This window comes from Blattabacterium cuenoti (assembly GCF_014252375.1).
Taxonomy (GTDB): Bacteria; Bacteroidota; Bacteroidia; order Flavobacteriales; family Blattabacteriaceae; genus Blattabacterium; species Blattabacterium cuenoti_AH.
Map to the genome: position 1 here is coordinate 173,015 of NZ_CP059221.1, position 57,671 is coordinate 230,685.

56 protein-coding genes, 2 tRNA genes and 3 pseudogenes (2 of these 61 running past the window's edge) are annotated in these 57,671 nt (G+C 21.1%); 25 read left to right on the top strand and 36 right to left on the bottom strand.

Annotation, left to right across the window (positions count from 1 at the left end):
* The 5 genes from H0H34_RS00850 to H0H34_RS00870 all read right to left on the bottom strand — a co-directional run.
* Positions 1 to 477, bottom strand: the beginning of a protein-coding gene (locus H0H34_RS00850) for a glycerol-3-phosphate dehydrogenase/oxidase (RefSeq protein WP_185873440.1). 1,128 nt of this gene lie to the left of the window's left edge; the window shows 477 of its 1,605 coding nt (coding positions 1–477); it begins with the start codon at positions 475 to 477; its stop codon lies beyond the left edge, outside the window.
* Between the two features lie 123 nt (positions 478 to 600).
* A complete protein-coding gene (ffh, locus tag H0H34_RS00855; RefSeq protein ID WP_185873441.1) occupies positions 601 to 1,941 on the bottom strand; it encodes a signal recognition particle protein in 1,341 nt (446 codons plus the stop codon).
* A 22-nt stretch (positions 1,942 to 1,963) separates the two neighbouring features.
* Positions 1,964 to 3,730, bottom strand: a complete 1,767-nt coding sequence (gene argS, locus H0H34_RS00860) for an arginine--tRNA ligase (protein ID WP_185873442.1) — start codon at positions 3,728 to 3,730, stop codon at positions 1,964 to 1,966.
* Positions 3,730 to 4,791, bottom strand: a complete 1,062-nt coding sequence (locus tag H0H34_RS00865; protein ID WP_185873443.1) for a branched-chain amino acid aminotransferase — start codon at positions 4,789 to 4,791, stop codon at positions 3,730 to 3,732. The genes argS and H0H34_RS00865 overlap by 1 nt, the downstream gene beginning before the upstream one ends.
* A 43-nt stretch (positions 4,792 to 4,834) precedes the next feature.
* On the bottom strand, positions 4,835 to 7,258 hold the full coding sequence (locus tag H0H34_RS00870; protein WP_185873444.1) for an alpha-ketoacid dehydrogenase subunit alpha/beta: 2,424 nt from the start codon (positions 7,256 to 7,258) through the stop codon (positions 4,835 to 4,837).
* 82 nt (positions 7,259 to 7,340) lie between these two features.
* Between H0H34_RS00870 and H0H34_RS00875 the strand changes: the two genes are divergently transcribed.
* From H0H34_RS00875 to H0H34_RS00885, 3 genes are read left to right on the top strand one after another with little or no spacing between them, the layout of a single operon-like run.
* Complete coding sequence (locus H0H34_RS00875; RefSeq protein ID WP_185873445.1) at positions 7,341 to 7,775, top strand: nucleoside-diphosphate kinase; 435 nt, start codon at positions 7,341 to 7,343, stop codon at positions 7,773 to 7,775.
* A 7-nt stretch (positions 7,776 to 7,782) separates the two neighbouring features.
* Positions 7,783 to 8,382 carry a LemA family protein gene (locus H0H34_RS00880; protein ID WP_185873446.1) on the top strand — a complete coding sequence of 200 codons (600 nt, stop codon included), beginning with the start codon at positions 7,783 to 7,785 and terminating at the stop codon, positions 8,380 to 8,382.
* Between the two features lie 42 nt (positions 8,383 to 8,424).
* Positions 8,425 to 9,189, top strand: coding sequence for a TPM domain-containing protein (locus H0H34_RS00885; RefSeq protein WP_185873447.1), 765 nt, complete (start codon positions 8,425 to 8,427; stop codon positions 9,187 to 9,189).
* On the opposite strand, the gene H0H34_RS00890 is transcribed toward H0H34_RS00885, so the two are convergent.
* Complete coding sequence (locus tag H0H34_RS00890; RefSeq protein WP_185873448.1) at positions 9,153 to 11,855, bottom strand: valine--tRNA ligase; 2,703 nt, start codon at positions 11,853 to 11,855, stop codon at positions 9,153 to 9,155. The two genes, H0H34_RS00885 and H0H34_RS00890, sit on opposite strands and share 37 nt — an antisense overlap.
* Before the next feature lie 40 nt (positions 11,856 to 11,895).
* Between H0H34_RS00890 and H0H34_RS00895 the strand changes: the two genes are divergently transcribed.
* The 3 genes from H0H34_RS00895 (at position 11,896) to H0H34_RS00905 (ending at position 14,084) form a co-directional block, all read left to right on the top strand.
* The gene (locus tag H0H34_RS00895; RefSeq protein WP_185873449.1) at positions 11,896 to 12,387 is read left to right on the top strand and encodes a dihydrofolate reductase; all 492 of its coding nucleotides are present in this window, start codon (positions 11,896 to 11,898) and stop codon (positions 12,385 to 12,387) included.
* A gap of 68 nt (positions 12,388 to 12,455) precedes the next feature.
* Complete coding sequence (locus H0H34_RS00900) at positions 12,456 to 13,076, top strand: hypothetical protein (protein ID WP_185873450.1); 621 nt, start codon at positions 12,456 to 12,458, stop codon at positions 13,074 to 13,076.
* Positions 13,077 to 13,100: 24 nt separating this feature from the next.
* Positions 13,101 to 14,084 carry a pyruvate dehydrogenase complex E1 component subunit beta gene (locus H0H34_RS00905; RefSeq protein WP_185873451.1) on the top strand — a complete coding sequence of 328 codons (984 nt, stop codon included), beginning with the start codon at positions 13,101 to 13,103 and terminating at the stop codon, positions 14,082 to 14,084.
* Here H0H34_RS00905 and metF read toward each other — a convergent pair.
* Together metF and serS are read right to left on the bottom strand one after the other, a co-directional pair.
* Positions 14,081 to 15,016 carry a methylenetetrahydrofolate reductase [NAD(P)H] gene (gene metF, locus H0H34_RS00910; RefSeq protein WP_185873452.1) on the bottom strand — a complete coding sequence of 312 codons (936 nt, stop codon included), beginning with the start codon at positions 15,014 to 15,016 and terminating at the stop codon, positions 14,081 to 14,083. The two genes, H0H34_RS00905 and metF, sit on opposite strands and share 4 nt — an antisense overlap.
* The gene (gene serS, locus H0H34_RS00915; protein WP_185873453.1) at positions 15,013 to 16,293 is read right to left on the bottom strand and encodes a serine--tRNA ligase; all 1,281 of its coding nucleotides are present in this window, start codon (positions 16,291 to 16,293) and stop codon (positions 15,013 to 15,015) included. Before serS ends, metF begins: the two co-directional genes overlap by 4 nt.
* A gap of 64 nt (positions 16,294 to 16,357) precedes the next feature.
* On the opposite strand from serS, the gene rsmA reads away from it, so the two are divergent.
* From rsmA to H0H34_RS00930, 3 genes are read left to right on the top strand one after another with little or no spacing between them, the layout of a single operon-like run.
* Positions 16,358 to 17,140: a 16S rRNA (adenine(1518)-N(6)/adenine(1519)-N(6))-dimethyltransferase RsmA gene (gene rsmA, locus H0H34_RS00920; protein ID WP_394798900.1), complete on the top strand. Its 783-nt coding sequence runs from the start codon at positions 16,358 to 16,360 to the stop codon at positions 17,138 to 17,140.
* A 1-nt stretch (position 17,141) separates the two neighbouring features.
* The gene (locus H0H34_RS00925; RefSeq protein WP_185873454.1) at positions 17,142 to 18,005 is read left to right on the top strand and encodes a bifunctional 5,10-methylenetetrahydrofolate dehydrogenase/5,10-methenyltetrahydrofolate cyclohydrolase; all 864 of its coding nucleotides are present in this window, start codon (positions 17,142 to 17,144) and stop codon (positions 18,003 to 18,005) included.
* A gap of 3 nt (positions 18,006 to 18,008) precedes the next feature.
* The gene (locus H0H34_RS00930) at positions 18,009 to 18,614 is read left to right on the top strand and encodes a 7-carboxy-7-deazaguanine synthase QueE (protein WP_185873455.1); all 606 of its coding nucleotides are present in this window, start codon (positions 18,009 to 18,011) and stop codon (positions 18,612 to 18,614) included.
* Here the strand turns inward: H0H34_RS00930 and hisIE are convergent.
* From hisIE to hisG, 8 genes are read right to left on the bottom strand one after another with little or no spacing between them, the layout of a single operon-like run.
* The gene (gene hisIE / locus H0H34_RS00935; protein WP_185873456.1) at positions 18,611 to 19,234 is read right to left on the bottom strand and encodes a bifunctional phosphoribosyl-AMP cyclohydrolase/phosphoribosyl-ATP diphosphatase HisIE; all 624 of its coding nucleotides are present in this window, start codon (positions 19,232 to 19,234) and stop codon (positions 18,611 to 18,613) included. The genes H0H34_RS00930 and hisIE overlap by 4 nt on opposite strands.
* Positions 19,235 to 19,251: 17 nt before the next feature.
* Entirely contained in the window at positions 19,252 to 20,010 is a 759-nt protein-coding gene (gene hisF / locus H0H34_RS00940) for an imidazole glycerol phosphate synthase subunit HisF (RefSeq protein ID WP_185873457.1), read from the bottom strand.
* Positions 20,000 to 20,737 (bottom strand): 1-(5-phosphoribosyl)-5-[(5-phosphoribosylamino)methylideneamino]imidazole-4-carboxamide isomerase, encoded by a 738-nt coding sequence (locus H0H34_RS00945; RefSeq protein WP_185873458.1) that lies wholly within the window; start codon positions 20,735 to 20,737, stop codon positions 20,000 to 20,002. Before H0H34_RS00945 ends, hisF begins: the two co-directional genes overlap by 11 nt.
* 19 nt (positions 20,738 to 20,756) lie before the next feature.
* A complete protein-coding gene (hisH, locus tag H0H34_RS00950) occupies positions 20,757 to 21,341 on the bottom strand; it encodes an imidazole glycerol phosphate synthase subunit HisH (RefSeq protein ID WP_185873459.1) in 585 nt (194 codons plus the stop codon).
* 9 nt (positions 21,342 to 21,350) lie between these two features.
* Positions 21,351 to 22,517 carry a bifunctional histidinol-phosphatase/imidazoleglycerol-phosphate dehydratase HisB gene (hisB, locus tag H0H34_RS00955; RefSeq protein WP_185873460.1) on the bottom strand — a complete coding sequence of 389 codons (1,167 nt, stop codon included), beginning with the start codon at positions 22,515 to 22,517 and terminating at the stop codon, positions 21,351 to 21,353.
* A 4-nt stretch (positions 22,518 to 22,521) separates the two neighbouring features.
* Positions 22,522 to 23,598 (bottom strand): histidinol-phosphate transaminase, encoded by a 1,077-nt coding sequence (gene hisC / locus H0H34_RS00960; protein ID WP_185873461.1) that lies wholly within the window; start codon positions 23,596 to 23,598, stop codon positions 22,522 to 22,524.
* A gap of 13 nt (positions 23,599 to 23,611) precedes the next feature.
* Positions 23,612 to 24,904, bottom strand: coding sequence for a histidinol dehydrogenase (gene hisD, locus H0H34_RS00965; RefSeq protein WP_185873462.1), 1,293 nt, complete (start codon positions 24,902 to 24,904; stop codon positions 23,612 to 23,614).
* A 3-nt stretch (positions 24,905 to 24,907) separates the two neighbouring features.
* Positions 24,908 to 25,765, bottom strand: coding sequence for an ATP phosphoribosyltransferase (hisG, locus tag H0H34_RS00970; RefSeq protein WP_185873463.1), 858 nt, complete (start codon positions 25,763 to 25,765; stop codon positions 24,908 to 24,910).
* A gap of 158 nt (positions 25,766 to 25,923) precedes the next feature.
* On the opposite strand from hisG, the gene H0H34_RS00975 reads away from it, so the two are divergent.
* Positions 25,924 to 26,691, top strand: coding sequence for an exodeoxyribonuclease III (locus H0H34_RS00975; protein WP_185873557.1), 768 nt, complete (start codon positions 25,924 to 25,926; stop codon positions 26,689 to 26,691).
* Between the two features lie 5 nt (positions 26,692 to 26,696).
* Here H0H34_RS00975 and H0H34_RS00980 read toward each other — a convergent pair.
* Positions 26,697 to 26,769: transfer RNA gene (locus H0H34_RS00980), tRNA-Lys, on the bottom strand.
* Positions 26,770 to 26,822: 53 nt separating this feature from the next.
* Between H0H34_RS00980 and H0H34_RS00985 the strand changes: the two genes are divergently transcribed.
* The 3 genes from H0H34_RS00985 to H0H34_RS00995 are packed head-to-tail and all read left to right on the top strand — an operon-like array spanning position 26,823 to position 29,383.
* Entirely contained in the window at positions 26,823 to 27,332 is a 510-nt protein-coding gene (locus H0H34_RS00985; RefSeq protein WP_185873464.1) for a shikimate kinase, read from the top strand.
* Between the two features lie 8 nt (positions 27,333 to 27,340).
* On the top strand, positions 27,341 to 28,690 hold the full coding sequence (gene tilS, locus H0H34_RS00990) for a tRNA lysidine(34) synthetase TilS (RefSeq protein WP_185873465.1): 1,350 nt from the start codon (positions 27,341 to 27,343) through the stop codon (positions 28,688 to 28,690).
* Between the two features lie 30 nt (positions 28,691 to 28,720).
* Entirely contained in the window at positions 28,721 to 29,383 is a 663-nt protein-coding gene (locus H0H34_RS00995) for a YggS family pyridoxal phosphate-dependent enzyme (RefSeq protein ID WP_185873466.1), read from the top strand.
* Here H0H34_RS00995 and trpA read toward each other — a convergent pair.
* From trpA to H0H34_RS01030, 7 genes and pseudogenes are all read right to left on the bottom strand, one after another.
* A complete protein-coding gene (gene trpA / locus H0H34_RS01000; RefSeq protein ID WP_185873467.1) occupies positions 29,378 to 30,145 on the bottom strand; it encodes a tryptophan synthase subunit alpha in 768 nt (255 codons plus the stop codon). The genes H0H34_RS00995 and trpA overlap by 6 nt on opposite strands.
* Positions 30,142 to 31,291, bottom strand: a pseudogene (trpB, locus tag H0H34_RS01005) (tryptophan synthase subunit beta). Before trpB ends, trpA begins: the two are co-directional and overlap by 4 nt.
* On the bottom strand, positions 31,288 to 31,884 hold the full coding sequence (gene trpF, locus H0H34_RS01010) for a phosphoribosylanthranilate isomerase (protein WP_185873468.1): 597 nt from the start codon (positions 31,882 to 31,884) through the stop codon (positions 31,288 to 31,290). Before trpF ends, trpB begins: the two are co-directional and overlap by 4 nt.
* A gap of 5 nt (positions 31,885 to 31,889) precedes the next feature.
* Complete coding sequence (locus H0H34_RS01015) at positions 31,890 to 32,684, bottom strand: indole-3-glycerol phosphate synthase TrpC (RefSeq protein ID WP_185873469.1); 795 nt, start codon at positions 32,682 to 32,684, stop codon at positions 31,890 to 31,892.
* Positions 32,684 to 33,682 (bottom strand): annotated as a pseudogene (gene trpD / locus H0H34_RS01020) (anthranilate phosphoribosyltransferase). Before trpD ends, H0H34_RS01015 begins: the two are co-directional and overlap by 1 nt.
* A 10-nt stretch (positions 33,683 to 33,692) precedes the next feature.
* The gene (locus tag H0H34_RS01025) at positions 33,693 to 34,268 is read right to left on the bottom strand and encodes an anthranilate synthase component II (protein ID WP_185873470.1); all 576 of its coding nucleotides are present in this window, start codon (positions 34,266 to 34,268) and stop codon (positions 33,693 to 33,695) included.
* Positions 34,265 to 35,695: an anthranilate synthase component I family protein gene (locus tag H0H34_RS01030; RefSeq protein WP_185873471.1), complete on the bottom strand. Its 1,431-nt coding sequence runs from the start codon at positions 35,693 to 35,695 to the stop codon at positions 34,265 to 34,267. Before H0H34_RS01030 ends, H0H34_RS01025 begins: the two co-directional genes overlap by 4 nt.
* 176 nt (positions 35,696 to 35,871) lie before the next feature.
* On the opposite strand from H0H34_RS01030, the gene H0H34_RS01035 reads away from it, so the two are divergent.
* Genes H0H34_RS01035 through H0H34_RS01070 form a run of 8 tightly spaced genes read left to right on the top strand, consistent with a single transcriptional unit; the run spans position 35,872 to position 44,766 of the window.
* A complete protein-coding gene (locus H0H34_RS01035; RefSeq protein WP_185873472.1) occupies positions 35,872 to 36,282 on the top strand; it encodes a glycine cleavage system protein H in 411 nt (136 codons plus the stop codon).
* Positions 36,283 to 36,308: 26 nt separating this feature from the next.
* Positions 36,309 to 38,543 carry a heavy metal translocating P-type ATPase gene (locus H0H34_RS01040; RefSeq protein ID WP_185873473.1) on the top strand — a complete coding sequence of 745 codons (2,235 nt, stop codon included), beginning with the start codon at positions 36,309 to 36,311 and terminating at the stop codon, positions 38,541 to 38,543.
* Complete coding sequence (gene ccoS, locus H0H34_RS01045) at positions 38,534 to 38,707, top strand: cbb3-type cytochrome oxidase assembly protein CcoS (protein WP_185873474.1); 174 nt, start codon at positions 38,534 to 38,536, stop codon at positions 38,705 to 38,707. Before H0H34_RS01040 ends, ccoS begins: the two co-directional genes overlap by 10 nt.
* Positions 38,708 to 38,718: 11 nt before the next feature.
* Positions 38,719 to 40,926 carry a cytochrome-c oxidase, cbb3-type subunit I gene (gene ccoN / locus H0H34_RS01050; protein WP_185873475.1) on the top strand — a complete coding sequence of 736 codons (2,208 nt, stop codon included), beginning with the start codon at positions 38,719 to 38,721 and terminating at the stop codon, positions 40,924 to 40,926.
* 10 nt (positions 40,927 to 40,936) lie between these two features.
* Complete coding sequence (locus H0H34_RS01055; protein WP_238785464.1) at positions 40,937 to 41,116, top strand: cytochrome oxidase; 180 nt, start codon at positions 40,937 to 40,939, stop codon at positions 41,114 to 41,116.
* Positions 41,117 to 41,122: 6 nt separating this feature from the next.
* On the top strand, positions 41,123 to 42,001 hold the full coding sequence (locus H0H34_RS01060) for a cbb3-type cytochrome c oxidase N-terminal domain-containing protein (protein WP_185873476.1): 879 nt from the start codon (positions 41,123 to 41,125) through the stop codon (positions 41,999 to 42,001).
* Positions 42,002 to 42,030: 29 nt separating this feature from the next.
* Positions 42,031 to 42,471, top strand: coding sequence for a FixH family protein (locus H0H34_RS01065; RefSeq protein WP_185873477.1), 441 nt, complete (start codon positions 42,031 to 42,033; stop codon positions 42,469 to 42,471).
* A gap of 12 nt (positions 42,472 to 42,483) precedes the next feature.
* Positions 42,484 to 44,766, top strand: a complete 2,283-nt coding sequence (locus H0H34_RS01070; RefSeq protein ID WP_185873478.1) for an NADP-dependent malic enzyme — start codon at positions 42,484 to 42,486, stop codon at positions 44,764 to 44,766.
* Here H0H34_RS01070 and murI read toward each other — a convergent pair.
* The 7 genes from murI to H0H34_RS01105 all read right to left on the bottom strand — a co-directional run bounded on the left by murI (position 44,763) and on the right by H0H34_RS01105 (position 49,405).
* Positions 44,763 to 45,557 (bottom strand): glutamate racemase, encoded by a 795-nt coding sequence (gene murI / locus H0H34_RS01075; protein ID WP_185873479.1) that lies wholly within the window; start codon positions 45,555 to 45,557, stop codon positions 44,763 to 44,765. The genes H0H34_RS01070 and murI overlap by 4 nt on opposite strands.
* Before the next feature lie 37 nt (positions 45,558 to 45,594).
* Positions 45,595 to 45,849 carry a 30S ribosomal protein S20 gene (gene rpsT / locus H0H34_RS01080; protein ID WP_185873559.1) on the bottom strand — a complete coding sequence of 85 codons (255 nt, stop codon included), beginning with the start codon at positions 45,847 to 45,849 and terminating at the stop codon, positions 45,595 to 45,597.
* A 15-nt stretch (positions 45,850 to 45,864) separates the two neighbouring features.
* Positions 45,865 to 45,936, bottom strand: a tRNA-Glu gene (locus H0H34_RS01085).
* 70 nt (positions 45,937 to 46,006) lie between these two features.
* Complete coding sequence (locus tag H0H34_RS01090) at positions 46,007 to 47,269, bottom strand: 3-phosphoshikimate 1-carboxyvinyltransferase (protein WP_185873480.1); 1,263 nt, start codon at positions 47,267 to 47,269, stop codon at positions 46,007 to 46,009.
* Position 47,270: 1 nt separating this feature from the next.
* Positions 47,271 to 47,591: a nucleotide pyrophosphohydrolase gene (locus tag H0H34_RS01095; protein WP_185873481.1), complete on the bottom strand. Its 321-nt coding sequence runs from the start codon at positions 47,589 to 47,591 to the stop codon at positions 47,271 to 47,273.
* Entirely contained in the window at positions 47,588 to 48,538 is a 951-nt protein-coding gene (locus H0H34_RS01100; protein WP_185873482.1) for a transketolase family protein, read from the bottom strand. Before H0H34_RS01100 ends, H0H34_RS01095 begins: the two co-directional genes overlap by 4 nt.
* Positions 48,539 to 48,556: 18 nt before the next feature.
* Positions 48,557 to 49,405 carry a transketolase gene (locus tag H0H34_RS01105; RefSeq protein WP_185873483.1) on the bottom strand — a complete coding sequence of 283 codons (849 nt, stop codon included), beginning with the start codon at positions 49,403 to 49,405 and terminating at the stop codon, positions 48,557 to 48,559.
* Positions 49,406 to 49,494: 89 nt separating this feature from the next.
* Here H0H34_RS01105 and smpB point away from each other — a divergent pair, with 89 nt between their 5' ends.
* Entirely contained in the window at positions 49,495 to 49,917 is a 423-nt protein-coding gene (smpB, locus tag H0H34_RS01110) for an SsrA-binding protein SmpB (protein ID WP_185873484.1), read from the top strand.
* 56 nt (positions 49,918 to 49,973) lie between these two features.
* A complete protein-coding gene (locus H0H34_RS01115; RefSeq protein ID WP_185873485.1) occupies positions 49,974 to 51,284 on the top strand; it encodes an outer membrane beta-barrel protein in 1,311 nt (436 codons plus the stop codon).
* A 69-nt stretch (positions 51,285 to 51,353) separates the two neighbouring features.
* Here H0H34_RS01115 and tatC read toward each other — a convergent pair whose 3' ends face one another.
* Entirely contained in the window at positions 51,354 to 52,142 is a 789-nt protein-coding gene (gene tatC / locus H0H34_RS01120; protein WP_185873486.1) for a twin-arginine translocase subunit TatC, read from the bottom strand.
* A gap of 30 nt (positions 52,143 to 52,172) precedes the next feature.
* Between tatC and H0H34_RS01125 the strand changes: the two genes are divergently transcribed.
* Positions 52,173 to 53,204, top strand: a complete 1,032-nt coding sequence (locus H0H34_RS01125) for a redox-regulated ATPase YchF (RefSeq protein ID WP_185873487.1) — start codon at positions 52,173 to 52,175, stop codon at positions 53,202 to 53,204.
* Here the strand turns inward: H0H34_RS01125 and H0H34_RS01130 are convergent.
* Both H0H34_RS01130 and dapF read right to left on the bottom strand, forming a co-directional pair.
* Entirely contained in the window at positions 53,173 to 54,243 is a 1,071-nt protein-coding gene (locus H0H34_RS01130; RefSeq protein WP_185873488.1) for a zinc-binding metallopeptidase family protein, read from the bottom strand. The genes H0H34_RS01125 and H0H34_RS01130 overlap by 32 nt on opposite strands.
* A 25-nt stretch (positions 54,244 to 54,268) precedes the next feature.
* The gene (dapF, locus tag H0H34_RS01135) at positions 54,269 to 55,060 is read right to left on the bottom strand and encodes a diaminopimelate epimerase (protein ID WP_185873489.1); all 792 of its coding nucleotides are present in this window, start codon (positions 55,058 to 55,060) and stop codon (positions 54,269 to 54,271) included.
* A gap of 106 nt (positions 55,061 to 55,166) precedes the next feature.
* On the opposite strand from dapF, the gene H0H34_RS01140 reads away from it, so the two are divergent.
* Positions 55,167 to 56,507 (top strand): S1C family serine protease, encoded by a 1,341-nt coding sequence (locus H0H34_RS01140; protein ID WP_185873490.1) that lies wholly within the window; start codon positions 55,167 to 55,169, stop codon positions 56,505 to 56,507.
* Here H0H34_RS01140 and H0H34_RS01145 read toward each other — a convergent pair.
* Together H0H34_RS01145 and tgt are read right to left on the bottom strand one after the other, a co-directional pair.
* Positions 56,479 to 57,549: an LptF/LptG family permease gene (locus tag H0H34_RS01145; protein WP_185873491.1), complete on the bottom strand. Its 1,071-nt coding sequence runs from the start codon at positions 57,547 to 57,549 to the stop codon at positions 56,479 to 56,481. The two genes, H0H34_RS01140 and H0H34_RS01145, sit on opposite strands and share 29 nt — an antisense overlap.
* A gap of 6 nt (positions 57,550 to 57,555) precedes the next feature.
* A pseudogene (gene tgt / locus H0H34_RS01150) lies at positions 57,556 to 57,671 on the bottom strand (tRNA guanosine(34) transglycosylase Tgt); it runs 1,014 nt beyond the window's last position.

Here is a 57,671-nt window from a genome sequence, read left to right on the forward strand (position 1 = left end):
TATTCCACCTTTTAATTTATTGTTTCTAATTTCAGGAAAATTATTAATTATATCATTTTTAGACAAAAAAATAGATTTTCCAAAACTTAAAGAACCTGATAACCATTCATATAACTTTAATCCTGCCCAATAAATAAATCCTGTTCCAATATTAAAAATTGGTATAACAAATTTTTTTTTCTTTACCAAATGAGGTGCATTTTTTAATAAAAATCCTCTTTCTTTTAATGCTTCACAAACTAATTTTATATTTCCTTGAGCTAAATATCTTATTCCTCCATGAATTAATTTAGTGCTTCTACTAGAAGTCCCCTTAGAAAAATCTTCTTGTTCTAAAAGAAGAGTTTTATATCCTCTAGATGAAGAATCTAGAGCTATACCAACACCAGTCGCTCCACCTCCTATAATAATTATATCCCAAACATCAACATTTTTTAAAACGTTTAAGAATTTTTTTCTATTTAAAAAATGTTTCATAATATTCAACAGTGGGAATTTCAATATTAATTTTCATAATTATTTGATTTATTGAAAAAGAATTAACTAACAAAATTAAAAATATTTTCATTTAAAATGAAATTTTTAAATTAAATTTCATTTTTATTTTTTGTTAATTTTTGACAAGAAATCTTCTATAATACTTTTGTTTGAATTAACATTAATTTTTTTAATCATTTTGTTCATATTATTAAACTGTTTTAGTAATTTATCTATTTCATTAAAAGAACGCCCAGAGCCTTTAGAAATTCTATTTTTTCTACTAATACCAGTTTCTGAATAAAAAACTTCAGGATTTTTTTTTTCATAAGAAGTCATAGATAAAATTATAGATTCAATTTTTTCAAAAGACATTTTATTATCGTTATCAAAAAAATTTTTATTAATTCCTGGAATCATAGATATGATATTTTTTATATTACCAATCTTTTTTATCCTGTTTATTTGATCTAATAAATCATAAAAATTAAATTTATTTTTTAATATTTTTCTATGAATATTTTTAGCTATTTTTTCATCAAATTGTTCTTGAACTTTTTCTACAAAAGAAATAACATCTCCCATACCTAAAATTCTATTTGCCATTCTGTCTGGATGAAATATTTCTATGTTATCTATTTTTTCCCCATTACTAATAAATTTAATTGGTTTTTTTACTATATTAGAAATTGTTATAGCTACTCCTCCTTTATTATCACCATCTAATTTTGTTAATACAAGACCATCTATATTTAATGTTTTTAAAAATAATTTTGCGCTATTTATAGCATCTTGTCCAATCATTGAATCTACTATAAATAAAGTTTCAGATGGATTAATATTTTTACTAATTTCACTTATTTCTTTCATCATAAAATCATCTATGGCTAATCTACCAGCTGTATCAATAATAATTATATTTCTATTTTTATTTTTGGAATATATAATAGATTGATTTACAATATCTAAAACATTTTTATTATTTTTTAAATAAAAAACAGGTACATTTATTTTATTTGCTAATGAATTTAATTGATCTATAGCTGCTGGACGATAAACATCTGCAGCTACTAAAAGTGGATAATATCCCTTTTTTTTTAAAAAAAAAGATAATTTAGATGAAAAGGATGTTTTTCCACTACCTTGTAATCCACAAATTAATATTATTGAAGGATTTTTAGATAAGTTTAGATCTATTTTTTTACCCCCCATTAGTTTAACTAATTCATCATAAACAAATTTTATTATTAATTGTTTTGGATTTAAAGATTTTAATACTTTTTTACCAATAGATTTTTTTTTTATTTTTTTTATAAATTTTATTACAATTTCATGATTAACATCTGAATCTATAAGGGCTTTACCTATTTCTTTTAAAACAACAGATACGTTAATTTCTGTTATTTTATTTTCTTTTAAAATATTAAAAGATTTATCAATTTTTTCTTTTAAATTTTTGAACATATAATTTTTTATTAAAATAAATCTACATTATATCTATCATATCTATTCCAAGTAAATTCATACCAGATTTTATAATATTTCCTGTTATATGAATTATATTAATATAAATATTGCTATAAATAATATTTTTACAATCTATTAATTTTTTTTTTTGATAAAGACGATTAAATGTTCTAGAAATTTCATAAATATAATTTGCTAATAAAGACGGATCAAAATTATTGGATGATTTTATTAATACAAATGGATATTTATTAATAATTTTAATTATATTTTTTTCATACAAATCAAATATAATATTATTCCAACAGTTATTTATTAAATAACAACTTTTTAAAAAATTTCGTTCTAAAGAACGAATTCTTGAATAAGTGTATTGAATATATACACCAGTATTTCCTTTAAAATTTATAGATTTTAAAGGATCAAAAATAATTTTTTTTTTAGGATCCATTTTAAGAAAAAAATATTTAAGAGCACTTAATCCTATTTTTTCATAAGAAATTATATCATCTTTTTTATAATTTTTTATTAATCTTTTTTTATTAAAATTTTTTTTTGCTATTGATATCATTTTTGATATTATATAATCTATATTTATAACATTTCCAACTCTAGATTGCATTCTTCCAGTTGGAAGAAATACCATTTCATATGAAAAATGAAATAATTTATTTACCCATAAATATCCAAGACTTTTTAAAATTCTAAAAAGAATTTTAAAATGATTTTCTTGTTCTTTTCCAACAACATAAATCATACGATCTATATTAAACTCTTTTAAACGTTTTATGGCATTTCCAATATCTTGGGTTATATATACTGAAGTTTTATCAGATCTTAATAGAAGTTTTGGATCATATCCCTTTTTATTAAAATCAATCCAAACAGATCCATCTTTTTTCTTGAAAAAGATTCCTTTTTTTAAGCCTTCTTTTATAATTTCTTTTCCAATATTATATATATTACTTTCATATTCTGTTATATCAAAATTTATTCCCAATTTATCGTAAGTTTCTTTAAATCCATCATATACCCAATTATTCATTTTTTTCCATATATCTATAGTTTTTTTATCTCCATTTTCCCATTTTTTTAATAATATTCTTGCACATTTTAATATAGGAGTTTCCTTATTTTTATATTTGTTTAATTCTTCATTATAAATTTTTTCAAAAAAACTATAATATTTACCAACAAAATGATCTCCTTTAATATTTTGTTTAATTGGAGTGATACCATTACCAAATTTTTTCCATGCAATTATAGACTTACATACATGTATTCCTCTATCATTAATTATTTGTACTTGTATTACATCATGTCCAATCATTTTAAGTATTTTTGACATAGACGATCCAATAAGAATATTTCTTAAATGACCTAAATGAAGAGGTTTATTTGCATTGGGAGATGAATACTCTATTATTATTTTTTTTTTTTTTAAAAAAAAATTTTTTTTTATATTATAAAAAAAATTTGAATTAGACATCTCTCTAAGAAGAGATAAATAATAATTATCTTTAAAAATAAAATTTAAAAATCCTTTTAAAATTGAAAATTTAACATCATTGTTAAATTCGTTATTAACATAATTTCCTATATTTTCTCCTATTTCTTTTATAGGTTTATTTAAAGTATTGGATAACGAAAATAATACTAAAGAAATATCTCCAAAATCATTATTTTTTGGATATTGAAAATCTAATTTTATAATTTTTTTCTTATAAATTGAATATATAGCTTTTTTAATAATTTTTTCTATAGGTTGAAAATAATTTTTATTCATTATATATTTTTTTTTAACAAAATTCTCCAACCAAAAGTATCTTCTGATAAATTATGTTGTATATCTAATAATTTTTTTTTTAATAACAGTGATAATCTATCTGATTTAGGTAAATCAGGAAGATAAAAATTATTTCCTTTATAATTAATAGTTTTAAAAAAATTTATAACTGCAGCTGTTCCACACCCAAAAGCTTCTTTTAATTCACCTTTTTTTATTCCTTCTATGATTTCTTTAACATTTAAATTTCTTTCTTCTACTATTATTTTTTCTTTTTTTGCTATAGACAAAATGCTATTACACGTAATTCCTCTTAATATTCTATCATTAGCTTTTGGTGTTATTAATTTATCTTTAAACCAAAAAATTACATTCATAGTTCCCAATTCTTCTATTTTAGTATGTGTATAAGAATCAGTCCAAAGAATTTGATCAAATCCTTCATTATTTGCTATTCTAGTTGGATAAAATGAAGAAGCATAATTACCTGCAGCTTTTGTAAAACCAACCCCTCCTTTTGTTGATCTACTATATTTATCTTCTATTTTTACTTTTAAAGGATTATTATAATAAGAATCAACTGGAGTTGATACAATAATAAACATATAATCATTAGATGGTTTTGCGGATAAAATCGTACTTGTTGCTATTAAAAAAGGACGAATATATAAAGATTTTCCATAACTTTTTGGTATCCAATCTCTATCTATATCTATAAGTTTTCTTAATCCATTCATAAATATGTCTTCAGGTATAGGAGGCATTTCTAAGCGAATAGCAGATTTATTAATTCTTTTAAAGTTTTCTTTTGGACGAAATAAAAAAACTTTATTATCTTTATCCTTATAAGCTTTCATACCTTCAAAAACTGCTTGTCCATAATGAAAAACTAATGATATAGGAGATAATAATATTTTTCCAAATGGTTTAATTATAGAATTAATCCATTTTCCATTTTTAAATTCTGAACTAAACATATGATCAGAATAATATTTTCCAAAAGAAATATTATTAAAATTTATATTTTTTATTCTTGAATATATAGTTTTTTCTACTTTCATACATAAATCATTTTTTTATAACAAAAATAAAATTATTTATTTTTTAATTTTCATTAATTTTTATTACTTTTTCTATAACATCTTCTATAGAAGGTTTAGAAAAATAATCACCATCCGATCCATAAGATGGTCTGTGTTCTTTTGCGGTTAGTGTCTTAGGAGAACTATCTAAATAATAATATCCATTTTGATCTTCTAATATTCTTTGCATTATATATGCAGAAGCTCCACCTGGAACATCTTCATCTACAATCAATAGTTTATTTGTTTTTTTTAAACTTTTTACTATATCTTTTTGTAAATCAAAAGGAAGTAAAGATTGGACATCAATAATTTCACTGCTTATATTGAATTTTAATAATTCTTTAGCTGCTTCACTTACAATTTTCCATGTTGATCCATAAGTAACAATAGTAATGTCTTTTCCTTTCCTTGTTTTTTCTACTATTCCTATAGGTGTTTTAAAAAGACCTAAATTATTAGGTAATTTTTCTTTAATTCTATATCCATTTAGACATTCTATTACCAATGCTGGATCATCTGAAGATAATAACGTATTATAAAAACCGGCGGCTTTAACCATATTTCTAGGTACAAGGACTAACACACCTCTTATATAATTTATAATTCCACCTATAGGTGATCCAGAATGCCATATACCTTCTAAACGATGACCTCTTGTTCTAATAATTAAAGGAGACTTTTGTCCTCCTTTAGTTCTATATTGTAAACAAGCAAGATCATCACTAATAATTTGTAATGCATATAAAATATAATCTATATATTGTATTTCAACTATTGGACGTAATCCTCTCATTGCCATACCTATCCCTTGTCCTATAATAGTAGATTCTCTTATTCCAGTATCAAAAATACGAGTTTTACCATATTTTTTTTGTAAACCTTCTAACCCTTTATTTACATCACCAATTTTTCCAACATCTTCTCCAAAGATTAGTAAATCTGGATATAATTTAAACAACTTATCGAAGTTATCTCTTAAAATAATTCTTCCATCAACTTTTTCAGATGTCGAATTATACGTTGGAAAAATTTCTAAAATATTTTTGAAAGAATATTTAGAATTACTATATAAATGTGAAGAATAATTATTAATTTCTTTATTGTATTTTTTTTTCATCCATTTTATTAAAGTATTTTTTGAATTTGAATTAATAAATGAATTAGATTTTATTTGATTTAATGAAAATAATAATTTTCTTATTGGAGAAAATATAGATTTTTTAGTTATTATATTTTCATCATATAAATTGCTTACATAATTTTTAATCCAATTACAATTAGGATGTTCTTTTTGTATATTTTTTATTATTTTTAATGCATCATCTCTTATTGAAGAGATAGACTTTTTGAAGTCAATCCATGCTTCTTTTTGTTTTTTTATGACATATTTTTTTGATTCTAAATCTATTTTATTTAAACAATCATTATTTTTTACTATTTTTATTCCATTAAATTTAAAATCTAAAATCCATTTTCTAAATACATTTAATCCATCATTTTTTATTTCCCATTTTAAACGATTTTTAGATTTATAATTTTCATGAGATGAAGAAGTAGAATGTCCTTGAGGTTGAGTCAAATTTTTAACATGTATTATAACAGGAACATATTTATTACGAGCTATTTTATCTGCTTTAAAATATGTTTCTATAAGATTGATATAATCATATCCATTTACTTGAATAATTTCTATTCCTTTTTCTTTTTTATTTCTATTAAATCCTAGTAATAAATCACTAATATTTTTTTTTGAAAAATGATATTTATTAGGTACTGATATTCCATATTCGTCATCCCATATTGATATTATTATTGGAATCTGCAATACTGATGCTGCATTTAAAGATTCCCAAAATAAACCTTCAGCAATACTTGCGTTACCAATTGTTCCAAAAGCGACCTCGTTTCCATTATTAGAAAATTTTTTATGTGTTTTTTTTAAATTTTTTAATTTTCTATATATTTTTGATGCTTGAGCTAATCCCAATAATCTAGGCATTTGAGATGCTGTAGGTGATGTATCAGCACTAGAATTTTTTTGTTTATATATATTTTTCCAAAATCCATAATTATTTAAAGATCTTGTACTAAAATGTGATGTCATCATTCTTCCTGAAGAAGAAGGTTCAAATTTTACATTTGAATGTGCATAAAGTTGTGAAAAAAAATTTTTTACGGTTAAAATTCCAATAGCCATCATAAAAGTTTGATCTCTATAATATCCAGATCTAAAATCTCCATCTCTAAATACCTTAGACATAGCTAATTGAGGTATTTCTTTGCCATCCCCAAAAATACCAAATTTAGCTCTTCCATTAAGAACTTCTTTTCGTCCTAAAATACTAGTTTCACGACTTATTATAGCTAATTTATAATCTTTTAATACCATTTTTTTAAATGAGTCAAAAGACGATTTTTTTAACAAATCGTAAAATCTTTTCATTATATTTAATTTTTATTGAAAAAAAGAATTTTTATTATATAAATTTCTTTTTTAATTTTGGAAAAAATAAATTTAGTATTTTATGATACGAAATTACTATGGTAATATAACTCTTTCTATCATAAAACCAGATGCAATAAAAAATGGATATACATTACCAATATTAATTATGATATTTAAAGCAGGATTTAATATAAAATCAATAAAAACAATGAAAATATCCAAAAGATTGGCAATAAAGTTTTATAACGAACATAAAAATAAATATTTTTTTAATAATTTGATAGATTTTATTACTTCTGGACCTATTTTATCAATGATTTTAAATAAAAAAAATGCAGTAGAAGATTTTAGAAAATTAATAGGAAATACAAATCCAGTAGTGGCAAAAAAAGGTACAATACGAAATTTATATGCTACGTCTTTAAAAATGAATGCTATCCATGGTTCTGATTCTAATGATAGCGCAATCAAAGAATCTTTATTTCTTTTTTCTGATTCTTCAGTTTTATTATAAATATATTATGAAAAAATTTTTTTTAACAATTACAATCTCTTTTTTCTCATTATTGTTTATTATTGGATTATGGAGTATTAATATATACAATAATTTGATTGAACTTAATGAAAAAGTAAAAAATCAATGGGGACAAGTTGAAAATGTTTATCAAAGAAAATTGGATTTAATTCCAAACTTAGTAAATACAGTAAAAGGGTCATCATTTTTTGAAAATAAAACTTTAAATCAAATTGTAGAAGCTAGATCAAAAGCTACTAATATACAATTAAATTCTAATGAGTTAAATCAAAAACAAATAGATAATTTTCAAAAAACGCAAGAAAATTTAAATAATTATGTAGGAAAATTATTAGTTATACTAGAAAATTATCCTAATATAAAATCTACAGAAAATTTTTATGAATTACAACATCAGTTAGAAGGCACTGAAAATAGAATAAATGTAGAAAGAAATAAATTTAATAATGAAGTAAATAATTTTAATATTTATCGTAATAAATTTCCAAGAATATTAATAGCAAATTTTTTTAAAATATTTAAAGAAAAAGGTTATTTTAAATCTATTAGAAATAAATTTTCAATTGTAGATTTTTCTAATTTATAAATTCTTTTTTTTAACTAAATTGGAAAAATAATAAATCGTAATATGAGAATTGTTATAAGAAAAATATTATTTACATTATTGGTTTTTTTTATTAATTTTATTTCAATAATTCCAATAATTGCTGGCAATTTTCATATACCTAATCCTCCTGATAAAATATATCCAATTCAGGATTATGCAAAAGTTTTATCAAAAAAACAAATACAAAATTTAAATAAAAATATTATTTCATATTCTAAAAAAACATCTACAGAAATTTTAGTATCTATTATTAAAAATACTAATCAAAATGATCCAAATTTTATAGCCCAAAAATGGGGTGAAAAATGGAAAATAGGAAAATCAAAAAAAAATAATGGAATAGTAATTCTATTATCAATAGAAGAAAAAAAAATATCTATACAGAATGGATATGGAATAGAACCTTATATAACTGATATTTTATCAAATAAAATAATACACAAAATAAAACCTTTTTTAGAAAAAAAAATGTATTATAATTCCATAGATTTTTGTACAAAAGAAATATATAAAACATTAAAAAATAACTTTAAAAAAGAAAAAGAAAAATATTATAAAAAAAATTTTTCATTTATTATTACGATGATTTTTATTGTAATTATTTTTATAATTATGTTTATACTACCTCGTACTTATACAAGGCATGAGGATTTATTATTTAATATATTTATAATAACAAATTTTTTAAAAAGTAATAATAATAATAATATTAATGATGATGATTTTTTTGAGGGTTTTGGGCATGGGGGTCATTTTGGAGGAGGAGGATCTGATGAGTCTTGGTAAGACTCACTTTTTTTTATAGATTTTAGATATTCTTCTAAAGAATTTATTTTTTTTATTGTATCTATTTCTTTCTTACGTTCTTTTAAAAGAATTTTTTTTGGAACACATGATAAAAAATTTTTATTTAATAAATTATCTCTTATTTTATATAAAAATTTATTAAGATTTTTAATATTATTTTTTATATTATTTATATTTTTTTTATTTAATTTTGTATAATTTTTTTTAGAAAAAAATAAAAAGAATTTTTCAGAATCTAATAAAAAAAAATGAAAATATGAATAATTTTTTGGTTCCTTAGATAAATATATGACTTTTGATATATTTGCTAGTTTTTTTAGTATATAAAAATATTCTTTATTTTCTTTTTTCATTGAGAATAATACACAATTTGCATCTTTACTTATAGAATTTTCATTTTTTATTTTTCGTGTTAATGATATTATTTTAATTATTCTTTTGAAAGAAGAAATTATTTTAATATCATAATTTTTATTCTTAGGCCAAGAAGATATCATTAATACATTATAATTTTTTACAGAATTAATAATATTCCATATTTTTTCGGAAATAAATGGAATATATGGATGTAATAATTTTAATATTTTCTTAAAATATTTAATTATAAAATTATACACTTTTTTTGAAATGTATTTTTCTTTATAAGGTTTAATTACTTCTAGAAAGATAGAACAAAAATCATTTAAAAAAAATTTATATAAAATCATTAATGATTCGTTTAATTTATATTTTGATATTTGTTTATTAAAAATATTTAGAATATAATAAAAACGATTTTTTATCCAATTTATAACACAATGTGGAGGTATATATTCTTCATTTTTTTTTAAAAAATCTGTTTTTTTTAAACTATTAATTAATCTAAAAGCATTCCAAACTTTGTTAATAAAATTTCTTCCTTGTAAACACATTTTTTCTTCAAAAAAGAAATCTTTCCCCGGAGTAGTTTTTAAAATAACTCCAAATCTTACAGAATCTGCTCCATATTTATCAATTAAATATGTATAATCTGGAGAGTTATTTAATGATTTTGATATTTTTTTATTATTTGAATCCCTAACAATACCAGTAAAAAAAACTTTATTAAAAGGTTTTTTATTTCTTAATAAAAAACCAGACATAATCATTCTTGAAATCCAAAAAAATAATATATCTGAACCTGTTACCATATCTTCTAATGGATAGTAATATTTGATTTCATTATTATATGGATTTATTATTCCATCAAATACAGATATAGGAAGTAACCAAGATGAAAACCATGTATCTAAAACATCTGGATCTTGTTTTATATCATCTATAGTAATATTACTATTTTTAACTTTATTTTTTATCTCTTTCATAGCATCATCTATATTTTCTGCTATTACAAAATCATTAATACCATTTCCATAAAAAAACGCAGGAATACGATGTCCCCACCATAACTGTCTAGATATATTCCAATCTCTAATTTTTTTCATCCATTTAAAATAAATTTTTTTATATTTTTCTGGATAAAATAATATCTCTTTATTTTTAACAGCTTCAAAAGATTTTTTTGATATTTTATTCATTTTTAAAAACCATTGAATAGATGGAATATATTCAATCTCTGATAAAGTTCGTTCTGAAAATCCTATTTTTTGTTTTAATTTTTCTACTTTTAATAAAAATCCTAAACTCTTTAATTCTTCAACTATTTTTTTTCTAACAAAAAATCTATCCATATTTTTATAATGAAGTCCTTTTTCATTTATAGTAGCATTTTTATTAAAAATATTTATTACATCTAATTTATGTTTTTCTGATAAATATTTATCACGTATATCATGTGCTGGAGTTACTTTAAAACATCCAGTACCAAAATTTATATCAGCACATGAATCTTTTATTATAGGTATTGATTTATTTATGATTGGAACTATTACTCTTTTATCATTTAAATGATAAAAACGATTATCATTTGGATTAAAACAAATTGCAGTATCACCAAATATAGTTTCAGGTCTCGTTGTTGCAACAACAACATATTTATTATCATTTTCTATTTTATATTTTATATAATATAAACATCTAGTTTTATTTTTATATACTATTTCTTCATCTGATATTGTTGTCCTAGATTTAGGATCCCAGTTTACTATTCTATATCCTCTATATATGTACCCTTTTTTATATAAATCAATAAAAACTTTTATAACAGATTTATACAATTTTTTATCCATAGTAAACTTCAAACGATTCCAATCACAAGAACATCCTAATATTTTTATTTGATTTAAAATTATTTCTTTATGATACTTAACCCATTTTAATACATATGATAAAAATTTTTTTCTACCTAAACTATTTTTAGATTTTCCTTTTTTAATTAATTTTTCTACTACTTTTGCTTCTGTTGCAATAGATGCATGATCCAATCCAGGAACCCAACAAACATTATATCCATTCATTCTTGCATGTCTTGCTAAGACATCTTGTATAGTATTATTTAAAGCATGTCCTATATGTAATTTTCCTGTTACATTTGGAGGTGGCATAATAATAGTATAAGGAGTACGATTATCTGGATAAGAAGAAAAATAATTTCCTTTTATCCATTTTTCATATATTTTTCGTTCAATAAGTTTATGATCGTATTTTTTTGGTATTTCAAAATCCATAAATTAAATATATGTATAAATTATAAATTATTAATTTATTATGAAAATAACATTAATTGCGTCAGTTTCAAAAAATGGATTTATAGGAAAAGAAAATAAATTAATGTGGAATTTTCCTAATGATTTAAATAGGTTTAGAAAATTAACTTTAGGAAAACCTATTATTATGGGAAGAAAAACTTTTGATTCAATTGGAAAAATTCTTCCTGGAAGAAAAAATATTGTATTAACAAGAAATAAAAGTTCAAAATTAAAAAAAATAAAAAAAATAAAAATAATTCATTCTGAAAATGAAATTAATAAACTTCCTTATAAAGATATATTTATTATTGGAGGAGAAGAAGTATATCATAAAATGATTAAAACAGCGAATTTAATAGAACTAACTTTAATTCATAAAAATTTTAATGGAGACTCAAAATTTCCTAAAATTAATGTAAAATATTGGAAAATAATAAAAGAATATTTTTATAAAAAAGATAAAAAACATTTTTATGATTATAGTTTTATAACATTAAAAAGAATAAAATAAATTATTAAATTTCAAGAGTGTAAGTTTTAATTTATTAAATTTTAAATATTTTTTTTATATTTATACAAATGAATATTACTAAACGTTGTCGTTGTATCACCAAAATTTTACTATTATTATTGTTTACAGTTATATCATGTAACGATAAAGTTTTTGCACTTGATAAGGATAGTGATTCTGTTGTACCTAAGGTAATGTATCATAATTCAAAAGAATATAATAATGATATATCAGAAAATGATGGTGAATTGGATTATGAATATTTATATAACAAAATGATAGATTTAGAAAAAATAATAATAAGTATAACAGAAAATGATAAGTATAAAAATACTAATACTCTTATATATAATGATATGGTTGATGTTCAAAGAGAAATTTCAAAAGAAAGAAAAAGAATAATAAAATTTACAATGGATAAAAAAGTTGGTATAAAAAAACATAAAATATCCGTTAAAGACTTAAGAAATAATTCTAAATTTGAAGAAAAAATATCAAAATTAATTAGAATTATACATAAAAATGATTTCATTATCAGTTTTATTAATTTAATAGATGATATGAAAAAAGAAAAAAATTTAATAAAAATAAAAAGAAAAAAAGAAAAACTTTTTGATATTCAAAATAGACCACGATCAGAAATAATTTATTATTACAATTATTATAAAATTATTATAACTGAATATTAAATATATTTCGTTATTTTTTTTGTTATGAAAAAAAGGGAAATAACTTTTAGAGAGGCAATTTCAGAAGCAATGAGTGAAGAAATGAGAAGAGATAAATCAATATATCTTATGGGAGAAGAAGTTGCTCAGTATAATGGAGCTTATAAAGCTTCAAAAGGTATGTTGAAAGAATTTGGATCAAAAAGAATTATTGATACACCAATATCAGAATTAGGATTTTCCGGGATAGGTATTGGTTCTGCTATGAATGGATGTAGACCTATTATAGAATTTATGACATTTAATTTTTCTTTAATAGCTATGGATCAAATAATTAATAATGCTGCTAAAATATTTTATATGAGTGGTGGACAATGGAATATACCAATAGTATTTAGAGGTCCAACTGGATCTGCTGGTCAATTAGGTGCAACACATTCTCAATCTTTCGAAAGTTGGTTTGCTAGTTGTCCAGGATTAAAAGTAGTTATTCCATGTAATCCTTATGATGCAAAAGGATTATTAAAATCATCTATTAGAGATAATAATCCAGTAATTTTTATGGAATCAGAACAAATGTATGGAGATAAAATGGTTCTTCCAGAAGAAGAATATTTGCTACCAATTGGTAAAGCAAGTATAAAAAAAAAGGGAAATGATGTAAGCTTGGTATCATTTGGAAAAATGATGAAAATAGCTATTAATGCAGCAAAAAAATTAAATGAAGACAATATTAGTGTAGAAGTAATAGATCTTCAAACTATAAGACCATTAGATTATAATTCTATAATTATTTCCGTAAAAAAAACTAATCGTCTAGTAATATTAGAAGAATCATGGCCATTTTCATCTATTTCGTCTGAAATATCATTTTTTGTTCAAAAAAATGCATTTGATTATTTAGATGCTCCAATTAATAGAGTTACTTTATTAGATACGCCTGCACCTTATGCTTCAAATTTAATGTCTGAATGGTTTCCGGACGAAAAAAAAGTAATTAAATCTATAAAAGAAACCCTTTACATTTAAAAAACATATTTTAATATTTTATATATATTTTCGGGTTTATCCATTGTATAGTAATGGATAATTTTAGTTCCATAATTTTTTAATTCTTTAGATTGATGTATAGCCCATTCTATTCCTATATCATATATATTTTTTTTGTTTTTAGTTTTTTTTATTTCTTTAACTAATTCATTAGGTATACTTAAATAAAATTTAGAAGGTAAACTATTAAGTTGTTTTTTAGAAGAAATTGGTTTTATTCCTGGAATTATAGGTATATGTATTCCCTCAATCCTACATTTTTTTACAAAAGAAAAATATTTTTTATTATCAAAAAACATTTGAGTTATGATATAATTAGCTCCTGATTCTACTTTTTTTTTTAAAAAAAATAAGTCACTTTCAATATTAGGAGATTCTATATGTTTTTCAGGATATCCAGCTACACCAATACAAAAATCAGATATAGGATAATTTTTTTTAATATTTAAATTATTAACTAGTTTAACTAAATCATATGCATATTTGTATTTATTTTTTTTTGGAAAAAATTTTTCTCCATATTTCAAATTATCTCCTCTAAGTAATAATATATTATTAATTCCTAAAAAATTTAAGTCTATTAAAATATTTTCTACAATTTTTTTATTTAAATTTTTACATATTATATGTGGAACTACATCTAATTGATATTTATCAATAATAGTGGCACATATACTTATAGTTCCTGGACGTTTTGATATTTTTTTTAATTTTAACAATCCATTTTTTTGTTTTAAAAAAATAAATTCTTTATTATGATAGGTGACATTAATAAAGGATGGTTTAAATTCCATAAGTCTATCTAAATTAAAAAAAGTATTTTTAATATTTTTTCCTATTAAAGGCGGTAAAATCTCAAAAGAAAATAAACTATTTTTTTTTTTACATAAAATATGGTCTGTAATTTTCATAAATCATTTTTTATATGACAAAATCCTGTATAAGGAATTAATACTTTTGGTATAGTAATTTTATTATTTGTTTGATTATTTTCTAAAATAGTAACCAATATTCTAGGTAATGCTAACGAACTTCCGTTTAGTGTATGACAATACCCAACTTCTCCTGTAATTCTTTTTTTATATTTAATATTTAGTCTTCTTGATTGAAAATCGTTACAGTTTGAAACTGAGCTAACTTCTAACCATTTTTTTTGAGCAATAGAATAAACTTCAAAATCATAAGTAATTGATGAAGAATAACTTAAATTTTTTGCTGTTAATTTAATAATACGAAAAGGTAATTCTAATGATTTTAATATTTTTTTTATATGTGTAATCATATCATATAATGAATTAGTTGAATTTTCAGGAATATTAATTTGAATAATTTCAACTTTTTCAAATTGATGTAATCTATTTAATCCTCTTACTTTAGATCCGTATGAACCAGCTTCTCTTCTGAAACATGAAGTATAAGTAGTAGATTTAATAGGAAGATCTGTATCTTTGAATATTTTATTTCTATAACAATTCATAAGAGGAATCTCTCCAGTTGGAATAAGATAAAAATTATCTTTTTCTATAAAATACATTTGATTGTTTTTATCTGGAATTTGTCCAGTAGAATATCCAGATATATTATTAATCAAATATGGTAAACTATATTCTTTATATGAATTATTTATATTTTCGTCTAAAAAATATTGTATCAAACTTCTATGCAATTTAGCACATTTATCTATATAAACTGCAAATCCAGATTTACATATTTTTGATCCTAAACTTAAATCAAATAAATTAAATTTTTTAGATAATTCCCAATGAGGTAAAGGATTTTTTATATTAGAAATAATTTTTTCATTTTTAAAAATTATATTATTTTCTTCATAATTATCTTTTACATTATCATTTGGAATGTTTGGTATATAAATCAATTTTTTATTTATAGAAATAAAAATTTTCTTTAACTTGTTTCTAATATTTTTTTTCTTTTTTTTTAAAATAATAGAATTTTTTTTTAAATATTCTATTTCAGATAAATCTCTATTGTTTTTTATAATATTAGATATTTTTTTAGATAAAATATTTTCATTTTCTAATATTTTATTCAAAGAAATTTTCATTTTCTTTTTTTCATCATATAACATTAATATTTCATCTATTAAATATAATTTTTTGAATTTTCTTTTTTTTAATCCTAATAATACTTTTTCTTTATTTTTACGCAAAAAATAAATATCTAACATATTTTATTATTTTCAATTAAAATACAATACAAAAAATTTCAGATTAAATATTTTTTATATTTGTATGATGTATAAATCATATTTAAAAAACGTTAAGTTTGATCAATATTTTTTAAAAAACAAAAATATAGCTAAAAAAATTGTACAAAATCTTTCCATAAAAAATTATGAAGTTATTGTTGAAGTAGGTCCAGGATTAGGAATTTTGACTAAATATTTATTAAAATTAAAAAAAAAAAATATATTAAAAAATTTTTTTATAATTGAAATTGATAAAAAATTATCAATATTTATTAAAAAAATTTTTTTTATTCCTGATGAAAATATTATAAATAAAAATTTTTTAAAATGGAATCCAAAAGAAATACCATTATATAATTTTGCTATTATTGGAAACTTTCCTTATTCTATCTCTTCAAAAATACTTTTTCATATATTAAAATATCATAATTATATACCAGAGTGTATTGGTATGTTTCAAAAAGAATTTGTAGAACGAATTATTTCTAAAAAAGGTAAAAAATATGGAATACTATCAGTATTAATACAATCATTCTATGATATAGAATATATTTTTACAGTAAAAAAAAATAGTTTTTCACCTATATCTAAAGTAGATTCTTCAGTAATTTCTTTAAAAAGAAAGAAACAAAAAATTTCCCATTTGGAAAAGAAATTATTATTCAAATGTGTAAAAATTGCATTTAATCAAAGAAGAAAAAAATTAAAAAATTCTTTACAATTAATGAATATTAAAAATTTACACAAAATATCATTTTTAAATAATAGAGCAGAAGAATTGTCTGTAAATGAATTTATTAAATTAATAAAAGAAATAAAAATTTAAAATGTTAAATAAATTATTAAATGGACGAAAATTATCTATTAAAATAAAAAGTGAAATTTTTGAAAAAATAAAAAATGAGATATTAAATAAAAAAAAACGAGTTCCTAATTTAGGAATTATTTTAATTGGAAACAATAAGTCTAGTATTTTATACGTAAATAATAAAATAAAAGAGTGTAAAAATGTAGGTATTAAATCAACATTAATTAAACTTCCAAGAAATATTGAAGAAAATGTTTTATTAGAAAAAATTCATTTTATGAACGAAAATCCAATTATAGATGGATTTATTATTCAATTACCTATTGAAAAACACATTAATAAAAATAAAATTATTTTAACTATTAATCCAAAAAAAGATGTAGATGGATTTCATCCTGAAAATATTGGAAAAATGATTTTAGGAATGGATTGTTTTTATCCTGCTACTGCATTAGGAATTATTACTTTATTAAAAAGAAATAATATAAAAATAAAAGGAAAATATACTGTAGTTATTGGAAGAAGCCTAATAGTAGGTAGACCTATAAGTATTTTAATGAGTAGAGATAATTGTATAGGAAATAGTACAGTTACTCTAATACATAGTAAAACTATTGATATAGAATTTTATACAAAAAAAGCTGATATAATAATAGTTGCTGTTGGAATACCAAAATTTATTACTGGAAAAATGATAAAAAAAGGAGCTATAGTTATAGATGTAGGAATTCACAATATTTCTAATAAAATAATTGGAGATGTAGATTTTAAAAGTGTATACAAAAAAGCTTCTTATATTACTCCAGTTCCAGGAGGAATAGGCCCTATGACTATAGTCATGTTATTAAAAAATACATTAAAAGCTGCATTAAATAATAGATAGAAAATGAATAATATTAAGTTTCCAGTACAAGAATGCTTTTATTCTATTCAAGGAGAAGGATATTTTTTTGGAACACCTTCATATTTTATTCGTTTTAAAGGTTGTAATATAAGATGTAACTGGTGTGATACTAAAAAAAGTTGGAAAATAAAAAGTAATGACTTTATTTCATTAAAAAAAATAGTATCAAATATAAACATTAATTCTAAAATAATAATATTAACAGGAGGAGAACCTATGATGTGGAATTTATATCCTTTAACAAAAATTTTAAAAAAAAAAGGATATCGTATTCATGTAGAAACATCTGGATTTTATCCTATAAATAATTTATACATAGATTGGATATCTATTTCGCCTAAAAAAAATAATAAACCTTTAAAAGAAAATTATAAAAAAATTAACGAATTAAAGGTAGTTATTGAAAATGAAACAGATTTTTCTTTTGCAGAAGAGCAAGCATCATATATTAAAAAAAAATGCGTATTATTCCTTCAACCAGAATGGAATAATAAAAATAAAATCATTCCAAAAATTATTTTTTATATAAAAAATAATCCAAAATGGAGAATTTCATTACAATTTCATAAAATATTAAATATTAATTAAATTAAATGTCTTTTTTCTAAAACATTTATTACGTTTTGTATATTAAAATTTCTTTTTTTTAGTAGTATAAGGTAATGAAATAATAAGTCTGCAGCTTCATTTAAAAAATTATTATCATTATTATTTTTTGATTCAATTATTAATTCTATTGACTCTTCTCCTAATTTTTGTATAATTCTATTAATACCTTTTTTATACAATTTGTTTATATATGAATCATTTTTTTCATTTTTTTCAAAAAATCTATTTGAAATTATTTCTTCTAATAAGAATAAAAAATTTTTTTTATTAATTTCTTTCCAACAAGTATCAGTTTTTTTATGACAAACAGGTCCATTAGGTTTTACTTTTATTAATAACGTATCTCCATCACAATCTATAAGTATATCTTTAATAAATAAATAATTATTACTAGTTTCTCCTTTAGTCCATAATTTATTTTTAGATCTGCTGTAAAATGTTACTTTTTTATCAAAAATACTTTTTTTATACGATTCTTCATTCATAAATCCTAACATTAAAACTACATTTGTATCACAATCTTGAATAATAGTTGGTATTATTTTGTTTTTAAAATTAATTTTATATGAAATAGGTTTAAATTTTTTATTATTATACATAATAAATGATAATTTTTTTATATTATTCTAATAGGAATATTTTTATTACTCAAATATATCTTTAAATCTGGTATTCTTATTTCATTATAATGAAATATACTAGCAGCTAGAGCTGCGTCTGCTTTACCGTTTTTAAAAATTTTATAAAAATCATTTAAAGTCCCTGCTCCACCTGAGGCAATTACTGGTATATTAATTTTTTCAGAAACATTTTTTGTAATATCAATTGCAAATCCATTTTTGGTTCCATCATGATTCATCGATGTTAACAATAGCTCTCCAGCTCCTCTATTATATCCTTCATAAACCCAATCAATAGTATTCACAGTTGTAGGTATTTTACCTCCATTTAAATATACTTTCCATTTATTTTTATCGTATTTTGTATCAACTGCAAGAACTATACATTGACTTCCAAATCTTTTAGAAAGTCTATAAAGTAAGTTTGGATTTTTAAATGCTGCAGTGTTTATTGATATTTTATCTGCTCCATTTTCTAATAATAATTCTACATCTTTTTCTTCTTTAATTCCTCCACCAACAGTAAATGGTATATTTATATTATATGACATTTTTTTTACTAAATTTAGTAATATTTTTTTTTTTTCATTTGTAGCAGTTATGTCTAAAAAAATTAATTCATCAGCTCCTTGTTTTGTATACCAACGTACCAATTCTATAGGATCTCCAGCATCTTTTAAATCTTTAAAATTTACTCCTTTTACTGTTCTTCCATTTTTAATATCTAAACATGGTATTATTCTTTTAGTTAACATAATTATTAAATAATTTTTTTATATCTTTAAATACAATTTTTTTCTCATAAAATGCTTTTCCAATAATTATTCCATTACATCCTATTTTTACTAAATTTTTAATATCTTTTATATTACTTATTCCACCACTAGCAATTATATTTAATTTAGGATACATTTTTATAATTTTTTTATATAAATTAAATGGAGGACCAGACAGAGTTCCATCTCTATTAATATCTGTACAAAAAATATTTCTTACATTATAAGAATATATTTTTTTAATAAAATCAAAAATTAAAATATTAGATATTTTAGTCCAACCTTTAATAGCTATTTTATTATTAAAAACATCAATTCCTAATAATATTTTTTCTTTATAAATTTTAATCCATTTTTTTAATAAAAAAGGATTTTTAACAGCAATACTGCCTACCGTTGCAATAGATGCACCATAATCAAATACTTTTTTTATATCTTCATTTTTATGTATTCCACCCCCAAAATCTATAATCAAATTTGTATTTTTTGCAATTTTTTCTAGAATATTCCAATGAATAACTTTTCCTATTCTTGCTCCATCTAAATCTACTAAATGCAGTCTAGATATTCCGTTATCTTCTAATATTAAAGAAATTTCTAACGGATCATAACTGTAAATTTTTTTTTTTAAAAAATTTCCTTTAGTCAAACGAACACATTTATTATTAATTAAATCTATAGCAATAATAATATTTTTATAATTCATATATAATAATATTTTTTTATCATAAGTTGATAAAATTTTCTAATATTTTATGTCCTACAAAAGATGATTTTTCAGGATGAAATTGAACAGCATAAAAATTATTCTTATGTATTGCTGAACTATAATTAATTATATATTTAGTTTCTGCTATAGTTTCTAATCCAAGTGGAACATAATATCCATGTATAAAGTATTGATAACTTTTATTAGGTATATTATTAAATAAAGAACTTTTCAAGTTAAAAATTGTATTCCAGCCAATTTGAGGTATTTTTTCATTATTAGATTTAAATTTTTTTACTGTTGAATCAAAAATACCAATACATTTAGTATTACTTTCTTCTGAATATTTACATAATAATTGCATTCCTAAACATATTCCTAAAACAGGTTGTTTTAATTTTGGTAAAATAATATCTATTTTTTTTTCTTTTAAAGATTTCATAGCAAAATTAGCTTCTCCAACTCCTGGTAAAATAATTTTTTCTGCATTTTGAATGGATTCTATAGAATTAGTTACTATAGCCTTTACACCAATTCTTTCTAGAGAAAAAATAACTGATTGTATGTTACCTGATGGATATTTTATAATAATTGTTTTCATAATTAATTTTTATAATAATCCTTTTGAACTAAATATTTTATTAGTATAGTTTTTTTTAATAGCCATTTTAATTGCTCTAGAAAAACATTTAAAAATAGATTCTATTTTATGATGTTCGTTAATTCCAGTAGAATCAATATGTATATTGCATTTTGCAGAAGAAGAAAAAGATTTAAAAAAATGATAAAACATTTCTGTAGATACATTTCCTATTTTTTCTCTATAAAATTTAGCTTTCCATGATAATTGTTCTCTTCCACCTAAATCTATCACTACTTTAGATAAACAATCATCCATAGGAAGAATGTAAAAGCCATAACGTTCTATTCCTTTTTTATATAAAAGTTTATTAAAAATTTTACCAAAAGTTATTCCACAATCTTCTACAATATGATGTTCATCAATGTTATTGTCACCAATGATTTTAATATTAATATCCATAAGACTATGAACAGATATTTGTTCTAATAAATGATCAAAGAATCCTATTCCCGTATTTATATTATATTTTCCATTTCCATAAATACAAAGAGATATTTCTACATTAGTTTCTAATGTAATACGTTTATATACTAATCTTTTTTTTCTTTTATATTTTAAATATTTATATATTTCTTTCCAATTATCAGTTTTTAATTTAATTGTTTTATTTAAAATTTCTTTATCTAAATTAGAATAATAAACTTTTTCTTCTTCCGTAAAATTTTCATAATGATCATTATTCTTTTTTATCCATATAGATTTACATCCTAAATTATTTGCAAGTAAAACATCTGTGAGTCTATCTCCTATTACAAAAGAATCCTTAATATTATAAGATAATTTATTATTTAAATATTCATATAACATTCCTATATTAGGTTTTCTATTATTAGATTTTTCATTTTTAAAACTTTTATCTATGTGTATATATTTAAAAAAAATCCCTTCTGATTCTAGAACACTTAATATATTATTATGTATTGGCCAAAATTTATTTTCTGGAAATTTATTAGTTCCTAATCCATCTTGATTAGAAACCATAATAAATTCATAATCTAATTCATTTAATATTTTTGATAAATACGATATTACTCTAGGATAAAATTTAACTTTTTCAATTGAGTCAATTTGATAATTTTTATTATTTTCTTCTATAATAGTTCCATCCCTATCAATGAATAATATTTTTTGCATTATTTTAATATTCTTTAATTTTATTTATTAAATATTTATTTTCTTTATTAGTACCTATAGTAATTCTTATGCAATTATTACACAATATTATTTTTGATCTATCTCTAACTATAATATTATTTTTAATTAAATAACGATACAAATTTTTTGAAGAATTATTTATTTCTACTAGTATAAAATTAGTAGAACTAGGATATACTTTTTTTATAATAGAAATTTTTTTTAAAGATTTAATCATACGTGTTCTTTCTCTAAGAACACATTTTAAATTATATAAAAACATATTTTTATTTCTTAGAGCTTTAATTGCTATTCTTTGTGATAAAAAATTTATATTATAAGGATATTTAATTTTATTCATAAATTCAATAATTTCTTTTGATGCAATTCCTATACCTATTCTTATCCCAGCCAGTCCCCAAGATTTAGATAAAGTTTGCAATATTATTAAATTTGGATATTTGTTAATTTTTTTTGAAAAAGATTCTTCTGAAGAAAAATCTATATATGCTTCGTCTAATACAACAATTCCACAAAATGTATTTAGTATATACTCAATATATTCTTTTTTTATGTGGTTTCCTGTTGGATTGTTAGGTGAACATATAAATATAATTTTACTATTTTTATTAACAACTAATTTAAGTTTACGTATGTTTAATTGATAATTTTTTTTTATAAGAGGAATTTTTATAACATCTACTCCATGAATATTTCCTATTACTTCATACATACCATATGTAGGAATAAATATAATAGAATTATCTATTTCAGGACGAGAAAAAATTCTGTATAATATATCTATTATTTCATCACTACCATTTCCTAAAAAAATATTGTATTCAGAAATTTTTTTTATTTCTGATATTTTCTTTTTTAATTCTTCTTGTAATGGATCAGGGTATCTGTTGTATGGATTTTTAAAATATAAAGGAGATCCAAATGAATTTTCATTTGCATCTAAAAGTATAGAATTATTATTTATTTTATTATACTCATATCTAGCAGATGAATACGGTTTTATATTTAAAATATTTTTTCTTACTAAAGAATATAAATCAAAGTTCGACGATTTATTCATTATATTAATTTTTTTAATTTAATCGTATATCTATAGATTTTTTATGTGCTAATAATCCTTCTTCTGAAGATAAAACGTTTATACAATTTGATAAATTTTTTAGACCTTTTTTAGATAGTTTTTGAAAAGTTATTTTTTTTATAAAACTATCAACAGATATTCCACTATAAGCTTTAGAAGCCCCACTAGTAGGAAGAACATGATTTGTCCCTGTCGCATAATCTCCTGCACTTACTGGAGAATAATTACCTAAAAATACAGATCCGGCATTGAAAATCTTTTTACTCAATTCATAACAATTATTACAGTTTATAATTAAATGTTCTGGAGCAATTTCATTTGATAAATCTATACATTCTTTTAAAGAAGAAAAAGTTATTATTTTACTATTTTTTATGGATTTTTTTATAATATCTTTTCTATTTTCTAAATTTATTTGTTGTTTTAAAAATTTAATAATTTTATTAATCCATGAATCTTTGTTAGTGGTAATTACGATAGCATAGCTTTCTATATCATGTTCTAATTGAGATAGTATATCAGAAGCTATATAATATGGATTTGCTGTATTGTCTGCAATAATAACTACCTCAGAAGGTCCTGCAGGAACATCTATAGATAAATATTGTTTTTGAGAAACAATTTTTTTTGCTTTATTAACATAAGAATTTCCTGGTCCGAATATTTTATATACTGACGGAACACTATTTGTTCCATATGCCATAGCAGCAATTGCTTGCGCACCTCCTAATTTATATATTTTATCTATTCCTATATATTTTGCTGCATATAAAATAGAATTATGTATATTTCCAGTTTTATCAGGTGGTGTACATAAAATTATATTTTTACATCCAGCTAGTTTAGCAGGGATTCCTAGCATTAATACAGTAGATATAAGTGGTGATGTACCTCCAGGTATATATAACCCAATTTTTTCTATAGGTACATTTTTTGTCCAACAATAAACTCCTTCTACAGGTGTTATTTTTTTTAAATAATTATTTATTTGGTGTTTATGAAAATAAAATATATTTTCATATGATTTTTTAATAGAATCTTTTAATTCTTTAGATATTTTTTTATCAGATTCATTTATTTCTTTATAAGAAACTCTAAATACGTTAATATCTACTTTATCATATTTTTTAGTATAATTTTTTAAAGCATAATCTCCATATATTTTTACATTTTTTATTATAGATGTAACTAAGGTTGTTAATTTTGAATTTTTTTCTGAATGTCTATTGTTCAAAATAAACTTTAATGCATTATTGAATTTAGGTTGAAAATATGTTTCAATCATTATTTATAGTATAATTTTTTCTATTGGAAGAACTAAAATATCTTTTGCTCCAAGTGATTTTAAATTTTCTATAATTTTCCAAAAATCATTTTCATTAATAACAGAGTGAACAGAGCTACATTTTGAATTTGATAAGGGAAGTATAACAGGACTTTTAATACCTGGAAGACATGATATTATACTTTTTAATTGTTTATTAGGCACATTAAGTAATATATATTTATTATTTTTAGCTTTTTTTACAGATCTAATTCTAAATAATAATTTATTCATTATAATTTTTTTATAATATGTTAAATTAATATTAGATGCAAGCATAGCTTCTGACTTTAAAATTGTTTCTACTTCTTTTAATCCATTCATAAATAAAGTAGATCCACTACTTACTAAATCACAAATACAATCAGCTAAACCTATTCCAGGAGCTATTTCTACAGCACCAGATATTTCATGTATATCAGATTTAATACATTTTTTTTTAAAAAATTTTTTTACTAGAAATGGATAACTTGTTGCAATTTTTTTTCCATTTAAATCATTTATATTTTTATAAACCAAAGATTTTGGAACTGCTATGGATAATCTACATTTTCCAAATCCTAAAGATTCTTTAACGTTTATTTTTTTTCTTTTTTCTAATAATACATTTTTTCCTACAATTCCTATATCAGCGACTCCATCTTCTAAATATTGAGGAATATCATCGTCTCTTAAAAAAAGAATTTCTAAAGGAAAATTTAATGCCGTTGTTTTTAATTTATCTATACCAATATTGATTTCGATACTACAGTCTTTTAATAACTTAATTGAGTCTTCATAAAGACGTCCTGATTTTTGAATAGCTATTTTAAGTTTATCCATATCTTAGGAGAAGAAAGAACAAAAGCTTACTTTTGTAAGCTTTTTATTTTATTTTAGATATTTTTTTTACAAAATTATGTATTTAGGCAAATATAAATACAATTTTGAATATTTTATTTACAATTTATTTAATGATCTTATTGTATAAAATGAAAAAAATTAAAATTGTTAGTTATAATATTAATGGAATTAGATCTGGTATATTAAAAGGGCTTAATTATTGGATTTTAAAAAATAATCCTGATATTATTTGTTTACAAGAAATTAGAGCAAATTTTGAACAAATAAATGTTTTTAATTTTAAAAAAATGGGATATTATCATTATTGGTTTTCTTCTAAAAAAAAAGGATATAGTGGAGTAGGAATACTTTCAAAAGAAAAACCATATAATATAGAATATGGAATAGGAATAGAAGAGATAGATAAAGAAGGTAGAGTTATTCGTATTGATTTAAATAATAAAATATCAGTAATTAGCGTTTATGTTCCATCTGGAAATGATATAAAAAACAGATTAAAATTCAAATTTTTTTTTCTAAAAAAATTTTTTTTACATATAAAAAAAGTAAAAAAAAAAATTTCTAATTTAATTATATGTGGAGATTATAATATATGTCATAATGAAATAGATATTTATGATCCTATTAATAATAAAAATGTTTCAGGATTCTTGTTAGAAGAAAGAGAATGGATGAGTAATTTTATAAATTTAGGATTTATAGATAGTTTTAGAAATTTTGTAAAAACAGGAAATAATTATAGTTGGTGGAGTTACCGTAACTTTTCAAAAATTAATAACAGAGGATGGAGAATTGATTATGTAATGATTAGTGATAATCTTAAAGATAAAATGATTAATTCTTATTTAATGCCAGAGGTATGTTATTCAGATCATTGTCCTGTTGTATTAGAAATAAAATTATAAAATAATGACCTGACTGGGATTCGAACCCAGGACCCTTACATTAAAAGTGTAATGCTCTACCAGCTGAGCTACCAGGTCATATTTAATATTTTTAACTTTTAAACAAATATACTATAAATTTTATGTTTTTTATGAAAATTACATTAATGGGATACATGGGGTCTGGAAAAACTACTATTGGAAAAATTTTATCTAAAAAATTAGATTATAAATTTTATGATTTAGACGATTTAATTCAAAAAAATCAAAATAATTCTATTGAGAATATATTCAAAAAATATGGAGAATTACATTTTAGAAATATAGAAAATATAGTATTAAAAAAATTTTTTTTTAATAAATACAAACCATATGTTTTATCTGTTGGTGGAGGCACCCCATGTTTTTACAATAATATTTATTTAATGAATAAATTTTCAAAAACTTTTTATCTAAAAATGGATAGTTTTTTTTTATTTAAAAGATTATTATTAAATGAAAATAGACCTATGATATATAATTTTAAAAAAAATGATTTATTTAAATTCATTATGAATCATTTGTTTAAAAGAACTTTTTTTTATGAAAAATCTCATAAAAAAATAGTAATAAATAATAAATCTAAAAACGAAATAATTAAAGAAATTTATAAATATATATAAAAAAAATAATGAAATATTATTCTTATTGTAAGAAAAATTTATTATTAGAAATAAAAAAATTTTTTTCATATTCAAATAAAAAATATAATAATATTGGAGTTGCTGTTAGTGGTGGATTGGATAGCATGGTACTTCTTCATTTATTGCTAAATATTTTTAATGAATTAGAAGTAATTCATTGCAATTTTAATTTAAGAAGAAATGAATCTAATAAAGATGAATTATTTGTATATAATTTTTGTAAAAAAAATGGTATAATATGTAATATTAAAAAATTTAATCTTTTAAAAGAAAAGAAATTTTCTATTCAAATGTTAGCTAGAAAACTAAGATATAATTGGTTTAATGAATTATTAAATAATAATAAATATGAATGTATTGCTTTAGGCCATCATTTTGATGATTCTATTGAAACTTTTTTCATTAATCTTATTAGAGGAACTGGAATAAAAGGATTGTTAGGTATTCCTAAATGTAATAATAAAATTATACGTCCTCTTTTCAATTTAAAAAAAGAAGATATATTATACTATGCTAATAAAAATAAAATTGAATGGAGATTAGATTATAGTAATTACGATACTAAATATATTAGAAATAGAATACGATTAAATTTAAATCCAATTTTAAATTCTTTTTCAGATAGTTTTTATAAAGGGATGAAAAATACTATTAATTTTCTTAATGATGAAAATATTTCTATAGAAAATAATTTTAATAAAATTTGTGATGAGATTACAATATATAAAAAAATTAATCCTTTTATTTGGAAAATAAATAATAAAATAATAAAAAAATTTAATCCTTTAAATTTTTATTTATTTAGATTATTTAATCCTTATGGATTTTATGATATAGATAGTTTAGTACGTATTTTAAATTCAGAATCTGGAAAAAAATTATATTCCAAAAAATATTGTCTTATAAAAGATAAAAATTATTTAATTCTTATAGAAAAAGAGTTTTTACTTAAAAAAAATATTTTCAATATACCAAATTTAAAATTTTTAAATAATATTTACTTGCCTATTAAAATAAAATTTTTTGTAAAAAAATTTTATAAAAAATATGAATATGAAAAAAAGGAAAAAAATATTTTTTTTATCGATTTTGATAAAATTAAATTTCCATTATTTTTAAGAAAATGGAATAAAAATGATTATTTTTTTTATGATAAAAATAAAAAAAAAACTTTAAGTAAATACTATAAGGACAATAAATTTTCTTTTATTAAAAAGGAAAATACATGGTTATTAGTAAATAATAATAATAATATTATTTTAATAATAAAAAATTGCATAGATAATAGATTTAAAGTTACAAATAAAACTAAAAATATACTTATTATTAATACATAAATAAATTTTATAATATCAAAAAGTTAACTTATGGTAAAAATAGAAAAAAATTTTTTTAATATAAAAAATTTAATACCAAAAAATATAAAATTATTGATAGTTTCTAAAAAACAGAATACATATTCTATAAAAAAATTATATAAAATAGGACAAAAAGATTTTGGAGAAAATTATATTCAAGATATTGTCAAAAAATACCATAATCTTCCAAAAGACATACGTTGGCATATGATAGGAAATATACAGAGTAATAAATTAAAATATATAATACCTTTTATACATTTAATTCATAGTGTTCAAAAATTGAAACATATAAAAATAATTAATAAAATAGGATTAAAATATAATAAAATTGTAAAATGTCTTTTACAAATACGTATTTCAAATGAACTTAATAAATCTGGAATTTTTTATGAAAAACATGAAAAAATTGATTTTTTATTAGATTTTAGTAAAAAAATGAATAATATAAAAATATTGGGGTTAATGGGAATAGCATCATTTAAAGAAATGAAAATTGTAGAAAATGAATTTTCATGTCTAAATAATTTATATAATAAATATAAAATTAAATATAATTTTAATATTCTTTCTATGGGAATGAGTAGAGATTTTTCCTCAGCTATTAAATATAATACTAATATGATACGATTGGGATCCTCAATTTTTGGAAAAAAAAATAAAATTTTATAAAAATTCTTTAATAAAATTTTTTTTTTTTAAATCTTTTTTTTTTTCCAAAAATTTAATGAAGTGACTTCCAATAATACCTCCATTAGCATATTTACATGATATATTATAACTTTTTTTATTTTTTATTCCGAAACCAATTAGTTTAGGTTTTTTTATATTTAAATTATTAATTTTCTTAAAGAAAGAAATTTGTTTCTTTCCAAAAGAATGAATTTCTCCTGTTACAGAATTAGAAGATACTAAATAAATAAATCCTTTTGTTATTTTACTTATTTTAATAATCCTAGAGATACTAGTTTGTGGAGTTATTAAAAATATCATAGGAATAGAATACTTATCAAATATTATTTTGTAATTTTTTTTGAAAAAATCTATAGGAATGTCTGGAAATATTAATCCAGATATATTCATTTTACTACAATTTTTTAAAAATTTAATTTCTCCAAATTTATAAAATTGATTAAAATATCCCATTAAAACTATTGGTTTATTTACTATATTTAGTATTTTTTTTATTTGTGAAAATAACAAAGAAATATTCATTCCATTTTTTAATGCAATTCTATTACTATTTTGAATAATCATTCCATCAGATAATGGATCAGAATATGGAATACCTATTTCTATTAAATCTACAGGAATATTTTGTAAAATTTTTAGAATTATTGAAGTACTATTAATTTTTGGATATCCAGCTGTAAAATAAATACATAATATATTTTTATCTTTTTTCTTAAAAAGATTATATAATTTATTTCTCATAAAAACTTATTATATATACTAATATCTTTATCGCCCCTTCCAGACAAAATTAATATAACTAAGTCATTTTTATTAAAAGATATTTTTTTTAAAGCAGACAATGCATGTGCACTTTCTAATGCAGGAATAATCCCTTCTAATTTAATTAATTCACATCCTGCTTTTATTGATTCTTTATCATTAGAATACAAAAATTTCACACGTTTTTTTTTAAATAAATTAGCATGCATAGGACCTATACCTGGATAATCTAAACCAGGAGATATTGAATATGCAGGAAGAATTTGTCCATATTCATCTTGTAATAATAAAGTCATACTACCATGTAGTATTCCTTTGCTTCCACAATGAATAGATGCAGCGGTACTCATAGTATTTAAACCTAATCCTGATGCCTCTACTGCTATAAGTTTTACATTTTTTTTATTTAAAAAATGATAAAAAGATCCAGCTGCATTACTACCTCCACCTATACAAGCAATTATATAATCTGGATTTATATATCCTTTTTCTTTTAATTGAATTATTATTTCCTTGCTTATTATAGATTGTAAATCTGCAACCATTTGCGGATATGGATGTGGACCTACAGTTGATCCAATCAAATAATAACTATTATTATTATTAATCCAATAACGTATTGATTCATTTACTGCATCTTTTAATGTTTTTTCTCCACTAAGAACAGGAATGATTTTTGCTCCTAATGCTTTCATTTTTATTACGTTATATGATTGTCTATTAATATCTTTTTTCCCCATAAATATAACACATTTTAAATCCATCATTGAACAAGTAGTTGCTACAGCTATACCATGTTGTCCTGCACCAGTTTAAGCTATTATTTTTTTTTTTCCTAATTTAATTGCAAATAAGCTTTGGCCAACTGTATTATTTATTTTATGCGATCCTGTATGATTTAGATCTTCTCTTTTAAAAAAAATTTTAGCTTTATATTTTCATTAAAGGAGATGGTCTTCCTACATAATCTTTTAATATTTTGTTATATGATTTTCTAAATTCATTACTTTTAATAAATTTTTTATAATTATCTTGAAGTTCTTTTATATTTTTATATAACATTTCTGGTATAAAAGCTCCTCCAAATTCCCCATAAAATCCATTTTTATCTACAAAAAAATTCATTTACTTTTTATTTTTTTTATAAAAGTCTTTATTTTATTTTTATTTTTTTTACCTGGATAAATTTCAAATTTACTATTTATATCTAAACCGTACATTTTTGGATGAAAAAATTTTTTGATTTTATTAATATCTTTTAAACCAATACCTCCGCTTAAAAAAAATTTTTTATCAAAATCATATTCATAAAGTTTTTCCCAGTCAAATTTTTTTCCGCTTCCTCCATTATTATCAAAAATAAAATAAGAACAAAATGGAATATAGTTTAATAAAATTTTCATAGAAAAATTATTATTTATTTTAAAGCTTTTTATAATTTTTATTTTTTTTTTAAATAAACTTTCACATAAATAGATATTTTCTTTTCCATGTAACTGAACAAAATCTAATTTTTTTTTATTGTATATATTTATGATATTTTCTTTTTTTTCATCAACAAATACTCCTACTTTATAAGTATATATATCGTCAGGTATATAAAAATTATATCCAACAAATCTAGGAGATTTAGGGTAAAATATAAAACCAATGAAATCTGGATTCAATTTTGATATTTCTTTAATATCATATTTAATTCCACATATTTTTATTTTCAATTAAATTAAATTTTATAATTTTCGTTATTTAATAATTTCATTAAATTAATACATTTTTTACCTGGATCTTTTTCTTTCATGAAATACTCTCCTATTAAAAATCCATCGAATCCTAATTTTTTTAAATTAATTATGTCTTCTATATTATTTATTCCACTTTCTGCTAATTTTATATAGTTACATGGTATTTTTTTGTACAAAACAAAAGAATTTTTTTTATTAACATTAAATGATTTCAAGTCTCTATTATTAATTCCAATAAAATCTATATTATCTGTAATTTTTTCTAATTCACTTTCATTATGTAATTCTATTATAACTTCCAGTCCTATTGATCTTGCTATTTTAGATAAAATTTTTATTTTTTTTTTAGATAAAATACTTGCTATAAGTAAAATAACATCTGCACCTATTGATTTAGATTCAATAACTTGATACTCATCAATAATAAAGTCTTTTCTTAATAAAGGAATAGATACTAAAGGACGTGATTTTTTAATATGATTAATACATCCAGAAAAATGATAATCTGTTAAAATAGATATACCGCTAACCTTTGCAAGGAAATATTTTTTTACTACATTTTCTACTATAGAAGTAGAATTAATAATTCCTTTTGAAGGAGATTTTAATTTAAATTCAGCAATAACACCAAAAAGATTTTTTTTTATACTTTTTTTTAATGATATAATATTTCTATTAAAAAGTACATTGTTTTCTAATTTCTTTATAGAATTTATATTTTTGTTTATTTCAATTTCTATTTTTTTTTTTGCTAAAATTTTTTCAAGTATATTCATTATAAATTCAATAGTTTTTCAAGAACAATCTTAGCATTTCCACTTTTTAGAGAATATGATGCTTTATCATAATTAGTTTCAAAATCATTGTTATTCAACAAATTTAAGGCGAACGTAGAATTAATCAAAACAACTTCGTTTTGAGTAGGTGTTCCATTACCTGATAGTATATTCATAAAAATTTTTATATTATCTTTTATATTTTTTCCTCCTTTTAATTCTTCTATATTTATTTTTATTTGTTTTTTATTTAATTCTTCTTTATAAGAATATTTTTCACCATTATTTGTATAACATTTAACATCACTAGTTAATGATATTTCATCATAACCATCTAAACTATGAATAATAGCATAATTATTTTTTGTATTTTGATATATATAATGATATAATCTAGCCAATTCTAAACTATTTACTCCCAATAATAAATTTTTTGGATTTCCTGGATTTAATAATGGACCAATAGTATTAAATATAGTTTTAATTCCTAATTGTTTTCTATATATATAAATTTTTTTTAAAAAAGGATAAAATATTGGTGAATGCAAATAACAAATTCCAACATTTTTTAATTGATCTTTTATCTTTTTTTATTTAATAGTAAAACTATACCCCAATTTTTTCATAATATTTGATGATCCAATAGTTGAAGATGAATTAAAATTACCATGTTTTATTACTTTCTCTCCAGTACCTGCTATAATAAAACAAGATATTGTAGAAATATTAAATGTATTTTTTTCATCACCTCCTGTTCCAACAATATTAATTGCAACATTATTAAAATCTTTAAGATCTATTTTTATTGATAACTCGTTCATAGCTTCGTAAAAACCTATAATTTCTTCTACATTTGGATTTCTTATATTATATATTGATGCAATAGCTATAGTTTGAGTAGTATTTATATTTCCATCTGAAATTTCAAATATTAATTGTTTTGCTTCGTTTTTTGTTAAATATTTTTCTAGAAAAAGATCTTTTAAAATTTTATTCATTCAAACATTTTTATTTTATATTTAACCAATTATGTATTATTTTTTCTCCATGTGGGGTTAAAATAGATTCTGGATGAAATTGTACACCAGATACATCATAAATATTATGACGAATTGCCATAATTTCTCCTTTATTTCCAACTGCTGTTATCTTAAGTTCTTTTGGAAAATTATCTTTAGATATAATCCAAGAATGGTATCGTCCAACTTTTATTTTATTTGGTAATTTATTAAAAATTATTTCTTTTTTATCTATAATTTTTATAAAACTAGATACTCCATGATATACGTTTTTTGTATTTATAAGAGTTGCACCAAAAACTTCCCCTATTGCTTGTAATCCAAGACATACTCCAAATATACTTTTAGTTGGTGAAAAAGTTTTAATTAAAGGTTTTAAAATATTTGCTTCATTAGGCACGCCAGGTCCTGGTGATAAAATAATTTTATTATATTTTTCTATATCTGAAAGTGTTATTTCATTATTTCTGAATACTTTTACTAAATTTTTTGTAGATTTTTTTATTGCGTAAACAAGATTATAAGTAAAAGAATCATAATTATCCAAAATTAATATTTTGTTCATATTTTTTTAGCTAAATCTATTGATTTAAACAATGCCATAAGTTTATTGTTTACTTCTTCTAATTCTTTATTTTCTTTTGAATTATATACTATTCCAGCTCCTGCTTGAAAAAAAATAGAATTACCTTTACTTAAAAAAGATCTTATTATAATAGCTGTATTAATAATACTATTTATTCCAAAAAATCCTATAGCTCCACCATATATACCTCTATTTTGATTTTCAATTTTATCAATCAATTCCATTGCTTTATATTTTGGTGCTCCAGATAAAGTTCCAGAAGGAAATGTATCTTCAAATATTTTAATTATTGATGAATTTTTATTTATACGCCCAGATACTCTAGAGACCATATGTAATACATGAGAAAATTTCCTAATTTTCTTAAATATTTCTACTTTTATATCAGATGAATTTTTACTTAAATCATTCCTAGCTAAATCAACTAACATAACATGTTCTGAATTTTCTTTAGGATCTTTAATTAAAGAATTATATAATTTATTAGTATTATTTTTATTAGTATTATTATTTGTTATTTTTACTGTTCCTGCTATAGGATTTACGTAAGCAATATTATTATTAACAATTAGTTGTGATTCTGGTGAAGAACCAAAAATTTTATAATATCCATAATCAAAATAAAATAAATATGGAGAAGGATTAATAAATCTTAATGCACGATATATATTAAATTCATCTCCTTTAAAATTTTGTATATATTGACGAGATAATACTATTTGAAATACATCTCCACGTAAACAAAATTTTATTCCATCAGATACCATTCTTTTATATTCATTATCTGTAACATTTGATGTACAGCTTCCAACTGTATTAAATGAAAAAGATGAAAAATTTTTTTTTTTTATTAATTTTATTAATTTACTTATATTAGTATTTTTATCTATATCAGATTGATATTCAATTAAATTTAACTTATTTTCAAAGTAATTAAAAACAATTAAATTTTTATAAAATCCTATTCGTATTTTTGGAACGTTATAATTTTCTTTAATTGGAACATTAAATTTTATTTTTTCAAAATGTTGAATGCTATCATAAGAGATATATCCGTATAATCCGGTATAATTATATATAAAATTATCACATGTTGATTTATCAAATTTAAATATTTTAAAATAATCTTCAATTATATTTCTTACATTAAATTTTTCGTCAATAAATATATGTTTATGTATATTATTTGGATATAATATTTTTAATACATTTTTTTCTAAAATTAATTCTGAAATAGAATTAATACAAATAATAGATAATTTTTTACTATTTAAATAATATTGATTTGAAAATTCTAACAATAAAGTATTAGGAAATATATCTCTTAATTTTAAATATAATTCTATCGGTGTGGTGAGATCATTCATCATTTTTTTTAGAATTACTTTAAAACAAAATTTTAACATGTATTTTTTTTAAAAAAAATGGCCGTCATTTTGACAAGCCTTTTTTATATTTTTTTAAATTTTTTTTTCTAACAAATATACGAATTTTTTATATTTTATTATTTTGTAATATTAGAATTACATAATACGTAATGTATATAAAAAATTACTTAAATTATAAAAAATTTTTTAAAATTATGTATCCTGATAATATAAAATATAGTAAAAATCATGAATGGGTAGAAATGATAGAACCTACAAAAAAAAATGGAAAAAATGATTATTATGCTAATGTAGGAATAAGTTTTTTTGCACAAAAAGAATTGGGAGACATAATATATCTTGATATAGAAAATTCTATAATAGAAAAAACAATAAAAAAAGGAGAAATATTTGGGACTATAGAAGCAGTAAAAACTATTTCAGATTTATTTATGCCTGTTTTAGGAAAAGTTTTAGAAATAAATAAGGAATCTATTTCAAATCCAGAATTTATAAATAAAAATGCCTATAAAACATGGATAATAAAAATAAAAATTTTGTGTATTGAAGATTATAATAAATTAATGACATTTAAAGAATACGAAAATTTTTCAAAAATTTTATAAAAAAATATTTACGTTAATACGTTAATATGAAAAATTACGATTTTCTTAATAATGAAAAAATATCAGAAAAAATAATAGATTTTGTACATAAAAATATAACTAGAGTTCATTTCTTTATTCCTTCAATACATTGTAGTTCATGTGTATTTATTTTAGAAGATTTACCTAATAAATATAGTAACATATTAAGTTCTAATGTTGATTTTTTAAACAAAAAAATTTGGATAACATTCTATAATAATAATTTAAAAATAAGTGATTTAGCTAAAATTCTTGAAAATATAGGTTACTCTCCATCTACTGATCTAGAATCATTTGAAAAATATGATTTAAGTAATTCAGAAACAAATAATAAAAAAAACAGAAATAAAATACAAAAAATTGCAATATTTGTATTTTGTTTTGGAAATATTATGTTGTTGGCAATACCGGAATATGTAGGATCTATGAGTGATCCATGGTACGTAAATCATCGTTATTTTTTTCGTTTTATGATGATGATTTTATCTATACCGGTATTTTTATTTACTATATTTGATCACATAAAATATGCTATAATAGGTGTCAAAAAAAAATTAATAAATATAGACGTACCAATCTCTATGGGAATATTAGTTATTTTTTTTTGGAGTTTATACGAAATATTATTCGATTTAGGATCAGGATATTTTGATAGTTTATCTAGTTTTTCATTATTTATTTTAATAAGCAAACTTTTTCAAGTACATACTCATAATAAAATTTTTTCTTTTAACAAAAATTATAAATCTTTTTATCCTATTTTGATAACAAAAGTAAAAAATGGAGTAGAAAAAAAAATTTTTGTATCAAGTTTAGAAATAGGAGATATTTTTGTAGTTAAAAATGAAGAAATTATTCCAGTAGATTCTATTTTAATTAAAGGAAAATCTATATTAGATAATAGTTTTATAACAGGTGAATCTAATTTAATTATAAAAAAAATAGGTGATAAAATATATGCTGGATCTAGACAAAAAGGTGAAGCTATTTATTTGAAAGTAGTAAAAAAAATGGATAATAGTTATTTAAGTATTTTGTGGAAAAAAGGAATAAAAAAGAATAATAATTATTATATAAATTCTATTACTACAAATGTAAGTAAATATTTTACACCTTCTATAATTATAATTTCTTTATCAAGTGGAATTTATTGGTATATAAAAAATAATATATATAATGTATTTAAAACTATATTTTCTATTTTGATTATAACTTGTCCTTGTGCATTAGTACTATCATCACCATTAATATTTGGAAATATTATAAAATTTTTTTCTAAAAAAGGATTATATATAAAAGATACATTAACAGTAGAAAAAATATCATCTATAAAAACATTAATTTTCGATAAAACTGGAACTTTGACTGATCCTAATAAAGAAATAATTAATTTTATTGGTAAGAAAATTAGTTATAATGAAAAAAGAATGATAGCTTCTTTATTAAGAAATTCTTCTCATCCATTTAGTCAAAAAATTTTGTCTAAATTATCTATAAAAAATTTTTATAAAATAAACGATTTTAAAGAAATACCAGGAAAAGGATTAGAATGTAAAATAAATAATTTTACAATAAAAGCAGGATCTATGAAATATGTAAGTTTATGTAATTCAAATAAAATAAAAGATAAAACATTAGTTGCTATTTCTATAAATAATAAATTATTGGGTTATTTTTATTTTAAAAATTTTTATCGTAAAGGAATACAAAAATTATTTAATGATTTAAAAAAAGATTACAATATAATAGTATTATCAGGAGATAATAACAATATAGAAAAAAAATATATTAAATCAATACTTCCAAAATCAAGTAAAATTTTATTTAATCAAAGTCCAGAAGATAAATTAAATTATATAAAAAAATTACAAAAAAATGGAATAAAAGTTATAATGTTTGGAGATGGTGTTAATGATAGTGCAGCATTAAAAAAAAGTGAAGTAGGAATTTCCGTATCAGATAATCCAACTAGTTTTTTCCCTAGCTGTGATGCTTTTATTAAGTCTGATTGTTTAAATAAAATATCATATTTTTTAAAAATATCTAGAATTTCTTATTTATTAGTGATAATAAATTTTATTATTAGTTTACTTTATAACATTTTAGGTATATTTTTTGCTATAACTTGTAAACTGAATCCACTAATTGCTTCTATATTAATGCCTATAAGTTCTTTTTCAGTAATTATTTTCTCTATAATATCCACATGTATTATTTCAAAAAAAATTTTATGGATATAATAATTATTATGATATTATCAAGCATTTCTATATGTGTTATATTTTTAATATTTCTTTTATTTAGTATTTACTATGGACAATTTGATGATTTAGAATCTCCAAAGATTAGAATTTTAATGGATAAAAAATATGATAATTATCTTAAAAAAGATAAAAAAAGTTAATTAATACTTTAATGAAATTTAATCAATCTAATAATTTAAAAAAAAGTTATTATAATAACAACATAGTAAAAGCTTTTTTGTATGCTACAATATTTTGGGCTTTAATAAGTTTTTTAGCAGGTTTATTTGTAGCATTACTTCTTTTTTCTCCAAAAATTCCAGAAATAATTTTTGGAGAAAAATTAAAATATACTAGAGGTATATTCGGATTTGGTAGATGGAGAATGTTACATACAAATACGGCAATATTTGCATTTGTAGGAAATATAATTTTTACAGGTTATTACTATTCTTTACAACGTTTATTAAAAACAAGAATATTTAGTAATATTCTTAGTTGGATTCATTTTTGGGGATGGCAAATATTTATAATATCTACATGGATAACTTTTCTATTAGGAATTAATACAAGTAAAGAATATTCTGAACATGAATGGCCTATAGATATATTAATATTATTCATATGGATTGTATATGGAATAAATATGATAGGAAGTATTTTAAAAAGAAGAATAAAGCACTTATATGTAAGTATTTGGTTTTTATTAGGAACATGGGTATCTGTAGCAATGTTACATATATTTAATAATTTAGAATTACCTATATCTCTTTTTTCATTTAAAAGTTATTCTATATATGCAGGTGTTCAAGATGCATTGATGCAATGGTGGTATGGTCATAATGCAGTTGCTTTTATTTTAACAACACCTATATTAGGTTTAATGTATTATTTTGTTCCTAAAGCTTCAAATCAACCTATATTTTCTTATAAGTTATCTATTATTCATTTTTGGTCTTTAATATTTATATATATATGGGCTGGCCCACATCATTTAATGTACACATCTCTTCCTAATTGGGCACAAATGTTAGGTACAATATTTTCAATTATGTTAATTGCCCCTTCTTGGGGAGGTATGTTAAATGGATTATTAACTTTAAGAAGTGATTGGAATAAGGTAAAAGAAGATCCTGTGTTAAAATTCTTTGTTGTTGGAATTGTTTGTTATGGAATGGCAACTTTTGAAGGGCCAATGTTGGCAACTAAAACTTTAAATTCAATAGGTCATTTTACAGATTGGGTAATTGCTCATGTTCATTTAGGTACTTTAGGATGGAATGGGTTTATGTCTTTTGGTATTATATATTGGATAATACAAAAACTTTGGAATACAAAGCTATATTCTAAATTATTAGCTAATATTCATTTTTGGCTTGGCATAATAGGTATAATTCTATATATTTTTCCTATGTATTTTAGTTCTGTTTTACAATCATCAATGTGGAAACAATTTAATCCAGATGGAACATTATTATATAAAAATTTTATAGATTCTGTAATATCTATAATACCATTTTATAAACTACGATTTTTAGGAGGATTTATTTATTTAATAGGTTTTATACTAATGATATATAATATTATTAAAACAATTAATAAAGGATTTTTTGTAAAAAATGAAAAATTTTTGTATAATAAATTTTCTTATAAAGAAGATAATAAAAATGAAAAATTTCATAGTTGGTTGGAAAAAAGACCTATACAAATGACAATATTGTCTTTATTAGCAGTAGCTATAGGAGGTTTTATTGAAATTATTCCTACTATAATAATTAAATCAAATGTTCCTACAATTAATAATGTTAAACCATATACTGCTTTGGAATTAGAAGGTAGAGATTTATTTGTAAGGGAAGGTTGTAATTCATGTCATAGTGCTCAGGTTCGTCCATTTAGAGATGAAGTTGTTCGTTATGGAGAGTATTCTAAAGCAGGAGAGTTTGTATATGATCATCCATTTTTATGGGGATCTAAAAGAACTGGGCCAGATTTAGCTAGAGAAGGAGGAAAAAATCCTAGTTCCTGGCATTATAATCATTTATATGATCCTAGATCTACATCCACAGGATCTATTATGCCTAGATATCCATGGTTAATTTATAATAAATTAGATAGATTTTATACACATGATAAAATTAAAGCTATGATAAAATTGGGTGTACCATATACATTAGAATATGTAAAAACATATAATAATGATATGAATAAACAAGCAAAAAAAATTGTTAATGATATATATAGTGAATTTCCTAAATTAAAGGAAGAAATAGAGAAAGAAAGAAATGAATTTAAAAATAAATTTATACCTCTAGAAAATAGAGAAGTTATCGCGTTAATTGCTTATTTACAAAGAATAGGTACAGATATAAAATCTTAAATTTATAATTATGAGATTTTTTAAAAATTATTTTATAAGAGAAAAAAACATAGGAATATTTCAATCAATTATATTAATAATATTTTTTTTAATATTTTCTTTTATCTTATTTATTGTTTTTTCTAAACCAAAAGATTTTTATAAAAATGATAGTTTAATGGCTACAGATAATAATAAAGAAAAAAAATAATTAATTATGAAATATAAAATTTCTTCTTTTATTATGATTTTTTCTTCATTATCTGTTATAATATTTTCGTTTTATACTTTTCTTAAGAGTTATAATAAAATATTTTATATAAAACATCCAATAACTATATTATTTTTTATAGTAATAGTATTATTATTGATAATATTAGAATTTATTAATAATTTAATTTTTAAAAAAAAAATAGAATTTTTATCTGAAAATGATAAAAAAATAATTTTAGAAAAAAATGAGGGAAATTATTTATCTATTCTTTATAGATTTATATTTAATTATAATAATAAAAAATTAGAAAAAGTAAAAAAAATAGATCATGGATTTGATGGAATTATAGAATTAGATAATGATTTACCAATTTGGTGGATACATTTATTTTTATTGACTATTATTTTTTCTACAATTTATTTTTTTTCTTACTTGACACTAGATTTTTCTAATCCTTATAAAGAATACAAAATATCTTATGAAAAACAACTAAAGGAAATTAAAATATTTGAAAGGTATGCTCCACAAGCATCTTTAGAAAAATCATTTTTTAAAAAAAATTTAATAAATGATGGAAAAATTTTATTTGAAGAAAATTGTTCTACTTGTCATCGAAAAGATGGTAGTGGTAGTATTGGACCTAATTTAACAGATGATTATTGGATAAATACAGTAGAAAAAGATTTATATAAAAATATATTTTCTATAGTATGGAATGGTAGTAAAAAAAATCCTACAATGCGCGCTTTTGGAAAATCAGGAGAAATAAAAGGTAATGATATTGAAAAAATATCTAGTTATGTTTATTTTATAAATAAGAAAAAAATAAAACCAAATCAAAAAAAATCTCCTCAGGGGAAAAAAATATTAAAATGGAATTAATAAAATTTTTTTTAACTATAAAATAATTTATGAAAATAAAATTAGGATGGGATACCTGTATAATATTATCAATAGTAACTTTTATAAGTTTTATAATTTACATTGCATTTTTTTTTAAAAATATAGATAGTCAGCTTGTATCAGAAAAATATTATGAAGATGAATTAAAATATCAAGAAACTATAAATGAAAAAAAAAATGCTTTAAAATTATCAGATAAAATAAATATTTTAACTTCACCTTATGGAATTAAGGTAATATTTTATATTTCTAATGGTTATGGTTCAATAAAATTATTTAGATTTTCTTCTAAAAATTTAGATTTAACAAGATATTTTAATATTTCTGGTAGAAATAAATTATTTATTAATAAAAAATTTTTAAGGAAAGGATACTATAAAATAATAATTAGATTAAAACATAATAAAACAAAATATTTTTTTGAAAAGAATTTGTACTGGAATGAATAAAAAAAAAATAAAATGAAGAAAGTAAAAAAAAATATTCGTGAAGAATCTTTAATTTATCATAGTAAATTTCCATCAGGAAAGATAAAAATTACTCCAACAAAAAAATATAATAGCCAAAAATATTTATCTTTAGCCTACTCTCCTGGAGTAGCAGAACCTTGTAAAGAGATTGTTAGAAATCCTAAAAATGTATATAAATATACTTCTAAAGGTAATTTAGTCGCAGTTGTAACAAACGGATCTGCAGTATTAGGATTAGGTAACATAGGTGCATTAGCTTCTAAACCAGTAATGGAAGGAAAAGCACTATTATTTAAAATATTTTCAGGAATTGATGTTTTTGATATAGAAATTAATGAATCTGATCCAAAAAAATTTATAAAAATAGTAAAATCTATATCTCCAACTTTTGGTGGAATTAATATAGAAGATATTAAATCTCCAGAAGCTTTTAACATAGAAAGAACTTTAAAAAAAGAATTAGATATTCCTGTTATGCATGATGATCAAGATGGAACTGCAATTATTTCAGGTGCTGCATTACTTAATGCAATTTATTATGTAAAAAAAAATATTAATAAAGTAAAAATGATTATTAATGGAGCTGGATCCGCTGCTATTTCTTGTGCTAGAATATACAAAAAATTAGGAGTTTTATCAAAAAATATTATGATGTTTGATAGCAAAGGATTATTACATAATTCAAGAAATGATTTAAATAAAGAAAAAAAAGAGTTTTCTATTCATGAAAATAATCACTTTTTTTCATTAAAAGAAGCTATAAAAAATTCAGATATATTTATAGGATTATCTATAGGAGGAATATTAACTACTGATATGCTAAAAAGCATGGCAAAAAATCCAATTGTTTTTGCTATGGCTAATCCTGATCCAGAAATTGATTACAATTTAGCATTAAAAACTAGATCAGACGTTATTATTGCTACTGGAAGAAGTGATTATCCTAATCAAGTAAATAATGTAATAGGATTTCCATATATTTTTAGAGGAGCTTTAGATGTACAAGCAAGTATTATTAATGATGAAATGAAATTAGCCGCTGTATATGCTATAGCATCTTTAGCAAAAGAACCTGTTCCTGAACAAGTAAATATTGTTTATAATAAAAAAAATATTTTCTTTGGAAAAGAATACATTATACCAAAACCTTTTGATAATAGATTACTTCCTAGAGTCTCTATTGCAGTAGCTAAAGCTGCTATAAGTACTGGAGTAGCAAAAAATTCAATTTCTAATTGGAAAGTATATGAAGAAACACTTTTTGATAGAATGGGATATGAAAGTAAAATTTTAAGAATGATAGAAAATAGAGCACGTACAAGTCCTAAAAAAATTGTTTTTTGTAATGGTGATGAATATAATATATTGAAAGCTATTAATATTCTAAATGAAAAAGGAATAATTCATTCTCCTATAGTATTGGGAAATGAAAATAAAATAAATAATTTAATTAAAGAAAATAAATTAGATTTAAAATTAAAAATTATAGATCCTGAAGATGAAAAAAATAATGAAATAATAGATAATTATGCAAAAATTCTTTGGAAAAGAAGATGTAGAAAAGGATTAACTTTATATGAATCAAAAATTAGGATTAAAAATAATGATCATTTTGGATCTATGATGGTAGATCAAAATGAAGCTGACGTTGTTATTACTGGATATTCTAGAAATTTTTCATTAAGTTTAAAACCTATTTTAGAAGTCATAGGAAGAAAAAAATCTGATTTTAAAGTAGCTGGTATGATTATATTATTAACAAAAAAAGGCCCATTATTTTTAGCAGATACTGCTGTTATAATTGATCCAACAAGTGAGGAGTTAGCTAGAATTGCATTAATGACATCTCATGTAGTTAAAGAATTTGATATTGAACCCCATATAGCTATGTTGTCCTTTCAAAATTTTTCATCACATTCTAAAACATCAAATAAAGTATCTAAAACTGTATCATTTTTACATAAAAAATATCCAAATTTAATAGTTGATGGAGAATTACAGCCAGATTTTGCTTTAAATAAATTTTTATTATCTAGTAAATTTCCATTTTCTAAATTAGTAAAAAAAAATGCTAATATATTCATTTTTCCAAATCTTGAATCAAGTAATTTAACATATAAATTTATTAGAGGACTAGGTGATATTAAAACTATAGGACCTATTATGTTAGGAATGAATAAACCGGCCCACATAATGCAAATACAATCTAGTATAGAAGAGATAGTAAATTTATCCACTATAGCAGTAATTGATGCACAGATTAGAAATAATTAATAATTATATTTTTCTATAAAATTACTTTTACCAAATAAATAAACAACCTTTTTTTTAAAAAAAAGGTTGTTATTAGATGTATAATAAAATATTGATGGATTTATACATTGTTTAGAAGATAATAATTCTTTTTTTACTAATATTTTTTTTATTTCTTTTACTACTATTTTTTGTACATCAATTAAATGTACTTTACCTCTATAATAATTATTTATTTCATTTTTCATATATAAGTAATGAGTACAAGCTAAAATTAATGATTCTATTGATTTTAATTTAAATAAAGAATGATTTATAATATATCTTATTTTTTTTATATTAAAATTATTTTCTATGAAATATGCTAATAATGGTATAGATATTTGGATAATATTTAAATGATTATAATATTCTTTTATTTTACTTATATAGAAATTTGATTTAGCAGTAGAAGGTGTAGTAATAATTCCTATATTTTTATAAGATAAAAATATCTTATCTTTAACTATTGGATCTATTACATTAAATATTAATATTTTATTATTAAATTTATTCGATATTATATCAAAAGCATTAGATGTAATTGTATTACAAGCAATTATTATTGCCTTACATTTTTTTTCATAAAGAAATGTTGTTATTTTAATTGCATTATTAACAATAAAATTTTTTGATTTATTACCATATGGCATATTAGCACTATCTCCAAAGTATATAAAATATTCGTTTGGCATTTGGTTTTGTATTTCTTTTGCTATTAAAAGACCACCTATACCAGAATCAAATATACCTATAGGATATTTATTCTTCATAGTTAATTTAGTTAATTTATTATTTAACTATAAATTTTTATTTAAATTTATTATTGTTAATCATTATTTTTTTATGTAAATATTTTTTTAATCTAGATGCTTTATTTAAATGTATTATATTTTTTTTAGATAATTTATCTATCATAGATATTACTTTTGGATAAAAACTTTTATCTTTATTAATCAATAATTTTTTTATAATAGTTCTTGTACTTTTATATAAATATTTATTTCTAATACGTTTAATATTATTTTGTCTTATTCTTTTTATTGATGATAAATGATTAGCCATATTCATAAATTTATGTAGCCCATAGGGGAATCGAACCCCTCTTTCCAGGATGAAAACCTGACGTCCTAACCAATAGACGAATGGGCCTAATAACAAATTAAATTTTTTTTATATTTAATACAAGTAATAAATATAATTTAATTATACGATTAATTAATCATACTTTATCATTATTCATAATTATAAAACCAATAGATTTTAAATCATTCCAAAAAGAAGGATACGATTTTTTTACGACATTTGGTTCTTTTATTTTTAAAATTGGAAAATTATTTAATAATGTAAAAGGGATAAATGACATAGCCATTCTATGATCTTGATAAGTATTTATTTCTATAGGATATTTAATATTTTTTTTTATAAAATCTTTTATTTCTAAATGTGATTTTGTAATATTTACAATTATTCCAAATTTATAAAGTTCATTTTGTAATGCTGCTAATCTATCTGTTTCTTTTATTTTTAAGGTTTCTAATCCATTTATATAACATTTTATTCCAATGGATGCGCAAGTTACAATTATAGTTTGTGCCAAATCTGGAGTTTTATTCAAGTTCAATTTAATAAATTTTTTTTGATAAAAATTATCTTTTTTTTTTAAAAAAATTTTATTTTTAATGAAAAATGTCAATATTCCAAAATATTTTTCATATAAATAAGATACTTCTTTGTCTCCTTGTAAGCTTTTATTAAAGTATGAACTTAACATAATATTACTTTTTTTTGAAACAGTTGCCATTGAATAATAATAAGAAGCAGAACTCCAGTCTGATTCTATATGAAAGACTTTTTTTCCTTTTTTTTTATAAGGAAAAATATGGATATATTTTTCTTTCCATATAATTTCAATTCCTGATAATGATAAAAGATCAAAAGTCATTTTTATATATGGAATTGACGTTATTTTATTTTCTAAAAAAATTTTTAATCCATTTTTAAATTTATTTGCAACTAACATTAATGAACTAATATATTGACTACTAACTTTTGCATTTACATAAATTTCTCCTCCTGAAATAGATTTACCAAAAATTTTTAATGGAGGATATCCAATTTTTTCTAAATAAATAATTTTAGCTCCTAATTTTTTTAGTGCATTAACAAGTATTGAAATAGGTCTTTGTTTCATTCTACTAGATCCTGTCAATATTGTTGTTTTATTTTCTTTTATTGCAAGATAAGAAGTTAAAAAACGCATTGCAGTTCCAGCATGATGGATATTAATAACATCATATTCATTTTTTAAACTATTTTCTAATACTTTAGTATCATCACAATTAGATAAATTTTCAATATTAATATTTTCTTTATATAAATATTTTATAATTAAAAGACGATTTGATATACTTTTAGATCCAGTTATAGATATAGACCCATTTAAACAATTTGTTTTTCTATAAATGTTAATATTATTAGACATATTATCTTAATTCTTTATTTTTATGATGTCTATTATAATCTCTATTAGTTTTTTCTATTAGTTTTTTATTAAATGATTTTTCTAAATCAATACCGGTTTGATTAGCCAAACATATTACAACAAATAATACATCTGATAGTTCTTTTCCAAGATCTTCATTTATTTCTTCATTTTTATTTGACTGTTCACCATAATTTCTTGCAATAATTCTAGATACTTCTCCAACTTCTTCAGACAATAATATAGTATTTGTTAATATATTAAAGTAACGAATACCATTTTTATGTATCCATTTATGAACAATTTTTTGTAGATTATTCATTTAATTTTCCTTTTTAATAAAATTTTTACTTTATCTATAATTGATTCACAATCAATTTTATATTTTTTCATTAATTCTATTGGTTTTCCACTTTCTCCAAAAGTATCATTAACTGCTATTAATTCTTGAGGAATATTACATTGTTTAGTAGTTATTATTCTTGCAATACTTTCTCCTAGCCCCCCCAAATAATTATGTTCTTCAGCAGTAAGAATACATTTTGTTTTATATATTGATTTTAATATTGTTTTTTCATCTATTGGTTTAATTGTATGTACATTAATTATTTCACATTCAATTCCTTCTTTTTCATATAAAAATTTGTATGCTTTTAATGATTCCCATACTAAATGTCCTGTACTAACAATAGTTACATCCTTACCTTTTTTTAAAATTATAGCTTTTCCTATATTGAAATCTTGATTTTTTTCTGTAAAATTTGTAACAGAAGGACGACCAAAACGTAAATATACTGGACCAAAAAATTTAGATATAGCTATAGTAGCTGCATATGTTTGATTATAATCACATGTATTTATTACAGTCATTCCAGGAAGCATTTTCATTAATCCAATATCTTCTAAACTTTGATGTGTTGCTCCATCTTCTCCTATAGTTAATCCAGAATGAGATGCACATATTTTTACATTTTTATAAGAATAAGCAATTGATTGACGTATTTGATCATATACACGAGATGTAGAAAAGTTAGCGAATGTCCCAGTAAATGGAATGTATTCTCCAATACTCAATCCTGCAGCTATACCTATCATATTAGCTTCTGCTATTCCAATCTGAAAAAATCTATCTGGAAATTTTTTACGAAATTTATCCATATACATAGATTTAGTTAAATCTGCACATAATACAACTATTTTACTATTTTGTTTTCCTATAAAAGCCAGTGCATCGCCAAATCCAGCTCTAGTTTCTTTTAATTCTTTCATTTTTAATATTAAATATTATTAATAATCACCTAAACTTTCTGGAAGCTGAATTAATGCTTTTGTTAATTCATTTTTATTAGGAGCCTTTCCATGCCATTCGTTTTTTCCAACCATAAAATCTACACCATAACCCATTTTAGTATGTAAAATAATTAATATAGGTTTTTCATTATTAGTTTTTTTTATTGCTTTTTTTAAAATATTAATAACACTTTTAACATCGTTTCCATTTTTTTCTTCTAAAACTTCCCAATTAAATGATCTAAATTTTTTATTTAAATCACCAAGAGGCAATACTTGATCAGTGCTACCATCTATTTGTTGCCTATTATAATCTATTGTTGCTATATAATTATCTATTTTTTTAGCTCCAGCATATAATACTGCTTCCCATATTTGACCTTCATTTAATTCTCCATCTCCATGTAAACTAAATACATTAGTATTTTTTTCATTATCTAATTTTTTTGAAATAGCTGCACCAATAGAGACAGACATACCTTGACCTAGAGATCCTGAAGAAATCCTTATTCCTGGTAATTTATCATGTACAGATGGATGCCCTTGTAAACGAGAATTTATCTTTCTAAAAGATGATAGTTCTGAAATAGGGAAAAAACCTGATCTAGCTAATATACTATAATAAACAGGAGAGATATGTCCATTTGACAAGAAAAAAATATCTTCTCCTTTTCCATTCATAATAAATTTTTTAGGGTTAAAATTCATTATTTCATTATATAAAGCTACAAAATATTCTGTTGAACTTAAAGATCCACCTGGATGTCCAGATTTTGCATTATTAACCATTCTTAGAATATCTCTTCTTACTTGATTACATAAATTTTTTAAATTACATATATTCATTGTTATCGTTCATTAATTTAATTTAATAAAATTAATATTATAAAATTTGTTTTTGTTATTATTAATAAAATACAAAAGTAATAATTATAATGAACATTATAAATAGAAAAGCAAGATTTCAATATTATTTATTAGATTTTTATATAGCAGGAATACAACTTTTTGGTGAGGAGGTAAAATCAATAAGAAATAGAAAAGTAAACATATCAGAGAGTTTCTGTCAAATTAAAAATCAAGAAATGTACATTATTAATCTTTATATTGAAAAATATAAGTTTGGATCAAATGATTATACAAAAAGAGAAAGAAAGCTATTATTAAAAAAAAGAGAATTAATAAAGATTAGTAAAAAATTGATAAATCCAAAAATCACAATTATTCCAGTTGAAATTTTTTTTAAAAAAAAAAGATTTGTTAAAATAAAAATATATATAGCAAAAGGTAAAAAAATGTATGATAAACGTAAAAGTAAAAAAAATAAAGAATTAATTGAAGAAATAAATCAATATTAGTTATATATTATTCCTTTTTATTTTTATATTTGTTTATATATAAAGAAATTTATAGTATGAAAAACGTAAGTATTTTTATTGTCGCTTTACTTGCATTTTTTTCTAATCTTTTTTCTCAAAATGAGAAAAATGATAAAAATGATAAAAATGAAAAAAAAAATTTTTCTATAAAATTAGGAACAAGCGATATCAACTTTTTTTCAGAAAAAAATCCTTTAGAAGGTTTTTTTTCTTCTGATAGAAATAGTATAGGTCCATCTTCTGGTATAGAACTAGGATATAATATAAATGATCATGTAGGATTATATCTAGACGGTACTATAGGATTAGTAAAAAACTACAGATGGAAAGTAGGAAATTCTCAATTTGTTAAATTGAGTAATGGAGTAAAAATACATGCATTACCTAATAATAAAATTGATCCTTACCTAAGATTAGGTGGAGGATATCATAGGTCTAATGCATATATAGAAAATGATTTGAAAATATCTGATAAACAATTATTCAGAACAAGTAAAGTAAATTTTCCACTTGTAGATGGAGGAGTCGGAGTTAATTTATGGATGCATCCTAATCTTGGTATAAATGTAAATAGCACTTATAATCATGTTTTTTCTAAACAATCAAGTAATTATCTAGATTTTTGGAAACATGATCTGGGATTAGTATTTCGTTTTAAAAATTTTTTAAATGGAAATAAAATTTCATATGAAGATAATGAAAAAGATCAAAAATCATCATCTGATGATGAAAAAGATTTAAAACAAAACAATTCAAAAAAAGAAGATTCAAAAAACTCTAATAAATCAGAAGATAAATCAACTAACGATGGAAAATTAGATTTAACAAAGAAACATTTGATTACAAATTTAAATAATGATTTATTATATGGATTAAAATTTAATAATAAAAATAAATCTAATTCAGATACAACAAAATCATCTTCAATACCTAATCAACAAAAACCTGAGAAATCTAATGAGAAACCTTCTATAAAAGAAAACAAAGAAAAAGATAAACCTTTAAATAATACAACAACAAAAACAAAAAATAAAAATACAGTAAACACAAATAGTTCAGTAAATAAAAACGTTAAAAATAAAACTAAAAAACATAAAAAAAATAAAACAGAAAAAAGAGGTAAAAATAACAAAAAGAGTAATAAAAATAGATCAAAAAATAATAGAAATAATAGAGGAAAACATTCTAATAAAAGACCTAATAAGAAAAGATCTAATACTAATAAAAATAGAAAATCTTTTTCAAGAAAGGTGTCTTATAAAGATGAATATAACATAATTAGTTATCCATGCCATATTTTTAAAATATGGAAGAAATTCCTCCCTATAAAAAAATCTTTTTTTTAAAAGATTTTAAAAGAATTATTTTTTTTTAAGAAAAAAATTAAATAAATAAATAAAAAAATCCCTTTTGTATCAATAGGGATTTTTTTTTGAAATAAATAAACTTATTTGATAAAGAATAATCATTGGTACTATAACTATAATAGTACTTATTATATCTCCAGGAGTAATAGCTGAAGCTATAATTAATTTTATTAAAAATGCATGTTTTTTATATTTATTTAAAAATTCATATGTAATTAAATTCATTTTAGTCAATAAAAAAATGAAAAGTGGAAATAAAAAAATTATACCCATTAATAGTACAGAATTTGTAATTAATGAAATATAATCAGATAAATCAAATATGTTTTTTGGTATATTACTTATTTTAAAAAAATATGAAAAATGTATTAAAAATGGACATAATATAAAATATCCAAAAAAAATTCCAGTAGAAAATAAAATTAGTATCATTAAAAAAATTTTTTTTGAATATTTTTTTTCTTTTTTAGAAAGAGCAGGACTCAAAAACCCCCAAAATTCATAAGATATATATGGAAAAGATAAGATTATTCCTCCAATGAAACTAGTCCATATATAAGTATTAAATTGACCAAATATTTTTCTATTTTGTATATATAAATCTTTTTCGAAAAATTGATTAGAATTATATTTTATAATATTTTTTGTAATATATTTTAATAAACGATAAGATATAAAATTCATTTTAGATGGACCAAATATTATTAAATCAAATACAATATGTTTATTAAACATAAAAAAAATCATAGAAATAATAATTACTATAATACAACGTATTATACGTGTTCTTAATTCTTCAATATGTTTCCAAAATGGAATTTTTATTTGTTTATTCATATTATTTTTTTAATTTAAAACAATAAAAACATGAAATGTGGAATTATAGGATTACCAAACATTGGTAAATCAACATTATTTAATATCGTATCTAATTCTAGAGTTTTATCAAAAAATTTTCCTTTTTGTACTATAAATCCTAATCATGGAATAATAAAAATTTTAGATAAAAGATCGATTGAGTTAGGAAAAATTATAAATCCTATAAAAATTACTCCATCTGAGATCAAAATAGTAGATATTGCTGGATTAATAAAAGGTTCTCACAAAGGGGAAGGTTTAGGAAATAAATTTTTATCTCATATCCGTGAAACAAACGCAATTATTCATATGATACGTTGTTTTAATGATGAAAGTATTTCTCATATAGAAGGAAGTGTTGACCCAATTAGAGATAAAGAAATTATTGATACTGAATTACAAATGAAAGATTTAGAATCTATAGAAAAAAAAATAAATCAAATTTCTCGTTTAAATAATAATAAAAAAGATTTATTTTTTTTAAAAAAAATTTTAAATTTTTTGATAGAAGGAAATAACATAAGAATGTTACCATTAAAAAATTATGAAAAAAAATATTTAAAAAATCTAAATTTGCTAACTATAAAACCTATTTTATATATTTGTAATACAAATGGTTTAAATGAAAATTTAAAAATAAAACAATTAAAAAAAATAATTAAAAAGGAATCATCATCTATTTTATTTATTTCTTTAAAAAAAAAAGAACTTTTTGATTTTGACAATTTTTTAAATGAAATTATTTCTTTACTTAACTTAAAAACATTTTTTACAGTAGGAAAAAAGGAAATCCGATCATGGAATATTCCTATATCATTTACCGCACACGAAGCATCATCTGTTATTCATACGGATTTCCAAAAAGGATTTATAAAAGCAGAAATTATAAGTTATAATGATTATATTAAATATAAATCTGAATCTAATTTGAAAAAAATGGGAAAAATTTTTTTATCTGGAAAAGATTATATAATAAATGATGGTGATATTATTACTTTTAGATTTAATATTAGTAAAAAAATTCTTTATAATTATTATTAATTGATTTTAATGTTTCAAACATTAGCATTATAGATTTTTTTATATCATATTTATTAACCATTTCTACTGAAGTGTGCATATATTTTAGTGGGACAGATATTAAGGAACATAAAACTCCATTATTAGAATATGCAAAAGAATCTGTATCTGTTCCTGTTCCATAACTAGATACTAAGCGTTGAAATTTCATTTTATTATCTATCGCTGTATTTATAAGTAATTCTCTAATTTTTTTGTGTATCGATGGGGCATATGTTATTACTGGACCAAATCCACACTTTATATCTCCTTGTATTTTTTTATCTATCATAGGAGTAGATGTATCATGTGTAACATCTGTTATAATAGCTATATTTGGTTTTATATTATTTGCAATCATTTTAGCCCCCCTTAATCCTACTTCTTCTTGTACTGAATTCACTACATATAATCCATATTTTAAATCTATATTATTTTTAACTATCATTTTTACTACTTCTGCTATTATAAATCCACCTATTTTATTATCTAAAGCTTTAGATACAATAAATTTATCATTCATAATAAAAAATTTGTTAGGATATGAAATTAGACAACCAACGTCTATTCCTAGATTTTTAACTTCTTTTTTATCTGAAGCACCAACGTCTATAAATATATTTTTTATATTAGGAGATCTTTCTTCTGAAGATCTTCTAGTATGAATTGCTGGCCATCCAAAAACTCCATATATTGGTCCATTATTAGTATGAATCAAAACTACTTTTGATGGAGTAATTTGATGATCAATTCCTCCATTACGAGATACATATATTAATCCATTATCAGTTATATAATTTACATACCATGATATTTCATCAACATGAGCCTCAATTACTAATTTTTTTGATGAATTAGGATTTATAATTCCTACAGCTGTTCCATATAGATCTGTATATACTTTTTCAACATTAGGTTTTATATAATCTATCCAAATTTTTTGTCCTACACTTTCATCTCCAGTTGGAGAAAAATTATTTAAATATTTTTCTAAAAATTTAATAGAATTGTTGTTCAACATAAATTATTATTTGTTTAATGTTTAATTAATAAAAAAATAATCCTTTAAAAACAAATTTTACAGGACCAGTTAAGTAAATATTTTCATATATATTATTTCTTTTCTCAAAAGAGACTAATAATTTACCACCCAAAGTAATAACTTCTATATTATTTTTTTTACTTATTTTTTTTGTTTCTACAGAAGCAATAACTGAAGCAACTACTCCAGTACCACAAGATAAAGTTTCATTTTCAATACCTCTTTCATAAGTTCTTACATATAAATAATTCTTATATATTTTTACAAAATTAACATTTGTTCCATATTTATAAGAAGATCTAATCCTTTTTCCTTCCTTATATATATTTATATGTTCTTCTTTATTTAAAAAAACGATATGATGAGGAGATCCTGTAAATAAAAAAACATACTTTGGAAATATTTTTATATTTTTATTATTTATAGAAATAATATTGATAGAAATGATGTTATTATTTTTTTTATGTATTAATCCTTTATGAACTCCGTCAATAGTTTTAAAAATTACTTTATTAGAATTAGTAATTCCTAGCATATTAGAAAAGTATACAGCACATCTACCTCCATTTCCACACATAGTGCTTTCTATACCATTAGAGTTATAATATTTCATATAAAAATTATATTTAGAATCTTTATATTTTTTAATTAATATTAATCCATCAGATCCAATTCCAGTACGTCTATTACATAATTTTTTTAAAAATTTTGTATTTTCATTTATTTTATAATTATCATCATTTATGATAATAAAATCGTTTCCTGTTCCATGAAATTTAAAAAAATTAATCTTCATTAATAAAAAATTTACTTAATAAATTTAATTATTATTAATCAAATGTTAAAATTGAATTGTATTATTGCTTTGTATTATTTTTATTTTTTTAATTTTACAGACTATTATGAATAGAATAATTTTTTATATTATATTAACTAGTTTTATTAGTTCAATGATAAGTATTGCAGCGTATAAAAAATATATTGAAAAGGAATCTATTATATTTCCTTATAATACTTCATCTTATTCATCTAATAGTAAATCTAGACGATCATTATTAGTTAATAATGAATATAACAATAACTTTAGTAAAGTTGTAGATAAAACTATACATGCAGTTGTAAATATAAAAAATTTTCCTAAAAATAACGTAGATAATTATAGTTTTGATCCATTTGAATTTTTTTTTGGATTTCCTGATAATGAATTTAATAAAAATAATGAAAATAAATTTCAAGAAAATGATAAAATACCAATATATCATGGATCAGGCGTAATAATATCTTCTGATGGATATATAGTAACTAATCATCATGTTATAAAAAATTCATACAAAATTGAAGTAACACTTAATGATCAAAGAGTTTATACAGCTAAATTAATAGGTACTGATCCTAGTACAGATGTAGCTCTATTAAAAATAGACGAAAAAAATCTTCCATTTATATATTTTTCTGACTCTGATAAAGTTAAAGTAGGAGAATGGGTGTTAGCAATAGGAAATCCATTTGATTTAAATTCAACAGTTACAGCTGGTATAATTAGTGCAAAAAATAGAAATTTGGGGATTTTAAGAGAAGAAAGTAGATCAGCAATAGAATCTTTTTTTCAAACAGATGCTGCTGTAAATCCAGGAAATAGTGGAGGAGCTTTATTAAATACTAATGGTGAATTAATTGGAATTAATACAGCTATTTCTTCTTCTTCAGGAAATTTTATAGGTTATAGTTTTGCTTCGCCTTCTAATTTAGTATTAAAGGTCGTTCAAGATATAAAAAAATATGGTAAAGTAAAAAGAGCTTTTTTAGGTATTAAAGGTATGGATTTATCAAAAATAGAATTATTAAGATATTTTAATAAAAAAAATAATACAAATATTAAACCACAACCTGGATTCTTAGTTGGAGAAGTTTTTTATGGAGGTAGTGCGTATGAAGCCGGAATTAAAAAGGGAGATGTAATAAAAAGTATAAATAACAATAGTATTAGAAATGTTTCAGATCTATCATTTATAATAGGAGTAAAAAGACCTGGAGAAAGGATAAAAATTATTGTATTACGTAATGGTACATTAATAAGTTTTAATGTTTTATTAAAAAATATTTATGGAAAAAATGAGATAATAAATAAAAATAAAGTTAAACATAAATCAAGTTTACTAAATTCATGGAAATCATTAGTTGAAAAATATCAAAAATACTTTAACATAATTGTTTTTATTCATTATTTCTTTTGTAATAAATAAATATTGTAAAAATAAAAGTTATTAAATTTGGTATCCATATGAAATATGATGAAATATAATTTTTTAATGAAAGTATATTTATAATTTCCATTAAAAATATATAAGAAAATATAATAATAATTCCAATAATCATATTATTTCCTAAATTATTTTTTCTATTTGAAGAAATAGATAATCCCAATATTGTGAATATTAATATAGAAAAAGGTAAAATTATTCTTTTATGATATTCATTTAAATAAATATTTTTATCGTTTTTATTTTTTTTTATAATTTTATTTAATTCAGTAATACTCATATTTTCAGAAAAATAAACATCAGGACTTAATTCATCAGGACTTGATGATATTTTTAATATTTTATACAATCCCTCTTTAAACAAATCATAATTTTTTTTAAAAAAAATTTCTTTATAATTATATACTATGTAATGTTTTTTTTTTTTAGACCAAAAAATATATTTTGATTTTAATAAGTATATTAATTTTTCGTTATAAAATATTTCATATACACATCCATTTCCTATATTATTAGCCTTAGAAAAATTTTTTACAAATAAATATCTGTTTTTATCGATTTTAGCAGTTAAATATTTATTATTTCCATATAATTTTTTATTATAATTTATTAAATATTGATAGTGAAATTTATTTTTTTTTTTATTTGTTATTGGAAGTACATAATAGTTTATTAGTAAACTAATTAATCCTATTACTGATGCAAATATTAAATAAATAATAGCTAATCTATTAAAACTAATTCCGTTAGATAATATAGTTGTTATTTCTGAACGTTTTGTTATTTTAGATGTAAAAAATATGACAGATAGAAAAAAAGATATTGAGGAAAATGTATTAATTAACCATATAGACCAAAATGGGTAATAATAAATTAACGCTTCTTTTATAGAAGAATTATTATTTTCTAATTTATGTATTCTTTGCGTAAGATCCATTATAATACATATTATTTGAATTGAAATTGTAAAAAAAATAAAATATTTTATAAAATTTTTAATTAAATAGCGATCTAATATTTTCATAAATTTTTATAATCTATTTTTTAAAAATGGAATAATATTTTTTTTCCATACATCAAAATCATTATTCATGATATGAAATCTAGCCTTATTTAATAAATTTTTATAAAAAAATAAATTATGTG

Coding starts and splice junctions, on each gene's coding strand:
- H0H34_RS01060 (WP_185873476.1), top strand. CDS start 41,123: ATGAAATATAAAATTTCTTCTTTTATTATGATTTTTTCTTCATTATCT.
- serS (WP_185873453.1), bottom strand. CDS start 16,293: ATGTTAGATATTTATTTTTTGCGTAAAAATAAAGAAAAAGTATTATTA.
- H0H34_RS01015 (WP_185873469.1), bottom strand. CDS start 32,684: ATGAATATACTTGAAAAAATTTTAGCAAAAAAAAAAATAGAAATTGAA.
- H0H34_RS00995 (WP_185873466.1), top strand. CDS start 28,721: ATGGTAAAAATAGAAAAAAATTTTTTTAATATAAAAAATTTAATACCA.
- H0H34_RS00930 (WP_185873455.1), top strand. CDS start 18,009: ATGAATAATATTAAGTTTCCAGTACAAGAATGCTTTTATTCTATTCAA.
- H0H34_RS01070 (WP_185873478.1), top strand. CDS start 42,484: ATGAAGAAAGTAAAAAAAAATATTCGTGAAGAATCTTTAATTTATCAT.
- H0H34_RS01055 (WP_238785464.1), top strand. CDS start 40,937: ATGAGATTTTTTAAAAATTATTTTATAAGAGAAAAAAACATAGGAATA.
- H0H34_RS01140 (WP_185873490.1), top strand. CDS start 55,167: ATGAATAGAATAATTTTTTATATTATATTAACTAGTTTTATTAGTTCA.
- H0H34_RS00865 (WP_185873443.1), bottom strand. CDS start 4,791: ATGAAAGTAGAAAAAACTATATATTCAAGAATAAAAAATATAAATTTT.
- H0H34_RS00895 (WP_185873449.1), top strand. CDS start 11,896: ATGAAAATAACATTAATTGCGTCAGTTTCAAAAAATGGATTTATAGGA.
- H0H34_RS00900 (WP_185873450.1), top strand. CDS start 12,456: ATGAATATTACTAAACGTTGTCGTTGTATCACCAAAATTTTACTATTA.
- H0H34_RS01025 (WP_185873470.1), bottom strand. CDS start 34,268: ATGAACAAAATATTAATTTTGGATAATTATGATTCTTTTACTTATAAT.
- tilS (WP_185873465.1), top strand. CDS start 27,341: ATGAAATATTATTCTTATTGTAAGAAAAATTTATTATTAGAAATAAAA.
- hisG (WP_185873463.1), bottom strand. CDS start 25,765: ATGGATAAACTTAAAATAGCTATTCAAAAATCAGGACGTCTTTATGAA.
- hisC (WP_185873461.1), bottom strand. CDS start 23,598: ATGAATAAATCGTCGAACTTTGATTTATATTCTTTAGTAAGAAAAAAT.
- H0H34_RS01030 (WP_185873471.1), bottom strand. CDS start 35,695: ATGTTAAAATTTTGTTTTAAAGTAATTCTAAAAAAAATGATGAATGAT.
- hisB (WP_185873460.1), bottom strand. CDS start 22,517: ATGCAAAAAATATTATTCATTGATAGGGATGGAACTATTATAGAAGAA.
- ccoS (WP_185873474.1), top strand. CDS start 38,534: ATGGATATAATAATTATTATGATATTATCAAGCATTTCTATATGTGTT.
- H0H34_RS00870 (WP_185873444.1), bottom strand. CDS start 7,258: ATGAAAAGATTTTACGATTTGTTAAAAAAATCGTCTTTTGACTCATTT.
- dapF (WP_185873489.1), bottom strand. CDS start 55,060: ATGAAGATTAATTTTTTTAAATTTCATGGAACAGGAAACGATTTTATT.
- rpsT (WP_185873559.1), bottom strand. CDS start 45,849: ATGGCTAATCATTTATCATCAATAAAAAGAATAAGACAAAATAATATT.
- H0H34_RS00905 (WP_185873451.1), top strand. CDS start 13,101: ATGAAAAAAAGGGAAATAACTTTTAGAGAGGCAATTTCAGAAGCAATG.
- argS (WP_185873442.1), bottom strand. CDS start 3,730: ATGAATAAAAATTATTTTCAACCTATAGAAAAAATTATTAAAAAAGCT.
- H0H34_RS01125 (WP_185873487.1), top strand. CDS start 52,173: ATGAAATGTGGAATTATAGGATTACCAAACATTGGTAAATCAACATTA.
- H0H34_RS01130 (WP_185873488.1), bottom strand. CDS start 54,243: ATGTTGAACAACAATTCTATTAAATTTTTAGAAAAATATTTAAATAAT.
- smpB (WP_185873484.1), top strand. CDS start 49,495: ATGAACATTATAAATAGAAAAGCAAGATTTCAATATTATTTATTAGAT.
- H0H34_RS01100 (WP_185873482.1), bottom strand. CDS start 48,538: ATGAAAGAATTAAAAGAAACTAGAGCTGGATTTGGCGATGCACTGGCT.
- rsmA (WP_394798900.1), top strand. CDS start 16,358: ATGATGTATAAATCATATTTAAAAAACGTTAAGTTTGATCAATATTTT.
- H0H34_RS01095 (WP_185873481.1), bottom strand. CDS start 47,591: ATGAATAATCTACAAAAAATTGTTCATAAATGGATACATAAAAATGGT.
- H0H34_RS01090 (WP_185873480.1), bottom strand. CDS start 47,269: ATGTCTAATAATATTAACATTTATAGAAAAACAAATTGTTTAAATGGG.
- H0H34_RS00890 (WP_185873448.1), bottom strand. CDS start 11,855: ATGGATTTTGAAATACCAAAAAAATACGATCATAAACTTATTGAACGA.
- H0H34_RS00925 (WP_185873454.1), top strand. CDS start 17,142: ATGTTAAATAAATTATTAAATGGACGAAAATTATCTATTAAAATAAAA.
- tatC (WP_185873486.1), bottom strand. CDS start 52,142: ATGAATAAACAAATAAAAATTCCATTTTGGAAACATATTGAAGAATTA.
- hisF (WP_185873457.1), bottom strand. CDS start 20,010: ATGTTAACTAAAAGAATAATACCATGTTTAGATATTAAAAATGGAAGA.
- H0H34_RS01105 (WP_185873483.1), bottom strand. CDS start 49,405: ATGAATATATGTAATTTAAAAAATTTATGTAATCAAGTAAGAAGAGAT.
- H0H34_RS00945 (WP_185873458.1), bottom strand. CDS start 20,737: ATGAATTATAAAAATATTATTATTGCTATAGATTTAATTAATAATAAA.
- H0H34_RS01145 (WP_185873491.1), bottom strand. CDS start 57,549: ATGAAAATATTAGATCGCTATTTAATTAAAAATTTTATAAAATATTTT.
- H0H34_RS01040 (WP_185873473.1), top strand. CDS start 36,309: ATGAAAAATTACGATTTTCTTAATAATGAAAAAATATCAGAAAAAATA.
- hisH (WP_185873459.1), bottom strand. CDS start 21,341: ATGAAAACAATTATTATAAAATATCCATCAGGTAACATACAATCAGTT.
- hisIE (WP_185873456.1), bottom strand. CDS start 19,234: ATGTATAATAATAAAAAATTTAAACCTATTTCATATAAAATTAATTTT.
- ffh (WP_185873441.1), bottom strand. CDS start 1,941: ATGTTCAAAAATTTAAAAGAAAAAATTGATAAATCTTTTAATATTTTA.
- H0H34_RS01115 (WP_185873485.1), top strand. CDS start 49,974: ATGAAAAACGTAAGTATTTTTATTGTCGCTTTACTTGCATTTTTTTCT.
- ccoN (WP_185873475.1), top strand. CDS start 38,719: ATGAAATTTAATCAATCTAATAATTTAAAAAAAAGTTATTATAATAAC.
- H0H34_RS01035 (WP_185873472.1), top strand. CDS start 35,872: ATGTATCCTGATAATATAAAATATAGTAAAAATCATGAATGGGTAGAA.
- H0H34_RS00885 (WP_185873447.1), top strand. CDS start 8,425: ATGAGAATTGTTATAAGAAAAATATTATTTACATTATTGGTTTTTTTT.
- metF (WP_185873452.1), bottom strand. CDS start 15,016: ATGAAAATTACAGACCATATTTTATGTAAAAAAAAAAATAGTTTATTT.
- H0H34_RS01065 (WP_185873477.1), top strand. CDS start 42,031: ATGAAAATAAAATTAGGATGGGATACCTGTATAATATTATCAATAGTA.
- hisD (WP_185873462.1), bottom strand. CDS start 24,904: ATGATTGAAACATATTTTCAACCTAAATTCAATAATGCATTAAAGTTT.
- murI (WP_185873479.1), bottom strand. CDS start 45,557: ATGAAGAATAAATATCCTATAGGTATATTTGATTCTGGTATAGGTGGT.
- H0H34_RS00880 (WP_185873446.1), top strand. CDS start 7,783: ATGAAAAAATTTTTTTTAACAATTACAATCTCTTTTTTCTCATTATTG.
- H0H34_RS00985 (WP_185873464.1), top strand. CDS start 26,823: ATGAAAATTACATTAATGGGATACATGGGGTCTGGAAAAACTACTATT.
- trpA (WP_185873467.1), bottom strand. CDS start 30,145: ATGAGAAATAAATTATATAATCTTTTTAAGAAAAAAGATAAAAATATA.
- H0H34_RS00875 (WP_185873445.1), top strand. CDS start 7,341: ATGATACGAAATTACTATGGTAATATAACTCTTTCTATCATAAAACCA.